Here is a 57,671-nt window from a genome sequence, read left to right as displayed (position 1 = left end):
AGGTGCTCGGGGTACAGCTCCGGGGCGCCCGCGCGATGGTGCTCGGTCCATTCGAGCTCGAAATCGATGGTGATCTGGGGGAAGTCGTTGGTGACCACCGCGCCGCTGTGGGTGTCGACGACCGCGGGCACGGTGATGCCCTTGGGATAACCGGGAAACCTCTTCTCGTAGGCGTCCTTGAGTCGTGGGATGCCGAGCACCGGGTCAACCCCACCGGGATCGAGATCGAAGGTCCACGAGTCGGCGTCGTGAGTGGGACCGCAGAGTCCCAGCGAGATCGCGTCCTCCAGACCGAGGAGGCGTCGGACGATGAGTGTCCGGTTCGCCCAGGGGCACGCGCGGGCCGCCACGAGTCGATAACGCCCGGGCTCGACGGGATAACCGTCCCGGCCGTCCCGGGTGATCCTTGTCTCGATGTACTGGGTGTCGCGGACGAACTCCTGGCCGGTGGTCACGTAGACGCCCTGCTCCTGCTCGCCAACGCTGTCGGTGCTCATGGTGACCACAGTAGTGATCGACACCGACGGTTGGCATGTGATCCTCGAACCGGTATATTCCACGTGGAATATTTGCACCGGATCAATTCGGGAGGTGTCGTGGGAGCCAAGGCATGCGGTCCGCTGCCGCCACTGGCGGTACTGGTACTGGGTCTTGTCGCGGAACGGCCGATGCATCCGTATGAGATGTTCCAGACGACGGTCGAACGACGAGAGGATCGTCTGGCGAAGTTCCGGCCGGGCACGATGTATCACACGGTCGACCGGTTGGTCTCCCAGGAACTCATCGAGGTCCACGACATCCAGCGTGAGGGGAACCGTCCCGAACGCACCGTCTATGCGATCACCGAGCTCGGTCGCCGTACGTTGTTCGAGAGCCTCGAAGAGATCGTCTCCCGCCATCCCGTCGAATACCCCGAGCTCTATCTCGCACTCTCCGAGGCGCACGGGCTGCCCCGGGCGCGGGTGGTCGAACTCCTCACCACGCGGCTCGGGGCGATGCGCGCGGAGCTGACCGAGCTCGACGGCGGTGTCGCCGCCGTCCGGGACCGGGGGACACCCGAGATGTTCTACCTCGACATCGGCTGCCGTATCGCGACCCTGCGCACTCAGATCGACTGGGTCGAGGACCTCGTCGACCGACTCGAGAACTCCACCATCGAATGGCTCGACGACCCGGGTTCCCCCTATCAGGGCAGCTCGGTCATCGCGGGCGCCCTCCATCAGAAAGCGACAGACGAATGACCTCCACCCCGACCCCCGCCGCGCAGGTGACATCGCGACCCTGGGCCGCGATGCTGGCGCTGTGCGTCGGCTTCTTCATGATCCTGGTCGACATGACCATCGTGGCGGTGGCCCAGCCGCAGATCCAGACCGCGCTGGACACCGATGTGAACGGCATCGTCTGGGTGACGAGCGCCTACCTGCTGACCTACGCCGTGCCCCTGCTGATCACCGGACGCCTCGGCGACAAATTCGGCCCCAAGCGCGTCTACCAGCTCGGTCTGCTGGTCTTCACCATCGCGAGCGTGTGGTGCGGACTGTCCGGGTCGATCGGCGAACTGATCGCCGCCCGCGCCCTGCAGGGTGTCGGCGCGGCGCTGATCACGCCGCAGACGATGGCGCTGATCACCCGCATCTTCCCGCCCGAGAAGCGCGGCGCGGCAATGGGTGTCTGGGGCACCGTGGCAGGCGTGGCCACGCTCGTCGGCCCATTGCTGGGCGGAGTCCTCACCGACAGCCTCGGCTGGGAGTGGATCTTCTTCGTCAACATCCCGGTCGGCATCGTCGGCCTGGTGCTGGCGTATGTGCTCGTCCCCGATGTCGAGACCCACGACCACCAGTTCGACTGGATCGGCGTCGCGTTGTCGGCAATCGGTCTGTCGGCGTTGGTGTTCGGCATCCAGGACGGCGAGAAGTACAACTGGAACGGGTGGATCTGGACGCTCATCGTCGGTGGTCTGCTGGTGATGGCGCTCTTCGTCTACTGGCAGTCGCGGATGAAGGGCGAACCGCTGGTGCCGCTCTCGTTGTTCCGGGACCGCAACTTCTCCCTGGCCAACATCGGTATCGCATCGATGGGCTTCGCGATCTCCGGACTGATGATCCCGACGATGTTCTTCCTGCAGCTGGTTGGCGGGATGTCACCGACCCGCTCGGCGGTGATGATGGTCCCGATGGCACTGCTCACCGGCGCCCTGGCGCCGATCGTCGGCCGTGTGCTCGACCGGGTCCATCCCCGCACGATCATCGCGACCTCGTTGCTGCTGAACGCAATTGCCGTCGGTTGGCTCGGCATGATCGCCCGGCCGGCGACCCCGGTGTGGCAGTTGATCATCCCGATGTGCCTGATGGGTATCGCATCGGCGGGCATCTGGGCGCCGTTGGCCGCCACCGCGACCCGCAACCTCCCGTGGCATCAGGCCGGTGCCGGTGCCGGTGTCTACAACACCACGCGGATGATCGGGTCGGTGCTGGGCAGCGCCGCCGTGGGCGCACTGATGCAGACCCGGCTCGCCGCGCAGCTGCCGGGCGTCGACACCGAGCACCACAGTGCGGGCGGACAACTGCCGGAAATGGTGCGCGACGGATTCGCCACCGCGATGGGCCAGTCGCTCTACCTGCCGGCCGTGGTGCTCCTGTTCGGCGTCGTCGCCGCGCTCTTCTTCATGAAGCCGAAGCATCAGACCCCGCCCGGCGTGCCCCCGGTGGCGCCGGAACAGGCGGGCGAGGGTGCGGCGACGGGAGTGCCGACCACCTGACCCCGCGCTTCGGTCACCGTCGGCATCGATCTCGCCCCGAGTGGCGTGGTCGGTGCCGACGGGTGCCGCTTTGCCTCCCACAGTCTGTCGGGAGTGGCTCGTAGGGTGGGCGCATGCGCATCATCCACACCTCCGACTGGCACCTGGGTCGGACCTTCCACGGCGTCGAGCTGCTCGACGACCAGATGGCTGCGCTGTCGCACCTCGCCGCGGTCGTGGCCGAGGAATCGGCCGATGTCGTGGTCGTCGCCGGAGACGTGTACGACCGGTCCGTGCCGTCGGCGGACGCGGTGCGGGTGTACGACCGCGGGCTCGCCGAGATCGCGGCCGCGGGTGCCCAGATCGTCATCACATCGGGTAATCACGACTCGCCGACCCGTCTCGGATCCGGGTCCGGTTTCGCCTCGGCGGGTGGGCTGCACCTGCGGACCTCGATCGAGGAGATCGACGAACCGGTCGTCCTGGGCGACGAGTTCGGTGAGGTGGCGATCTACGGCATCCCATATCTCGAACCGGAAACCGCACGTCGACACCTCGGTGTCGACGACGCCCGCACCCATACCGAGGTGCTCAGGGCGGCGATGGACCGGGTGCGCGCAGATCTGACCACCCGGTCCACACGGTCGGTGGTGGCCGCACACGCCTTCGTGGTCGGCGCCCTGGCCTCCGGATCCGAACGATCCATCAGTGTCGGTGGTGTGGAAACCGTTGGTGCCGAGACCTTCTCCGGGATCGACTATGTGGCCCTCGGGCACCTGCACTCACCGCAGCAACTCGGCGAGGCGGTCCGGTACAGCGGGTCATTGTTGCCGTACTCGTTCGGCGAGCGGTCCGACCACAAGTCGGTGTGGGTCGTCGACCTCGACGCGGATGGAGTCGCCGATGTGCGCGCCCGGGAACTCCCGATGGTCCGCGGGCTGAGTTCCTTGGCGGGCACACTCGACGAGCTCCTCACCGACGAGTCGCTCAGCCAGGTGGAAGACCACTACGTCGAAGCCGTCCTGACCGATCCGGTCCGCCCGGTGGACGCGATGCGCCGACTGCGGGAACGTTTTCCGCATGCCGTGCACGTGCGATGGGATCGGCCTCACCTCGGCGGTGGACTGGACTATCGGGCGCGGGTGCACGGCCGCACCGATGCCGAGATCATCGCCGCCTTCGTCACCGATGTGCGTGACGCCCCCACCGCGCGGGAACGCGCACTCGTCGACAGGGCGGTCCGCGCGGTCGTCGGCGAGCCCGAATCCGATGGCGGATCAGGCGGGGAGCTGACCCTCTTCGAGATCGAGCCGGATGTGGCGGAGTCGGCATGAGGTTGCACCACTTGCGGATGCGGGCGTTCGGGCCGTTCGCCGACGAGGTCGTGGTCGATTTCGAATCACTCGCCGGTGACGGACTGTTCCTGTTGCACGGGCAGACCGGTGCGGGGAAGACCACGGTGCTCGACGGCGTCGCCTTCGCGCTCTTCGGCAGGGTGCCCGGCGCCCGGGACACCAACCGCCGCTTGCACTCCGACCATTCGTCGGCCGATCAGGTACCTGAGGTCGAGCTCGAGGCGACGATCGGTGGACGTCGACTGCGCATCACCCGGTCGCCCGATCACCTCCGGCCCAAGAAGCGCGGTACCGGCACCACCAAGGTCAATGCGCGGGGCACGCTCGTGTGGCTGGACGGTTCGGGTCCGGACCTGACCCGACTGCCGGAGATCGGCGAGGTGGTCAGCCGCCTGCTGGGGATGAGCGCCGACCAGTTCTTTCAGGTGGTGCTGCTGCCGCAGGGCGAATTCGCACGATTTCTGCGAGCGACCTCCGAGGACCGAGAAGGTCTGTTGGAGAGGCTGTTCGACACCGAACGATTCGGCGACCTCGAAGACTGGCTGCGCGAACGGGCGCGGGAGAGTGCGAGTGCGCTGGCGGAGCGGACGTCGGCGGCCGATCGTATCGCCGGGCAGATCGTCGCTCTCGGCGGCACCGAGGTCGCCGATCCCGACATGGAGTGGGCACAGAACTGCCTGGAGGCGGCGCGTACGGATGCGGTCGAGTGCGAAGACGCGCTGACCGGGGCGCAGGCTGCGCTCGATCGTGCGCAGGCCGCTCGCGATCACGGTGCGCGGCTGGCGGATTGTCGACGGCGGGGAGACGAGGCCGCTCAGCGATTGGCACAGCTGGCAGAGGGGGGAGCGGAACTGGCGACGATCACCGCCGCCCTCGAGGCCGGGCGTCGAGCCGCGCCCATCGCGTCGGTGGTCGAGGACCGGGACCGCGCCGCAGCAGCGTTGGCCACCGCCGAATCGGAGTGCGCCCGCCTGGATGCCGAACTGGCCGCGCTCGATGAGGGCGCTCCGCTGTGTCGGACCAGCACCGACGGTGCCCTCGATGCCGCGATCGAGCGCTGGACCGCCGAGTCCGGGCGATGGGAACCGTTGGCCGCCCGCGTCGACCGGCGCCCGGAGCTGGTTGCCGATATCGACCGTATCCGGGACGAGATGGACGCGACCGAGCAGCGACTCGGCGAGATGGGTTCATTTCTCCGCCACGCGCCGCAGCGGCGAGAGAAGGCGGCCGCCGAACTGGCGCATGCGGTCGCGGCACGAGCCCAGTTGCCGCGCCTGCAGGCCGAACGAGACCGATTGGGTGCCATCGCCCGCGCCGTTGCCGATCGCGAGGCGCTCGAGCCCGAGATCGTCCGCGCCGAACAGCAGTTCCTCGATGCGCGTGAACAACACACGAGTGCGCGCGAGAGTCTCCTCGATGTCCGGGAGCGGAGGCTGACCGGGATGGCGGCCGAGCTCGCCGGCCAGCTCACGGACGGATCGCCGTGTGCGGTCTGCGGATCGGTCGAGCATCCGCTGCCCGCCGTGAGCGATTCGGCGACGTCGATCGGCGAAGCGCAGGAAGCCGCAGCCGTCGAGGCCGCGCAACGCGCCGCGGACAGACGATCGGCGGCGGAGTCGGCTCGTGCCGCACTCGTCGAACGGCGAACCCACCTCGACACCACCATCGCCGGGGTCACCCGGGAGCAGATCGACGCCGACCGCGCGCAGAACACCGCCGACCTCGGCGACGCGGAGCGCGCTGCGGAACGCTCCTCCTCGTTGGAGACCGCACTGAAGGCCATCGAGGCCGACATCGAGTCGGTACGTGTCGAACGCGGCGATGCCGACACCGCGCAGGCCGGGCGGCGCGAACGCCTGACCGCGCTGCGCGACACGCTCGAGGCCCTCGACGCCGACGTCGCCGAGGCCACCGGCGGGCGTACCGGTGTGGCCGAGCGACGTGCCGAACTGGCGGAACTGTGTCGTCGTGCGGCGCGCCTGCGCGATGCACGCAACGAACTGGTCGGGGTCCGGCAGCGACGTGCAGATGCGGTCGATCGGCTCGCCGAGAAGTGTGCCGCCGCAGGCTTCGCGGACCCGTCGGAGGCCACCGCGGCGCTGACGTCGGAGGCCCGGCTGTCGGAGTGGGAGACGATGGTGTTGCGGGCGTCTCGTTTGCGGGCGGCAGCCGAATCGACCCTCGCCGACCCTGAGGTGTCTGCTGCGATGGCCGCCGAGCCGGTCGACGCCGATGCCCTCGTCGCGAGCCTGACGTCCGCCCGGCAGATGCGCGACCAGGCCACGAGTCGTCGCGCAGTGGCGGTTCGGCGACTGCGGGATCTGGACGATTACGTCAGCCAGTTCTGGGCAGCTGCCGACGTGCTCGCTCCGATGCGGGCACGCCACGATGAGCTCCAAGGCCTCGCCGAGCTGGTGAGTGGACGCGGACAGAACTCACGACGGATGTCGTTGCGGTCCTACGTCCTGGCCGCGCGGCTGACGGAGGTGCTGGTGGCGGCGTCCGCTCGACTGCACCAGATGTCTTCGGGCCGTTATGAATTCGTGCATACCGATGCTGTCGGGCCGCGCGGACGCCGCGGTGGGCTCGGCATCGAGGTCCGCGACGAGTACACCGGCGCGATCAGGGCGACCACCACCTTGTCCGGCGGCGAGACCTTTTTCGCGTCACTGGCGCTCGCCCTCGGTCTCGCCGACGTGGTGGCCGCAGAATCCGGCGGGCACGTGCTCGACACGATCTTCATCGACGAGGGGTTCGGCGCCCTCGATCCCGAAGCACTCGACCTGGTGATGGGCGTCCTCGACGACCTCCGCTCGGGCGGACGTGTCGTCGGTGTGGTGAGCCACGTCGACGAGTTGCGGGCACGGATTCCGGCCCAACTACACGTCGTGCGTGGGGAGAGTGGTTCGCACATCCGCATGTCGGGAGCGCTCGGTGTGTCGTGACGACCCGATTGGGTTCGGGTGGCGCACGTGCGTTACGCTAGCCATCGCCCGTTGAGCCCCCGTAGCTCAGGGGATAGAGCGTCTGCCTCCGGAGCAGAAGGCCGCAGGTTCGAATCCTGCCGGGGGCACCATGACATCCTTGCCGGCCTCCGGCCGGTGTGCGCCCACTGTGTGGTTTGAAAGAGATTCACGCGAGCGCACCGTGACATCCTTGCCGGCCTCCGGCCGGTGTGCGCCCACTGTGTGGTTTGAAAGAGATTCACGTGAGCGCACCGTGACATCCTTGCCGGCCTCCGGCCGGTGTGCTCCTCCTCTGTGTGAGAGAGATCGATACATCCCGGTGGCCACGACGCACGCGAGCCGCGCCAGACGCCCGGCATCGATCTCGACGGTGTCGTGGCACCGGCTGCGGACATCCGAAAGCGGCTCTATCCACGATCCTGCCGCAACATGCGTCGTCGGCTCTCCGAATCCATCAGAATGCAGGGGTGAACGGTGATGTCGCAGCGGCGAATGGCCCGACCAGGTTCCTGTCGGCGACGGCCGAGAAACAATGTTGGGGATTCATGCTCGGCTCCACGCTCTTCGCGGTGGGGTCCGCGCCCGGATTCATGGCGTGGGCGGGTGCGTCCGCGGCGAATCTGAGTTTCTTCGTCGGTGCGTGGTTCTTCACCGGTGCGGCAGCGATCCAGTATGTGCTCAGCGGTGCGGCGACCACCCCGATCGCCGACGGTGGAAAACAGTTCCGAGGCGAATGGCTTTCGGCCGCAACACAGTTGGCCGGCACGCTGCTGTTCAACGTGAGTACCGCGGCGGCCCTGAACGCCGACACGGTCACCGAGGAGCGTCGTCGCGTGTGGTCGCCGGACGCCGCCGGGTCGGTCGCATTCCTGGTGAGTGGCGTCCTCGCGGTGATCGTGTTCACCAACGCCGTCAGGTTCTGGGCGCCGCGCAGGCGCGACTGGTGGGCGACGCAGATCAATCTGCTGGGCTGCATGGCCTTCGGGGTATCGGCGGTGGGCGCCTACGTGACCTCTGCGGGGCAGACCGTCAGCGACGATCTCGCCGGTGGCGGAACCTTCGTCGGTGCAATCTGCTTTCTGGTGTCCGCAGGGTTGGGCCTGCCCCGGTGGGCCCGCACGTGACGTCGGAGCCCATCAGTTCATCGGTAGCGGCTCGGCGCCCCGTTCGGCGAGCATCTGCTCGATGACGGCGATGTCCTTGTCCTGGGTCTGTTTCATCGTCGTCGCGAGGGTGCGGACATAGTCCTCGGAGACCTCTGCAGGATTTGCCGCGTACTCCATCATGGGTAGGCCGCCCTCGTGATGGCGCAGCATCAGTTGCAGGAAGTACACGTCGGCGGCGGCGGCCCGCAGGCTCCGGAGCCGGTCCATCTCGGCGGTGGTGGCCATACCTGGCATCGGCGGGATGTCGGTGCCGGTCGTCGTCGATCCCGACGGCATGTCGCCGGGGGGCATCGCGGCAGTCGGCATCGTTCCCATGTCGTGTCCGGCGTGATCGCCATGGTTGTGGTCGGTAGGGGTCGAGGGTGCCGGGGTACCGGCAGCCATCTCGTGACCCATCCACGTCATCGGGGGATGGGGGTTGATGAGCGGGTAGCCCCAGCGGGTCAGCCACGACTGCATCTGCCCGATCTCGTTGCTCTGTGCGGTGAGGATGTCGAACGCCATGCTGCGCACTTGCGGATCGGTGCCGTTCTCGAGTTCGGTCGTGGCCATCTCCACGCCCTGCTCGTGATGGCGGATCATGTCCTGCGCGAAGCCGACCGCCGCGGAGTCCGCCGATGGCGTCTCCTCTGCCTGCATATCATCGCTGTGCAGCATTGCGGCGATCAGCAGACCCAGCGCCATTCCGATCAGCAGCGCTGCCACCACCCCGAGGGTGGTGAGCAATGTGCGCCGGGAGCCGGTGGGGCCGGGTGCCGGGTGATCAGTGGCGTCCGCCTCGGCGCGTCGATCGCTCATCGTCTGCTCCTCAGCCGGCCGGCATCGGCGCGCCGGCGCCGGCGTTCTCGTCGGATGCCGGAATGCCGCCCGAGCCGTCCATCTTCACCGCATCCGGTCCGGGTGCACCCTGGTCGGCCGGTGGCGGATCGTTCGGATCGAACGCTCCCGGGATCGCCGCGCACGCGGCCTGGGTCTCTGGATACGCGGCCTCCGACGGATTCTCCCGGTAGACACCGGGTGTGGCGTTCCGGCGCAACGCGGTGATGAACTGATCGACGCGTGGATCGTCTGCCGAATCGAGCTTCAGCTGGTGTCCCCAGCTCTGCAGCGACAACGGATGGTCGAGACCGGGATAGGGCGACACGAACAGGAACTGCTCGCCGGACACCTTCTTCTCGAGCGTGTCGCGATCGGCGGCGCTGATCGTGTCGGGGTTGTAGGTGATCCAGACGGCCCCGTGTTCCAGGGCGTGCACAGCGTTCTCCGATCGGAGCGGGTTCGGGTACACGATCCCCGTACAGGTCGCCCACACCTCGTCGTGGGGCCCGCCGAAGGGCGGCGACTGGTCGTAGGCGACGCGCTGGTCGGCGCGCACGTGCTGGGCGGCGCGGTAGTAGATCTTGGTGACACCGGGGATCCGCGTGGACGGGTCCGGATCCTGTGCGGACGGCACGAACCCCGTGACGGTCTGTGGTCTGAGGCCGTTGGCCTCGCGGTCGTCGAGGAACTTGGGCAGGAGGTACCCGAGAAGTCCCGCGATCAGCGCGATCACCAGCACGATCGCACCGACGACGAACCAGTCGATCTGCCTGCCCGACGCACTGGGCACAGATCCGGGTCGCTTGCCGGACCTGGGGGTGTTGCCGCCGGATCTGCCTGCCATCGCCCTACTCTCTGATGTGGCCACAGCCGGTGTGAGGCGCAGCGACGGACAGTTTACCGGTCGACAACAGGGCTCTGTCGGGCTCGCCCGGCGACGGCGGGCGGAGGCGATTATCCCCTGTTGGGCTCGGGCCAATAGGATGGTGAGCCGTGACTCCTGCAGACCTCGCCGCGCTACTCGCCGCCGCGACGCTGACCGTTGTCCGTGACCGCGGGCTCGACGATTCGATCGTGCCCGACACCGTCGTCGTGGAGCGCCCACGTCACGCCGACCATGGCGACTACGCCACGAACATCGCGCTCCAACTCGGCAAGAAGTTGGGTGTCGCCCCACGTGAGCTGGCCGGCTGGCTGGCCGACGCTTTCACGGCGACCGACGGCATCGCGAAGGCCGAGGTCGCAGGCCCGGGGTTCGTCAACGTCTGGCTGGCGGCCGCCGCGCAGAACTCGGTGGTCGCGACCGTGCTGTCGGCCGGCGCCGATTATGGGCGTGGCGCCGAGCTCGACGACCGCACGATCAACCTCGAGTTCGTCTCGGCGAATCCGACGGGACCGATTCACCTCGGCGGCACCCGCTGGGCAGCGGTCGGTGACGCTCTCGGTCGGGTGCTCGCCGCGCGAGGTGCCGCGGTGACCCGCGAGTACTACTTCAACGACCACGGCACACAGATCGATCGCTTCGCGCAGTCGCTGCAGGCTGCGGCCGCAGGCGAACCGACCCCGGATGACGGTTATGCCGGTGACTACATCGGCGAGATCGCGGCGCAGGTCGTGGCGAAGGTCCCCGACGTGCTCGACCGGCCCGACGGCGAGCGGCTGGAGACCTTCCGGGCGGTCGGGGTGGATCTGATGTTCGATCACATCAAGGAGAGCCTGCACGAGTTCGGCACCGATTTCGACGTCTTCACCCACGAGAACAAGATGTTCACCTCGGGTCTCGTCGACGAATGCATCACCGAGCTCAAGGCCAACGGCAACCTTTACGAGAACGACGGCGCCTGGTGGCTCCGGACCACGAACTTCGGCGATGACAAAGACCGCGTCGTGATCAAGAGCGACGGTAACGCCGCCTACATCGCAGGCGACATCGCCTACTACAAGGACAAGCGCAACCGCGGGTTCAACCTGTGCATCTACATGCTGGGTGCCGACCACCACGGCTACATCACCCGGCTGAAGGCATCGGCCGCCGCGCTCGGTGATGACCCACAGACCGTGGAGGTGCTGATCGGACAGATGGTCAACCTCGTCCGCGACGGTGTGCCGGTCCGGATGAGCAAGCGGGCGGGCACCGTGATCACCCTCGACGACCTCGTCGACGCGGTCGGTGTGGATGCCGCCCGGTACGCCTTGATCAGGTCGTCGGTCGACGTGAACATCGACATCGACCTCGATCTGTTGCGCAAGCAGTCCAACGACAATCCGGTCTACTACGTGCAGTACGCGCACGCACGGCTGTCGGCGCTGTCGCGCAACGCTGCCGAGCTGCGCCTCGAGCCGTCGCAGGATCATCTCGACTTGCTCGACGATCCGGCCGAGGGGGAACTCATCCGTACGATCGGCGATTTCGACGAGGTGGTGGCGACGGCCGCCGAACTCCGTGAGCCGCACCGGATCTGCCGGTATCTGGAGACTCTTGCAGGCTCCTACCACCGCTTCTATGCACGCTGCCGAATCCTCCCGCAAGGGGACGAACCCGCCGGCGACATCCATGCGGCGCGGCTCGCCCTGTGTGGGGCGACGCGGCAGGTCCTGGCGAACGGCCTCGAGTTGGTCGGCGTGAGCGCACCGGAGCGGATGTGAACGCGCACCCGGCCGGACCCCGGCATGCCGAACTGCTCGCCGCGCCGCACCTTGCGGAGCGGCCGAACGATCCGGTCCAGCTGGCTGCGATACCGGCAAACGTATGGCCCCGCAATGCCGTTCGGGACTCCTCGGGTGAGGTCCGCCTCGCCGGCGTCGGTGTCGAGGAGCTCGCCGAGACCTACGGGACCCCGCTGTTCGTGGTGGACGAGTCCGATTTCCGATCGCGGTGTGCCGACATGGTGGCGGCATTCGGACCCTACGGCCGCGTGCACTACGCGTCGAAAGCCTTCCTGAGTTCCGAGATCGCGCGCTGGGTGGACCAGGAAGGTCTGTCCCTCGACGTGTGCTCCGGGGGCGAACTGACCGTCGCTCTGCGGGCGGGTTTCCCGCCGGAGCGGATCGCCCTGCACGGCAACAACAAGAGTGTCGACGAGCTGGCGATGGCGCTCGACGCCGGCGTCGGTCATATCGTGCTCGACTCGATGGTCGAGATCGAGCGTCTCGATCAGCTCGCAGGCGCACGAGGTCTGGTCGCCGATGTCCTCGTGCGCGTCACCGTTGGCGTGGAGGCGCACACCCACGAGTTCATCTCGACCGCCCACGAGGACCAGAAGTTCGGTTTCGCACTCGCCGGTGGCGTCGCCATGGATGCGGTCCGTCGGGTGTTCGCGACCGACAACCTGCGGCTCGTCGGTCTGCACAGCCACATCGGTTCCCAGATCTTCGACATGGACGGGTTCGAACTCGCTGCGCATCGTGTACTCGGCCTGCTCAAGGAGGTGGTGGCCGAGTTCGGCGTGGACAAGACGGCGCAGCTGTCCATCGTGGATCTCGGTGGCGGACTGGGCATCTCGTACTTGCCAGAGGACGACCCGCTGCCCATCGGTGACGTCGCCGAGCGGCTGGCGGAGATCCTCCGCCACGAGTCCGCGGCCGTCGGACTGCCGATGCCGACCCTCGCGGTGGAGCCCGGTCGCGCGATCGCAGGACCCGGCACCGTCACCCTGTATCGGGTGGGCACCGTGAAAGACGTGACGATCGGTAAGAACCTGTCCCGGCGGTATGTGTCCATCGACGGCGGCATGAGCGACAACATCCGGACCGTGCTGTATCAGGCCGAGTACGACATACGGCTGGTCTCACGAGTGTCGGAGGCGCAGGCGGTGGTCAGCCGAGTGGTCGGGAAGCACTGCGAGAGCGGCGACATCGTGATCAAGGACTGTTGGTTGCCCGCGGATCTGGCACCGGGCGACCTGGTCGCCGTCGCGGCCACCGGCGCGTACTGCTACTCGATGTCGAGTCGATACAACATGGCCATGCGGCCGGCCGTGGTGACGGTGCAGGATTCGTCCGCACGACTGATGCTGCGACGCGAGACGATCGAGGACATCTTGAGCCTGGAGGTTTCCGAATGAACCAGACCCCGAGCGACCCGACACCGGCCTCCGGTGCCCGTCCCATCGGCGTGGCTGTGCTCGGCATGGGAAATGTCGGTGCCGAGGTGGTGCGGATCCTCGCGGAGAACGCCGACGACCTGCGGGCGCGTGTCGGCGCGCCCGTCGAATTGCGTGGTGTCGCCGTCCGCGACCTCACCCGCCCGCGCAAGATCAGCCAGGAGTTGCTCACCGACGATGCGGCCGCGCTGGTGGCCCGCGCCGACGTCGACATCGTGGTGGAACTGATGGGCGGCATCGATCCGGCGCGCGAGCTGATCCGCGCGGCGCTCGAGAGCGGAAAGTCGGTGGTCACCGCGAACAAGGCGCTGCTCGCCGAGTACACCGGCGAACTCGCCACCGCAGCCGCCGAGGCCAAGGTCGATCTCTATTTCGAGGCCGCCGTCGCAGGCGCCATCCCGGTGGTCCGGCCGCTGATGCAGTCACTCGCCGGCGACACCGTCGAACGGGTGGCCGGAATCGTCAACGGCACCACCAACTTCATCCTCTCGGCGATGGACGAGACCGGCGCCGCCTACGCCGACACGCTCGCCGAGGCGGGACGGCTGGGCTACGCGGAAGCGGATCCGACGGCCGACGTGGAAGGCTACGACGCCGCTGCCAAGGCGGCCATCCTCGCGTCGATCGCCTTCCACACCCGGGTGACCGCGGCGGACGTGTTCCGGGAGGGGATCTCCACGGTGACCGCCGCCGACCTCGTGGCCGCGAAGAAGTTCGATTGCACGGTCAAGTTGCTGTCCATCTGTGAGCGCGTCCACGATGCCGACGGGCGCCAGCGGGTGTCGGCGCGCGTCTACCCGGCCCTGATCCCGCTGAGCCATCCGCTGGCGACGGTGAACGGCGCCTTCAACGCGGTGGTGGTCGAAGCGGACAACGCCGGGCGACTGATGTTCTACGGGCAGGGTGCCGGTGGATCACCCACGGCGTCGGCGGTGTTGGGGGACATGGTGATGGCGGCACGGAACAAGGTGCACGGTGGGCGCGGCCCGCTCGAATCGACGTATGCGTCGCTGCCGATCGCGCCGATCGACGACGTGCCGACCCGCTACTACATCTCGATGAAGGTCGCCGACCGTCCGGGCGTGCTCGCCCAGGTCGCCGGTGAGTTCACCAAGCGCGCGGTCAGCATCGCCGCGGTGCGCCAGGAGGGCGCGGGCGAGGACGCCCGGCTCATCGTGGTGACCCACCGCGCGCCCGACCGCGCGCAGTCGGAATGCGTTGCGGCACTGGAAGACATGGATGCCGTAATCAAGGTGTCGAGCGTCCTGCGATTGGAAGGAACCGATGACTGACCTGACCCCGGTGCATCAGCGCTGGCCCGGATTGATCGAGGCGTATCGCGATCGCCTGCCGGTCGGTGACGACTGGCAGGTCGTCACCCTCCTCGAGGGTGGTACGCCGCTGATCGCCGCGCCGCACCTGTCGGAGGTCACCGGCTGCGAGGTCTACCTCAAGGTCGAGGGTCTCAACCCGACAGGTTCGTTCAAGGACCGTGGCATGACCATGGCCGTCAGTACGGCCGTCAACAACGGCAAGACCGCGGTGCTGTGCGCGTCGACCGGGAACACGTCGGCATCAGCCGCCGCGTACGCCACCCGCGCCGGGATCACCTGTGCGGTCCTGATCCCCGAAGGGAAGATCGCGATGGGCAAGCTGGCCCAGGCGGTCATGCACGGCGCCAAGATCATCCAGGTCCAGGGCAACTTCGACGACTGCCTGGAACTCGCGCGGAAGGCAACGGCGGAGTTCACCGAGATCGAACTCGTGAACTCGGTGAACCCGTCGCGGATCGAGGGTCAGAAGACCGCCGCGTTCGAGATCGTCGATGTCCTGGGGCGGGCGCCGGATGTACACGCGCTGCCGGTCGGGAACGCCGGGAACATCACCGCGTACTGGAAGGGCTACACCGAGTACCACCGGGACGGGATCAGTTCGTCGGTGCCGCGGATGCTCGGCGTCCAGGCGGCAGGTGCTGCGCCGCTCGTCAACGGAGCTCCGGTGAAGAACCCGGAGACCGTTGCCACGGCGATTCGAATCGGCTCCCCGGCGAGCTGGAATCAGGCGGTCGCGGCCAAGGAGGAGTCCGCTGGCCAGTTCCGGGCAGCAACCGACGAGAAGTTGTTGGAAGCATATCGCCTCGTCGCCGGTCGGGAAGGTGTCTTCGTCGAGCCGGCATCGGCCGCCAGTGTCGCCGGTCTGCTCGCGGCCCGCGCAGACGGGTGGATCGCTGCAGGCTCGACCGTCGTGTGTACGGTGACCGGTAACGGTCTGAAGGATCCGGACACCGCATTGTCCGGAATGCCGGAGGTCGAGGCGATTCCGGTGGATCCGGTCGCGGTGGCGGATGCTCTCGGCGTCCGCTGAATCGACGGGTGCGACCACCGCGATGACCGATGACGCATTGGTGGGAGATGCGAAGGTGATTCTGCCGGAGGGTATTTCGGCTCGAGTCCGGGTTCCGGCGTCCAGCGCGAACCTCGGGCCCGGTTTCGACTGCCTGGGTATCGCCCTCGGGATCTACGACGAATTGATCGTGGAGACCACGTCGGCGGGTGTCGAGGTGGAGGTCAGTGGCGAGGGGACAGACGACGTCCCCCGCGACGGGAGTCACCTGGTGGCCCGTGCCATCGCGCGGGGACTCGCGGTTGCCGGTGTGACCGCCCCAGGCCTGAAGTTGCGATGTGTCAACGCGATACCCCATTCCCGTGGACTCGGCTCGTCCGCCGCGGCGGCCGTGTCCGGCCTGGCTGCGGCATCGGGACTCCTCGTGGAGGCCGGCATCCGTGACGCCTTCGACGATGCCGAGCTCGTCCAGTTGTCCTCGGAGTTCGAGGGCCATCCGGACAATGCGGCCGCGAGCGTGCTCGGGTCGGCAGTGGTGACCTGGATGGAATCGGACGGGGTCGGGGGAGTGGGGGCGACGGACGCGGTCCGCGTCCGTTACCTTGCGCGGCGTCTGGCGGTGCATCCGGATATCACCGCGACGGTCTTCGTTCCGTCCACCGAGTCGTCGACGTCGTACACCCGCGGTCTGCTGCCCGATGCGGTGCCGCGTCGCGATGCGGTCTTCAATGTCAGCCGTGCGGCGCTCGCCGTGGTCGCATTGACCGATGATCCCGCGGCCCTGTGTGCGGCCACCGAGGACCGGCTCCACCAGGACTACCGCGCCGAAGCCATGCCACCGACCGCGGAATTGGTGGCTGCGCTGCGCAAACGCGGTCACGCGGCGACGGTCTCGGGGGCCGGGCCCACTGTCCTCGTGCTCGGCGTCGGGCCGGTACCGGCCGAGGATCGCGACGTCGCGATCGGGTTGGGCTTCGTGCCGTCGAGCGTGGCCATCGCCGGTGGCGTCGAGGTCACCCACGGACGTTCCTGATCTCGTGTGACGGCGGTCGCTCTCATCGATTCGCGATGGAATGGCGCGAGGGGCGTGTTGCCCCTATCATGCGAACGGGATACCATATACTGGTCTAGCCGCGCAGATATGTCTTGCCGTGCTTGTCTCCCGATCTCGATCTTGCCCTCCGGTCGATTCCGGTCGCACGATCTCCTGTCGGGAGTTGCCGAGCAGCACCAGCGGACACACGCAGCGGACCATATTTCTTCTGACCGTCCACGGAGGAGAATCCAGAGCGGACACGCTCCGATGAGGACGAAGTCCCGCCTGAAGTGAGGCGGGGTGGCAATGACCCCTGACGCAGCTTCGGTCTGCGGGGGAACGAAAGGATATCCGTGACGGATACGGACCTGATCACTGAACCGACCCCCACGTCGAGCACGGACGCCCCGGCCTCCGGCGCCCGGACGTCGGCGCGCTCGGCCAGTGGCTCCACGACCCGCGCCCGCACCGGGCTCTCCGCGATGGTGCTGACCGAGCTCCGCGCACTCGCCGGCGAGCTGGGCATCAAGGGGACGTCGGGAATGCGCAAGGGCGACCTGATCGCCGCGATCAAGGAACGCCAGGCGGGCTCGGCTCCGGCCGGCAAGAGTGCCGACGGCCAGATGGCCCTGTCGGACGGCGCCTCCGGTGACGGCGCCTCCACGAACGATGCCCCCAAGAGTGACGCCCCCAAGAACGCGGATCCGCAGGCCCGTACACGGCGGCGGGCACGCGTCGAGTCGTCGGACAACGAGCAGGCAGAGGCCTCCAACGGCGCGGGCCCGGCAGCATCTGAGGCCGGCAGCAACACGAGCTCCGCCGACAGCAACACCAAGTCGGGCGACAGCAACACCAAGACCGCCGACAGCAACACCAAGTCGGCCGACGGCAACACAGCCGACACGAAGTCGGCCGGCAATGACCGACAGGGCGACTCCGCCGGTGGCGGCGACCAGCGTAATCGCAACCAGAACCGCAATCGCAACCAGAATCGCGACGGCGGGCAGGGTCGTGATGGTGGCCAGAACCGCGACAACAATCAGAACCGCGACAACAATCAGAACCGCGATGGTGGCCAGAACCGCGAGAACCAGAACCGCGACAACCAGAATCGCGACGGCGGCCAGGGCAACAACCAGAACCAGGGTGGCGGTCAGAACCGCGACGGCCGTCAGAACAACCGCGACGATGACGACGACGGCACCGGCCGCGGCCGGCGAGGTCGTCGCTTCCGCGAACGTCGCCGTGGGCGCGACCGTGACTCGTCGGGCTCCGGTGAACCCCAGGTCTCCGACGACGATGTGTTGCAGCCCGTGGCCGGCATTCTCGACGTCCTGGACAACTACGCATTCGTCCGGACCTCCGGGTATCTGGCGGGACCGAACGACGTGTACGTGTCGATGAACATGGTGCGCAAGAACGGTTTGCGTCGCGGCGACGCGATCACCGGCGCCGTCAAGGTGCCCCGTGAGGGCGAACAGCCCAACCAGCGCCAGAAGTTCAACCCGTTGGTGCGGCTCGACACGGTCAACGGGACCGATATCGAGACGGCGAAGAAGCGCCCCGAGTTCGGCAAACTGACCCCGCTGTATCCGAATCAGCGCCTCCGCTTGGAGACGACCCCGGACCGACTCGACACCCGCGTGATCGACCTGATCATGCCGATCGGCAAGGGCCAGCGTGCCCTGATCGTGTCGCCGCCCAAGGCCGGTAAGACCACGATCCTGCAGGACATCGCCAACGCGATCACCGTCAACAACCCGGAATGCCACCTGATGGTCGTCCTCGTCGACGAGCGTCCGGAAGAGGTCACCGACATGACGCGTTCGGTGAACGGTGAGGTCATCGCCTCGACGTTCGACCGTCCGCCGTCAGACCACACGTCGGTTGCCGAGTTGGCGATCGAGCGGGCCAAGCGCCTCGTCGAGAACGGCCGCGACGTGATCGTGCTGCTGGACTCGATCACCCGACTCGGTCGCGCGTACAACAACGCGTCGCCTGCATCCGGCCGAATCCTGTCCGGTGGTGTCGATTCCACCGCTCTCTATCCGCCGAAGCGCTTCCTCGGCGCGGCGCGCAACATCGAGAACGGCGGGTCGCTGACCATCATCGCCACGGCGATGGTGGAGACCGGATCGACCGGTGACACCGTCATCTTCGAGGAGTTCAAGGGCACCGGCAACGCCGAGCTCAAGCTCGATCGCAAGATCGCAGAGCGCCGGGTGTTCCCGGCGGTCGACGTGAATCCGTCGGGTACCCGCAAGGACGAATTGCTGTTGTCGCCCGAGGAATTCGCGATCGTGCACAAGCTGCGCCGGGTGCTGTCCGGGCTCGATTCGCAGCAGGCGATCGATCTGCTCATCAGCCAGCTCAAGAAGTCGAAGACCAACATCGAGTTCTTGATGCAGGTGCAGAAGACCGCGCCGGGAGCGATGAACGACGACTGATCCATCGAGCGGGCGCGGTGTCGCGCCGAGCCGTGCGTAGATTTCCATCCAGCGAGCCCATCACCGTCAGGGGATGGGCTCGCTCGGTGTCCACGACCGGTGAGGCGCAGACGTCGTGTCGTTCGATCGGGCGCGTGCCACCAGGTAGACCTCCGGAAATCGGTGGTCGGAGTCGGGCCGTCGGATCATCCGGAAGACCTCCTCGAAGCCGGTGTCGGCGAGTGTGATCGACAGGGCGTCCGGGTGCCACCGCCACGCCCGCGCGACCAGGTGGTCGAACTCGTGGACGCCGGTTTCGTCCGAGCCCTGCATCGCGATCAATACCCAGGTGCCCGGGCCGCCACGTCGATGCCATGACGCCAGGATGCCCGGTACACGCCGGGGCTCGACATGAATGAGACTGAACTGCGCGATCAGGCCTGCGCACTGTTCCACCGGCGCGGACGCGCAGTCGGCGTCGTCGTGGAGAAAGCGGATGCCCGGGTACTCGCGTCGGGCGAACCTCAACATCTCCGCGCTCGGATCGACTCCGAGAACTGACATCCCCCGGGCGTGTAGATGGGCAGCGATGTGACCTTGACCACAACCGATGTCGATCACCACCGGCGTGTCTCCGGTTTCGGACGCCAGCATGTCGGCGAAACAGTCGACGGCGTGGCGCTCCAACTCGGACCGGAACGCCGACGGGAAGGCGGCTGCGTATTCTGCCGCGAGAGCGTCATAGCCTGGCTGCGTCATGAAGCGATGGTGGCCCCGCTCGCCGAGTTCATCAACTCTGACACGGCTTTTCGTGCGGCCCCGAGATCCCGGTCGACGGGTGGTTGTCAGTGGGCGGTGGTCAGCGGGCCACGTCGGCGACGAGTTGATTCCAGCCCTCGAAGGTCTCCGCCGACACCGAACCCGTCTGCGTCGCGATGAAACTGCAACGGGCGTGCCGATCGTAGAGCTCGATGGAACCGGTCCGACCCCAGACGCCGTCGGTCCAGGTCACCCAGCATTCGGTGACGAGGTTGACGTTGATCATCGCACGGCAGGTGCCCGACGCGATCACCATGGATCCGCGATGTTCGCGCGCGCCGTCCAACCGGTCGTGGCGCATCTGGATGCACCCGGGTGCGGTGGTGGCGATGGTCATCGGCATCCCGAGCAGCGCGGCGTGCTCGAAAGCGGCGACGACCCGGCGGGACTCCACGCGGGCGAAACCGTCCTCGCTGCGGCCCGGCATGGACCGGAGTCGCTGTGTGCCACCGTCTTCGAGCACAGCGTCGAACTGGGCGATCTGATCGTCGGCGGATGGCATGTCGCGATCCTCGGCAGTGTCGTCGCGACGAGGCGCGGCGCTGACGACATGATGCGAGGCAGTCGTGCCGTCGAACCCGCCGGTGGCCAGCGACAGCGACTCGAACGCGAGCCGGTCCGAAGTATCCGTGAGATAGCTCGCGTGCGCGGTGTTCCCGGACGCATCGAAAATGCGAAGCGTCGGTGGCACGTGTGCCGCCGGATCGGTGACCAGCGCGGAGCCGAGACGAGCAGGATTGAGGCGCAGCGAGATCCGCGATGGCCGGCACCGGATCGGTCCGCCGATACCCACTGGCAGTTCATGGATCCCGACGTCGTTCATGAGGACTGGGCCTGCCACCGTCACCCCGACCACCTGCTCGAGCGACGGCAACTGCTCGGCAACCGCGGCCACGTCGGAGCCGAGCAGGGAGCCCGAGAACCCGGGTGTGGCCAGCAACGTGTCGAGGTCGTTGGCCGATCCGTTCGCACGCGGACAGGTGCACCGGTCGCGGCATTCCGGACGCGACCCGCGACCGGTGTGCTCGGAGTCGGATGGTCGGGGTGATTCGGGCATCGTTGCCGTTCCTTTCCCGTGTCCTGTGTCAGGATCGGTGTGGGGTCGAGTCGAAATGGTCAGTACACGTCGCGCAGATATCGTTTGGCGCGTTTGAGATCGTCGACGTGATCCTGGGCCGCCTCCGCAGACATCCCGCCGTGCTCGGCGATGATGTCGTGCAACGCGGTGTCGACGTCGTGGGCCATCCTCGTGGCGTCGCCGCATACGTAGAGGTGCGCACCGTCGGACAGCCATGCGAAGAGATCGGCGCCCTGTTCGCGCATGCGGTCCTGGACGTAGATCTTGTGCTCCTGGTCGCGGGAGAACGCGAGGTCGAGGCGATCGAGGAGTCCGTCGGTGACGAATCCGTCGATCTCCTCGGCGTAGATGTGGTCGTGGTCGCGATGCCGGTCGCCGAAGAACAGCCAGTTCCCGCCGCGCGCACCACGTGCGGCGCGCTCGTGCAGGAACGAGCGGAAGGGTGCGATGCCGGTCCCCGGTCCGATCATGATGATCTTGGTGTCGTCGGCGGGCAGCCGGAACGATTTGTTGGCGGAGATGAACACCTCGACCTGGGTGCCCTCGGGGCGTCGGTCGGCGAGGTAGGTCGAGCACACTCCGCCGCGCTGTCGTTCCCCGGACCGATAGCGCACCGTGGCCATGGTGATGTGCACGGTGCCGGCGTGCGCGACGGGGCTCGACGAGATGGAGTACACGCGATGCTGCAGCGGCCGCAGTTCGGCGAGCAACTCCTCCGGGGTGATCGTGAGGGCGGGGTCGACATCGAGCAGATCGAGAACGTCCTTCCCCCAGAGCCATGCATCGAGCGCCTCGCGGTCGCCGGTCGACGTCAGGTGCGTGAGTTCGGCGTCCTGGCTGCGTTGTGCGATGTAGTCGACGAGGTACTTCGACGGGGTGGAGATCTCCACGTGGTGGGTGAGGGTGTCCCGCAAGGTGCGTTCGGTTCTCCGATCGGTGATCATCACGTCCGGCGACACCCCGAGTCGCTCGATGATGCGCTCGACGAGCTGGGCGTCGTTGACCGGCGAGATGCTGATCCCGTCGCCGGGCTGGTACGCGATACCGCTGTCGCCCAGGGAGATCACCAAGTGGCGCACCTCCTTGTCGGACTCGGGGGCCGACAGCAGGGAATTGGCGACGATGGTCGCGGGATACGGGTTCTTCCGCGTCCATTTCGGCTTCGCGCGTCGTGCGCCCGACGCCTGGTCGGGCGACGTCGCCGGCTCCGGCGACGACTCGGGTTTGGGGATCACCGCGGGTTCGGACGCTCCGGGGGTCGCGACCCCGCTCATCGGCGTGTCCGCATCGACAGCCGCCAGTGCCGCAACCGCCTGCCTGATCCAGGCGTCGGCGGGTTCCTCGAAATCGACGTCGCAATCCACTCGATCGACGACGCGGGTGGCGCCGAGCTCGGCCAGGCGGGTGTCGATGTTCTTGCCGGCCTGGCAGAACCCGTCGTAGATCGAATCACCGAGCCCGAGGACGCCGTAGAAGAGTCCGTCCAGCCGCGGGGCGTCCGGGGCGGCGAGAGCCCGCCAGAACAGCTCGGCGTTGTCGGGCATGTCGCCCTCGCCGTACGTGGATGTGATCACCAGTAGTCGGCGTGCCGCCGACAGCGCGGTGATGTCGAGTGAGTCCAGATCACACCGCACGGGATCGAATCCATGTGTGCGGGCCAGGGTCTCGGTCTGCTCGGAGAGCCATTCGGCGGTGCCGGTCTGGCTGCCGAAGACGATCTGCAGAGGGATTCCGCGCTCGTCGGCCGACGCGACAGCAGCGGCGGCAGGTACTCCGGACTGTGTCGGCATGGCGATGCGGGTGTTCAGACCTGCGAGGAATCCGGCCAGCCAGGCCTTCTGATCACCCGTGAACGGGACATCGGCGGGGATGTAAGGGAGCTGCATGTCATCCGACCTTTGCTGTGTCGATGCTTGCTGGTGATCGCAGGCCGTTCGCGACCTCGGGGACGGCCTGCACCGCGAAGAGTTCGTCGAAGCCGGGCAGGCTGCCGAGCGTCTCGCGATTCTTACGGTCCTGCAAGAGAATCCAGCCGTAACTGCCAAGGGCGTCCATCGACCAGACGTTGCGCAGCGCGAGGGCCCGCTTGTAGTCGTCGATCCGCTTGGCCGCGATGAGCGCTGCGAGGTGCGCGCTGTCATAGTGCGCCAGGATGTCTCGCGCATGGCGGGCCACCCGCGAGACCAGTTCGAAGTCCTCGGTCAGGACCAGGTTCCGTGCGCCGCTCGCGACAGCCTGATCGGTCCAGGCCGCTACCGGCCCACCGCTCCGGGCGCCCCCGGCGCGCGAGAGACGGATGGTGGCGACCTGCCGGGCGATCTCGAACACGGTGAAGGCGTTGAGCAGCCGGTACATCTCGGCGTTGTCGGTCTGCCCGTACTCGGGAACTGCGCCGCCGGCCACCGGCTCGCCACTGCGGATGCTGGCCTTGAGAGCGTGCACCTGGTGACCGGCCAGCGCGGTGGAGAGCTCGGCGAGCAGATCGCGATGAGACATCGACGCCATCAGGGCGTCGCTGTCCTGGTAGGCCACCAATGCCCGGGGCATTGCGTAGGCGATGTGGTGACGTTCGGTCTCCCAGTTCTCCAGCAGTCGCATTCCCAACGCCGAACCGGTTGCCGCGACGTGCATCTCGAGCATCTGCTTGACGGCGAGATGGTGGATCGGGGCCAGCGGGTCGTCGCCCCCGGTGATCGTGCCCACCAGCACCGAATCGGAACTGATGCGCGTCGCGAGTTCGCCTGCCGGATCGTACTGGTAGAGAAAGCCTCCGCTCATCCCGTTGCCGAGCCCCTTGCCGTATCCGCCGAGGTTGAGGACCGCGCCGTTCGTCATGTACTCACAGCCGAATTCACCGACGCCTTCCACCACCGCGGAAGCACCGGAGTTGCGCACCGCGAAGCGATCGCCTGCCTCGCCTTCGACGAACAGCCGGCCGCCGGTGGCGCCGAACAGCGCGAAATTGCCGATCAGAACGTTGCCGCCGATCGACGAGGATCCACCACCGGGGGAGCGGACGATCACCGTGCCGCCCGACATGGACTTGCCAACACCGTCATTGCAGGTGCCGGTGTGTTCGAGACGGATTCCGTCGTTGCAGAACGCGGCGTACGACAGACCGGCGGATCCGGCCGTCCCGACACGAACCGAGTCCGGTGCCAGGAAGCGGCGTCCACGGTCATCGGTGTAGACGCTCGGCATGCCGCCGACCTCAGCGTCGGTGAACTGGTGATTGAGGGTCCGCTCGATGTCGATCGCGAGTTGCGCGCCGACGCTCTTGTTGCGGTTGCCCAGCGTCGGGGTGTCGATCGTGACGTGGGCGGCACCACGGTCGAACAGGGCGCTCCGCACGTCGTCGAACATGGAGTCGTCGATCGCGAAATCGCGCTCCAGATAGACCGGGTCGGTGATCTGGACCGGATCGATCCGGGCCAATAGTGCCTCGGGTCGCAGTGTGGTCACCACGCCCGGGTGGTTCACCATCGTGAGCAGATCGGTCCGGCCGCGGGCGGCGGCGAGGCTCGGCAGTCCGAGTGCGGCGAGGATCTCGCGCACCTCGTGGGCGATGTTGAGCAGGTACTGCGCCATCGAACGTGGGTCTCCGTCGAAGACCTCCGGGTTGGTGGTCAGGCCCGCAGGACACTTGATGTTGCAGTTCTTGGCCATCACGCAGCCGATCATCATCAACGCCGATGTGCCGAACTCGAAACTGTCGGCGCCCAGCAGCGCCGACGTCACGACATCCTGGCCGGTCTGGTGCGCACCCGAGGTCCGCAACACGATCTTCTGACGGAGTCCGTTGGCGCACAACGCCTGATGAACCTCGGCGAGACCGATCTCGGCGGCCCGGCCGGCGTATCGCAGGCTCGTGACGGACGCGGCGCCGGTGCCACCGGTGTTGCCCGCGACGTTGATGACATCGGCGCCCGCCTTGGCGACGCCGACCGCGATCGTCCCGATGCCCTCGGAGGAGACCAGCTTGACGATCACCCGCACGCGTGCGGCCTTGCAGTCGTGGATGAGTTGGGCGAGGTCCTCGATCGAGTACGTGTCGTGGTGCGGCGGTGGTGACACCAGCTCGACGCCCGGCGTGCCGCCACGCGCGGCGGCGATTTCGACGGTCACCTTGGGGGCCGGGAGTTGGCCGCCCTCACCGGGTTTCGCCCCTTGACCGATCTTGATCTCCAATTCGCGCACCATCGGATCGGCAAGGTATCCGGCCCAGATGCCGAAGCGCCCGGAGGCGAACTGCTTGATCGCCGAGGCCCGGATGGTGCCGTACCGCGACATGTGCTCGCCACCCTCGCCGCTGTTGGAGAGACCACCGACCATGTTGGTGCCATGAGCCACCGCCTCGTGGGCCGGGGCCACGAGGGCGCCGTGGCTCATCGCACCGGAGGCGAAGGTCGAGGTGATCTCGTGCGCAGGTTGCACATCACTGAGCGCGATGGCCGCAGGCGCCGGGCGAAGGCCCGCCAGGTACTCGGCGGCCGCTCCGGTCGTGACGACGATGAGGCCGCCCTCGCCGCAGTCGAGGATCTCGACGGCGTCGCCGAGGTGGTGGGCGATCGCCTGGGCGAACGTCTGGACCCGGTCCTCTCCATCGGCGCCGACGCCATCTCCCTCGAGGGAGATGTGGAATCCGTCCGGGACCCCGGCGTCGTCGAGCGGGGTCACCGACAGGCCGCGGACCGCGGCGCCCGAGGTCGAGCGCGTGAACATCCGATCGAGCGCGGCGGCGAGATCGGCACCCGTGGAGGCGGCGAGATCGATGGGCAGAGAGAGGATGTCGCGCAGCGCGCTCGGTCGGGACGCGCGCTGCCCGCGTAGGTCGTCGGTGAACGACCGGTAGGCGTCGGTGATCGTGAAGGTGTCGATGTCGTTGTCCGACAGCCGGTCGTAGCTGCTGCCGGAGTAGGCGCGGGCGTCGAGCCCGAAGGCGTCGTCGAGCTTTCCGAGGGTGAGAAGTCGTAGCCCCCCGGAACGGTCGGTCTCGGTGGCGTCGGGTGATTCGCGGTCGGCGGTGGCAAACGCGATCTTCTCCGCGGTCAGGTCCGCGTACTTGCGAACCGCGGTCGCGCCGAAGGAGTGCCCGGCGCCGTCGGAACGTTCCTTGAACAGGCCGAGCAGCGGCAGATCCTGGTCGGTCGCGGGGATGTCCGAGATCGCCGCGCGATGGGCGCGGGCGATGGTCGCCACGATGGTGTGCAGACCCACGCCGCCCGCGGGCGCACGTTGATCGGGAAACCACCGTCGGAGATCGCTGTCGTCGGTGTCGAGGAAGTTGGGCTCGAAGAACTCGCCGCCGATATAGCTCTCGACGGTGCAGAGTCCCACCCGGCCCATGGTCTTCATCAGAGATTTCTCGGCGGCCCTGACCCATCGGCCGAACGCCTGGTCGCGCTCCTGCAGATCGTCGGCGACAGTGGCGGCACGACGTGCGACCGAATGCGGGTGGACGGCGGCCGCGCCGAAGCCGAGCGTCGCCGCGAGATGGTGGGAGGATTCGACCTGTCCGGTGTCGGCAACCAGGGACACCCGCAGACGCAAGCCGGCCGCGATGAGTCGCTGATTGACCGACGAGACGGCGAAGATGATGGGCACCGCGGCACGATCGGCCGCGATCGCCCGATCGCTGAGCACTGCGATCCCACCCAGGCGGCCCGCGAAGTCGACGATCTCGTCACCGAGTCGGTCGATCGCGGAGACCATCGCCGCATGGTCGGCGACGACGTCGCCACCGTCCGGATCGATCGGGTAGCAGGCGTCGAAGCTGTGGATCGGGCTCTCGGTCTGGCGGTGCAGGAGTTCGAGCTCATCGGCCGAGAGGATCGGTGTGCGTAACACGATCTGGCGCGACCGGGATCCCGAAGGCGTGTCGTCGGTGGTGATGGTGGCGTCCGGCCGCGTCCCGAGGGCGACCCGGAGGGTCATGCCGTCGGCCTCACGGATGCTGTCCAGGGGCGGATTGGTGACCTGGGCGAAGCGCTGGGAGAAGAAGCGAGCGACGTTGGGCTCGATATCGGTCAACGCGTTGATGGCGTTGCCGAAGCCCATCGCCGAGACACGTTCTGCGCCATCGGCGATCATCGGGTCGATGAAGTAGCGGAAGCTCTCCTGGTCGAGAAAGTACGCCCGGTAGCGCTGGTGGTCGGTCAGCGACGCGTCGTCGGTCGTCGGGGCGGTGTCCGTGGTCCACGGGCCCTCGAGCGCCGCCAGGTCGACCTTGGCGGCCCGGAGCAGCGCGGGGTAGTCGCGCGCCGCGGCGAGCTTCTCGTACGCCTCGTGCGTCGTATAGGTGCGATGCTCCCGATGGTCGTAGTAGATCATCCCGCCTGCCGATACCCGACCACGGGCGATGACCGACTCGGGCGGTACCGCGATCTGCCCGGCCTCGGAGAAGGCACAGAGGTAGTCGGTGGTCTCGAGGGTGCGCAGCGGGCGCAGGCCGAGACGGTCGAGTCGGGCCCCGATCACGGTCCCGTCGCCGAACACCACGGCTGCCGGGCCGTCGTTCTTCTCCTCGTAGAGCGAGAAGTACTCGAACATCGCCCGGACCGGGGCGGAGAGCGAGGTGTCGTGCTCCCATGCCGGCGGCATCATCGAGACGATTGCGGTGATCAGATCGACGCGATCCTCGATGACCCGGGCAGCGACGGTCTGATCCAGGCGGCTGCTGTCGGATTGCCCGGGTGGGCGGACGATGCTCCGGTGCTGTGCGGTGGCGGAGGTCACCTGGGCGATCCGGTTCTTCTTGTCGGTGTTCAGTTCACCGTTGTGCGCGAGGAACCGGAACGGCTGGGCCATCGTCGGATGCGGATCGGTGTTCGTGGAGAACCGCGTGTGGAAGTACAGCGTGTGGACGGCGTGATCCTCGTCGAGCAGATCTGTGAAGTAGTCGATCACCTCGGGCGAGGACAGGCGGCCCTTGAGCACCTGAGTTCTGGCCGACAGTGACAGCGGGTAGAAACCCGACAGTTCGGGCTCGGTGAAGGCGATCGCCTCGATGTGCAGCAGGGCCTGTTGCACCGTGTGGTCGAGTTCAGCGGGTTCGGGGCAGGGCTCGGGTGCCGCGAACACCCACTGACGGATGGGCAACTGGAATCCGACGGCCGATTGCCGCAGCACCGAGACATCGACGGGGACATCTCGGACCGTCAGGATCGAGAAGCCTTGCTCGGCCATGGTCCGCTCGATCAGCCTGCCGGCACGAGCCGCCGCGGCCGCGTCGGTGGGGAGGAAGAAGTTGCCGACGCAGAAACGGCCGAGCCGCAGGTCGGGTCGCCCGGTGATCTTGCGGAAGAAGCGGAGTGAGAGATCCATCGAGACCCCGCCACCGTCGCCGACACCGAGGGCCGAGATGCCGCCTCGATGGGGGACCGCGCACAGCGCCTCACGGGCCTTGTCGATCACGGAGTGTTGCTGCACACCGTCCTTGCGTGTGATGAACCCCACGCCACAACTGCTGTACTCGTCGCTCGGGTCCCACAGGAGTGGCCGCGGGTGGTGATCAGGCCGCATTCGGTCCTCAGGTCTCGGGCCGTCCGCTCATGGACGGCGCTGGCGGATGGGTCGGGGATCGCTGCGACGATGAAGCGATGCCGACGACAACGTCACGCTCTAACTTAGCTAAGCCTTACTATCCTAAGGTATGCCTAAGTCGGGAATGAAATCCCACAGGAGGCCGTTCAGTCGAGTGGATCGTCGGTAAGCGGGTGGTTCGAGATCGGGATTGCACGGATTTCCAGGTCGAACACCACGCGTGGCATACTGATCGGTCGAGTCCGGTTCCGGTTCACACCGTCGATCCCCGACGGTGACCCGGCGACCACAGAAAGGGACAACCAGATGAAGCAGGGCATTCACCCCGAGTACGCGACGACCACGGTCGTCTGCGGCTGCGGCAACACCTTCGAGACCCGCAGCACCGCGGACAACGGACGTATCAACGTCGAGGTCTGCTCGCAGTGCCACCCGTTCTACACAGGCAAGCAGAAGATTCTCGACACCGGCGGCCGCGTGGCCCGGTTCGAGAAGCGCTACGGCAAGCGCGCCAAGAAGACCGACGCGCAGTAGCTCGACCGACGACGCCCTGCCGGCGCGCTCTGCGCGTCCGGTGGGGCGTCGTTTTTCGTTCTCCGAATCCCTGTCGGCCGTTCGCGATGCCGGACACGAGAGATGTCCTGAGAGGTGCGCACCAGGTGACCACGCAGAGCCCGTCGGCGATCGACGACATCCTCGCCGAACATGCCGGCCTCGAGGCACAGCTGGCGGATCCGTCGTTGCACGACGATCCGGGTGCCGCCCGCCGGGTCGGCAAGCGGTTCGCCGAACTCGCTCCCATCATGGCAACCCACCGTCGTCTGGAGGCCGCGCGCGATGATCTCGCCGCCGCACGCGAACTGGCCGCCGACGACCCGGCGTTCGCCGACGAGATCCCGGCGCTGGAGACCACAGTCGCCGAACTCGATGCGACACTGACCGATCTGCTGGCGCCCCGCGACGCGCACGACGGCGACGACGTCGTCCTCGAGATCAAATCGGGGGCCGGTGGCGAGGAATCGGCATTGTTCGCCGCCGACCTGGCCCGGATGTACCTCAAGTACTGCGAGCGAAGTGGTTTCAAGGCGCAGATCCTCGGCGTCACCGAATCCGACCTCGGCGGGTACAAAGAGGCCACCCTCTCGATCAAGTCGAGAGAACAACTGCGCGACGGTGTCTGGGCTCGCCTGAAGTTCGAGGGTGGCGTCCATCGGGTGCAGCGGGTGCCGGTCACCGAATCGCAGGGACGAATCCACACCTCGGCCGCCGGAGTACTGATCTATCCGGAACCCGAGGAGGTCGCCCAGGTCGAGATCGACGAGTCTGATCTGCGTGTCGACGTCTATCGATCGTCCGGAAAGGGTGGTCAGGGCGTCAATACGACGGACTCGGCGGTCCGGCTGACCCACCTGCCCACCGGCATCGTCGTGACCTGTCAGAACGAACGTTCGCAGCTGCAGAACAAGGCCAGGGCCATGCAGGTGCTCGCGGCCCGGCTGCAGTCGGCTGCCGAAGAGGAAGCCGACGCCGCGGCCGCCGAAGGGCGGGCCGCGCAGATCCGCACCGTCGACCGCTCCGAGCGGATCCGGACCTACAACTTTCCGGAGAACCGGATCACCGATCACCGGATCGGCTACAAGTCGAACAATCTCGACGCGGTGCTCGACGGTGACATGGATGCGCTGCTCGATGCACTGGTGGCCGCCGATCGGCAGGCCCGCCTCGAAGCGCAATGACGCGATGACCGAGGAGCCGTCGGACACTGCGCACCGCGAGGTGCCTGCTCGCGTGGACTCGGAGTTGTCGCGAGCGGAACGGACCCTGCGCGACGCCGGGATCGACAGCGCGCGTGGTGATGCCGAGTGGTTGCTCGCCGCAGTCCTGGAGATCGATCGCGGTCGGCTGCTGATCGTCGACGGACTCGATCAGGAAACCCGCGATCGGTTTCGTGGTCTGGTGGACCGTCGCGCGAGGCGAATCCCCTTGCAGCACATCGTCGGGACCACCTCGTTCGGACCGGCCGAGCTCGCCGTCGGACCTGGCGTCTTCGTTCCCCGTCCGGAGACCGAGTTCCTCGCGGAATGGGCGGTCGGGATCGCCGACGGAGCCGGCATCGTCACGGTTGTCGATCTGTGCAGCGGCAGTGGTGCCCTGGCGATCGCGGTCGCGACGATGCTGCCGAACGCGCGGGTCTGGGCGGTCGAGCGGTCGCCGGAGGCGCTGGAGTGGTTGCGGCGCAACGTCGCGAGCGCACCTCCTCAGGTGCGTGACCGGATCGCCGTGGTGGCGGCCGACGTGACCGACGCCGCGCAGATGCACGCCATGTTGCCGGCCGGTTCGGTGGACGTGGTGGTGGCCAACCCGCCTTATGTCCCACAGGCGGCCCGGGTCGCCCCGGAGGTGGCCCACGATCCCGCCGACGCGGTGTTCGGTGGGGCCGACGGGATGTCGGTGATCACACCGATGATGCCGATCGTCGCCGAACTGTTGCGGCCCGGTGGCGTGGTGGGTGTCGAGCACGATGACACGACGTCGGCCGCGGTTCTGGACGTGGTCGGTGCGGTGGGTGCCTTCGACGATGTCCGTGCTCGCGACGACCTGGCGGGACGTCCCAGATTCGTCACAGCACGCCGGGTCTGAGCGGACCGCAGCGACCGTCCGGCGGCGGGCGTGGGAGGATGGCCGGGTGAGCACGGTATTCGACTGCAATGATCCGGAAGGCCGGGCGGCGGGTATCCGCGCAGCCGTCGGAGCGGCGAAGGCGGGCAGGCTCGTGGTGCTGCCGACCGACACTCTCTACGGCATCGGCTGCGAGGCGTTCGACAGCGAGGCGGTCGCCGCGTTGCTGGCCGCAAAGGGGCGAGGGCGCGACATGCCGGTCCCGGTGCTGGTCGGTTCGTGGCACACGATCGACGGCCTGGTGTTGTCGGTGTCGACCGCCGCCCGTGACCTGGTCGAGGCGTTCTGGCCCGGCGGGCTGAGTCTCGTGGTGGAGCAGGCGCCGTCGCTGGCCTGGGATCTGGGAGACACCAACGGCTCGGTGATGCTGCGCATGCCGCTGCATCCGGTGGCGATCGAACTCCTGCGCGAGGTGGGGCCGATGGCGGTCTCGAGTGCCAATGTGTCGGGACAGCAGCCCTCCACCACCGTCGACGAGGCCCGCGACCAACTCGGCGAGTCGGTGTCGGTCTACCTTGACGGAGGTACTGCCGCGGAGGCCCAGCCGTCGACGATCGTCGATCTGACGGGACCGACGCCACGAATCCTGCGTGAAGGGGCGGTGTCGATCGACGCCATCGCCGAGGTCCTCGATCTCGACGTCGACGTGCTGGCCGCGCGCTGACGATGTCGTTCGCCCACTCCGACCCCCAGGTCGCCGACCTCGTCGAGCGTGAGAGCCGTCGCCGCGCAACCACTGTGCAGTTGATCGCGTCGGAGACGCCCGCCAGCCCAGCGGTTCGTGAGGCACAGGCGTCGGATTTCGGCGCGAAATATGCCGAGGGCTATCCGGGGGCGCGCTTCCACGGCGGATGCGAGGTCGCCGACCAGCTCGAGCAACTCGCCATCGACCGCGCCGCCGAACTGTTCGGCGCCGAGTACGTCAACGTCCAGCCGCTCTCGGGCAGTGCCGCGAATCTCGCCGTCTACGCCGCATTCGCGCAGCCGGGCGACCCGATCCTGGCGTTGCGCCTCGACCAGGGCGGGCACCAGAGCCATGGGTCCCGGGCGAACTTCTCCGGCCGCTGGTTCTCGCCGATCCACTACGGCGTACGTCCATCCGACGAACGCATCGATTACGACGAGCTCCGCGATCTCGCGTTGCTTCACCGGCCGCGGATCATCGTCGCGGGCGGTGCCGCCTACTCACGCTCGATCGATTTCGCGGCCCTGCGGACCATCGCAGACGAGGCCGAGTCGATCCTCTGGATCGACGCGGCGCATCTCGCGGGGCTGGTCGCCGGGGGAGTGCTGGCCTCGCCGGTGCCTCATGCCGACGTCGTCACCTTGTCCACGCACAAGGTGCTGCAGGGGCCGCGCGGCGGGATGATCCTGGCCCGCGGCGCCCATGCCGCGGTGCTGCAGAAGGCGGTTCACCCGTTCATACAGGGCGGACCGTCGATGGGATCGATCGCAGGCAAGGCGGTCTGCATGCGGGAGTCGGCGACCGACGAGTTCGCCTCGTATGCGGCGGAGACCGTCGTGGCGGCGCAGCGCCTCGGTGACGAGCTCTCCGGGCACGGCCTCCGGATCGTGAGTGGCGGCACCGACATCCATCTCGCGGTGGCCGATGTCTCCGCGATCGGGCTCACCGGGGCCGAGGCGCAGCGACGTCTGGCCTCGGCCGGGATCGTGGTGGACCGGGCCGTGTTGCCGTTCGATCGAGAACCGGTCACAACCGGCTCGGCGATCCGTGTCGGCACCCCGACGGCCGTGCTCGACGGTCTCGGTGTCGAGGCGATGCCGACGATCGCCGGCTGGATCATCCGCGGGTTGCGGGATCCGGTGGGCAGCGACCAACACGCCGGGATCCGCGCGGAAATCGAACGAGAGCTCGGCGGGTAGCGTTGTGCGGGTGTTCGATCCCCAGGCCGGCAAGGACCTCGCTGACGGGGTCACCGGCCTGGCCTTCGGTGCCGGTGATCCCGGTGTCCACCTGACCGCGTTGTCGGTGGTCGGCAACGGCGGCGCGGGCGTCCCGCTGCGGGAGTTGGCGCTGGTGGGTCTGACCGCGGCGGCCGTCACGTATCTGCTGACCTCGCTCGTCCGGGTCTTCGCCATCCGGATCGGGGCCGTCGCGGTGCCGCGGGTGCGCGATGTCCACGTGATCCCGACGCCGCGTCTGGGCGGTCTCGGCATGTTCGCCGGCATGGTGGCGGCGATCGCGCTGGCCGCCAACCTGCCTGCGCTCACCCGAGGATTCGCCTACACCAGCGACATGAGTGCGGTGATCGTCGCGGGACTCGTGATCGTGCTGGTCGGCGTCATCGACGACCGGTGGGGGCTCGATGCACTGACGAAATTCGTCGGACAGCTGACCGCGGCCGGGGTCCTGGTGATCATGGGGGTGAGCTGGTACCTGCTCTACGTCCCGTTTGCCGACATCGGCACCGTGGTCCTCGACCCGTTGCAGGCCGGCCTCCTGACGGTGGCGATCACGGTCGCGACGATCAACGCGATCAACTTCGTCGACGGACTGGACGGCCTCGCCGCAGGCCTCGGTCTGATCGCGGCGTCGGCGATCTGCATGTTCTCGCTCGGTCTGCTCCACGACCAGGGCGGCGATGTCAGCTACTACCCGCCTGCGCTCATCTCCACCGCCCTCGCGGGCGCCTGCCTCGGATTCCTGCCCCACAACTTCTCGCCTGCGCGGATCTTCATGGGCGACTCGGGTGCCATGCTCATCGGGCTCATGTTGTCCGCGGCGTCGACGAGCGCGTCCGGACGTATCGCGATCAACGCCTATGGGCCCGCAGACGTGTTCACCCTGTTGTCGCCCCTGATCCTCGTGGCGGCGGTTGTCTTCGTGCCGATGCTGGACATGCTGATGGCCGTGGTGCGACGGACGCGCGCCGGAGTGGGCTTCTACACCCCCGACAAGATGCACCTGCACCACCGTTTGCTGGAACTCGGACATTCGCAGCGACGGGTCGCGCTGATCATCTACCTGTGGGTGGGTGTCCTCGCATTCTCCGCGGCGGCCAGTACCCTCTTCCCGATGTCGGTGGTGGCACCGATGTTCGGTGCAGGCCTGATCGTCGCCCTGCTGGTCACGATGGCGCCCCGCCTGCAGCGGCGCTATGCCCAGATCCGGACGCGTGGTCACGCCGACCACTCCGATCGACGCGATTCCGTACCGGGCGGGACCTGATCGGGGACGCCCACGCGCCAGGGGAGCGTCCTGACCCCTTGGTAAGGCAATGGTAAAACGCCGTGTACTATCCTCTGTAGTAGCACGACCTCGGCGCGAGCGCGTCGCCTCCGGGAGCCGGAGGCCGCCATCCGCACCGCATCGACGGCCGCTGGACTCCCCAAAGGGTGCATACCCCCCGGTGGGTGCAGGAACGGGTGTTGGTAGGGTCACAGAAAACCGCGAGCTTACGCCCGGTGACACGAGTCGCCGATCGCACGCTCGATGCTTCGTGTCAACGCACGGGACTGAGCAGAGGAGAGGCACATGACAACGTCTGCCCCGGACTCCGCTTCCGTCTATCCGGTGGCGCCCACCGGCATCCGCCGTCCGGCGATCATCGCGGGGGTGGTCACCGTCGTCGTCGCGGCGCTGGCGATCGTCCTCGGGCATGCGTGGTTCGCCGCCTTCTTCCTCGCCGGTGTGGTGCTGGTCTTCATCAACACGAAACTGGTCATCCGGGCGGTCGAGAACGTCGCCGCTGCGGAGGATCCCCGGAAGAAACTGCTCGCCCTCAATTCCGCATTCCGCCTCGGGGTCATCACAGTCCTCGCATTGGTGGCGGCCATTCTGGTCCGGCCCGACGGGCTGGGCGCGATGTTCGGACTCGCCGTCGGCCAGGTGATCCTGGTGCTCAACACGGTGATTCCGGTGATGAAAGGACTTCGTAAGCAGATATGACCGCAATGACTTACCTGGCCGAGTCAGAGTCGGCGATCGAGGTCGGCCACCACACCGAGGTGGATCTGCTCGGTATGACCGTCAATCTCGACACGGTCATCGGCAGTGCGGTGGCCGCGGTCATCGTGATCGCGCTTGCGTTCTTCGTCCGGTTCAAGATGACGTCGAACAAGCCGAACAACGTTCAGCTGTACTTCGAGACGATCACCGTCCAGATGCGCGGCCAGATCGAGGGCGCGATCGGCATGAAGATCGCCGGCTTCGTGCTGCCGCTGGCGGTGACCCTGTTCACCTACATCCTGATCGCCAACTGGCTGTCGATCATCCCGGCGCAGTACGGAACGTCCGAGGGTTCCACGAGTGAGTGGCTCAAGCCGCCTGCCAGCGACGTCAACTTCGTGTACGCCTTGGCGCTGTTCGTGTTCGTCTGGTACCACGCCGCGGGCGTCAAGCGTCGCGGCATCATCGGCCACCCGGTCCGGCTCGTGAAGGGCCACTCGGTCGCCATCGCGCCGGTCAACATCATCGAGGAGATCGCCAAGCCGGTCTCGCTCTCTCTCCGTCTTTTCGGCAACATGTTCGCGGGCGGCATCATGGTCGCGCTCATCGCGCTGATGCCGATCTACGTGATGTGGGCGCCGAACGCCCTCTGGAAATCCTTCGACCTGTTCGTCGGACTCATCCAGGCATTCATCTTCGCCCTGCTGACGATTCTGTACTTCAGCCAGGCGATGGAGATGGACGAAGACCACCACTAGCCAGTACGACCCTGGCCGGCACCGCTGGCCGGGCCCAAAGACCTGGCAACCCGATTGCCAGTTTCACCCGAAAGGAAAGTTCTAAATGGATCCCAATCTGATTGGTCTGGGTGCGTTGATCGGTGGCGGCCTCATCATGGGCGGCGGCGCGATCGGTGCCGGTATCGGCGACGGTCTGGCAGGTGCCCAGTTGATCGCGGGTATCGCGCGTCAGCCGGAGGCCCAGGGTCGACTCTTCACCCCGTTCTTCATCACCGTGGGTCTGGTCGAGGCTGCGTACTTCATCAACCTGGCGTTCATGGCGCTCTTCGTCTTCGCCACCCCGATCTCCGGCCAGTCCTGATCTCGGTCATCGACCGGGTCGCCCTAGGATTTAAGGGAACAACCCAACCATGAATCTCGCCGCAGAGAACTTCCTGCTCCCCAACGGCACGTTCTTCGTGTGCCTGCTGATCTTCGTGATCGTGTTCCTGGTCATCAGGACGATGGTCGTGCCACCGATCCTCAAGGTGCTCGACGATCGCGACGCCATGATCGCCAAGACTGCGGAGGACAACCGGGCCGCCGCGGCGAGCTACGAGGATGCGGACACCGAGTACCGGGCAGCGCTCAAGGACGCCCGGGGGGACGCCACCGGTATTCGGGACGAGGCTCGTGCCAAGGGCAACGAGCAGTTGGCAGAGGCGAAGCGGCGGGCCACCGAGGAAGCGGACGCCGTTCTCGCCGACACCACGAGACAACTGAAGGCCGAGGGGGATCAGGCGGCTTCGACCGCCCGTGACGATGTCGATGCACTGTCGTCGACGTTGGCGAGTCGTGTACTCGGCGTCGACGTGTCGGCCAAGTCGACGGAGAAGGTGAACTAAGTGGATATCGTCATCGGTAACCTCATCGGTTTCGCGATCATCATCTTCCTGTTCTGGAAGTACCTGCGGCCGGTGCTGTCCAAGGCGGTCAACGCCCAGAAGGACACGATCGCGCAACACGTGTCCGAGAGTGAGGCCGCTAAGGCTCGCGTCGCCGACGCTAAGGCTGCGCACGACCGCGCCGTCGCGGAGGCGAAGGCCGAGGCCGAGGAACTGCACAAGGGCGCAGTCCGGGATGCCGAGGCGATCTCGGGCGACCTCAAGGCGCAAGCCGATTCCGAGGTCAAGCGGATCACCGAGCACGGCAAGTCCCAGGTGGCTCTGAACCGTGCAAGCCTCGTCCGTGACCTGCGCACCGACCTCGGGCTCACCGCGGTTGACGGCGCCGGACAGCTCGTGCGTTCGCACCTGTCAGATCCGAACGCGCAGTCCGAGAGCGTTGATCGGGTCATCGACGAACTCGAATCGATGTCGGCGGGTGGACCCGGGGATCTCGTCGCACACAGCTCGGAACTGATCGGACTCCACTCCATGCGGGCGAGCAGTCGCGAGGCGGCGCGTTCGGTGGCCAAGGAGTTCGATTCCGCATCCGAGTCCCTCGACAGCGAGACCTTGGTCAAGGCGTCGGTGGAACTGACCGACGTGATCGGCCTGATCGACGGTAATCCGGTGCTGCGCAAGCGGTTGACCGAAGACGAGGACAACACCGACGGACAGGTGCAGCTGGCACAGGCACTGTTCGGTGGCAAGGTCTCACCGATCGTCGTCGAGATCGTGTCGGCCGCGGTCCGGCAGCGCTGGTCGTCGACGTCGGACTTCACCGCGGCGCTGCGGCGCCAGAACGCGCTGGTGGTACTCACCGCCGCCGAGCGTGACGGGTCGATCGAGCAGGTCGAGAACGAACTCTTCGGCGTGGCCCGGCTGCTGGAGCAGAACCCGCGGCTGGCATCGCTGCTGTCCGATCACACGCACGCCGCCGACAAGCGCGTGGATCTGCTGCGATCGTTGGTGGGCGAGAAGGTCGGGTCGCACACCTGGTATCTGCTGTCCCACACCATCGCGTTGCTGCACGGGCAGCCGGCCGACGTCGCCGTCGACCATCTCGCCGAGCTCGCGGCCGCACGCCGGGGCGAGTCGGTGGCGCATGTGGTGTCGGCAGCCGAACTCTCCGACGCACAGAAGTCGAGACTCTCGTCGGTGCTCGGCAGCATCTACGGCCGGACGATCTCGGTTCAGACCGAGATCGACGCCGAGTTGCTCGGAGGCCTGCGCATCGGTGTGGGCGACGAGGTGATCGAGGCCGATGTCGCCACCCGTTTGGCGAAGGCGGCCGAGAGTCTGCCGCGCTGATCTGACCAGACCAACACATCCAGCGAACAACCCAAACCACCAGCCGGACTGAGTAAGAAAGACGAGTACCCATGGCGGAGTTGACGATCTCACCAGACGAGATTAAGGGAGCGATCGAGCAGTATGTCTCGTCGTTCGAAGCCGATGCCTCCCGTGACGAGGTGGGCATCGTCACCGACACATCGGACGGTATCGCGCACGTCAGCGGTCTGCCCGGCGCGATGGCCAACGAACTGCTGCAGTTCGATGGCGGCGTGCTCGGCGTGGCCCTGAACCTCGACGAGGACGAGATCGGTTGCGTCATCCTCGGTGACTACGAGTCACTCGAAGAGGGCCAGCAGGTCAGCCGCACCGGTGAGGTGCTCTCGGTTCCGGTCGGTGACAAGTTCCTCGGTCGCGTCGTCGACCCGCTGGGCAAGCCGATCGACGGCCTGGGCGACATCGAGTCCGAGGCCGAGCGCGTGCTCGAGCTGCAGGCGGCCTCGGTGCTCGAGCGTCAGCCCGTCGAGGAGTCGCTCGCGACCGGTATCAAGGCCATCGACGCCATGACAGCCATCGGCCGCGGCCAGCGTCAGCTGGTCATCGGTGACCGCAAGACCGGCAAGACCGCGGTATGCATCGACGCCATCCTGAACCAGAAGGCCAACTGGGAATCGGGCGACGAGAACAAGCAGGTCCGCTGCATCTACGTCGCGATCGGGCAGAAGGGCTCGACCATCGCCGGTGTCAAGACCGCTCTCGAAGAGGCCGGCGCGATGGAGTACACCACCATCGTCGCGGCACCCGCGTCCGACTCGGCCGGCTTCAAGTGGCTGGCGCCGTACACCGGCTCGGCCATCGGTCAGCACTGGATGTACGAGGGCAAGCACGTGCTCATCGTCTTCGACGACCTGACCAAGCAGGCCGAGGCCTACCGCGCGATCTCGCTGCTGCTGCGCCGCCCGCCGGGCCGCGAGGCCTACCCCGGTGACGTCTTCTACTTGCACTCCCGTCTGCTGGAGCGTTGTGCCAAGCTGTCCGACGAACTGGGCGGCGGCTCGATGACCGGCCTGCCGATCATCGAGACCAAGGCCAACGACGTCTCGGCGTTCATCCCGACCAACGTCATCTCGATCACCGACGGCCAGGTCTTCCTGGAATCGGACCTCTTCAACAAGGGCGTCCGGCCGGCGATCAACGTCGGTACCTCGGTGTCGCGTGTCGGTGGTGCCGCACAGACCAAGGGCCTGAAGAAGGTTTCCGGTTCGCTGCGTCTGGAACTCGCCCAGTTCCGTGAGCTCGAGGCGTTCTCCGCCTTCGCCTCCGATCTCGACGAGGCGTCCAAGGCGCAGCTCGAGCGGGGTGCGCGCTGGGTGGAGATGCTCAAGCAGGGTCAGTACAGCCCGTTCTCCGTGGAGGACGAGATCGTCTCGATCTACCTGTGCGGTGAGGGCCACTACGACTCCGTGCCGGTCGACGACGTCCGTAACTTCGAGACCCAGCTGCTGAGCCATCTGCACCACGAGGCGAAGGGCGTCTACGACTCGATCGCCGGTGGCAAGGTGCTGTCCGACGACCAGGCCGAGGCTCTGGTGGACGAGACCAACAAGTTCAAGAACAGCTACCTGACGCACGACGGCAAGCGCGTCGTGAACGAGGCCGAGGCCAAGGCCATGGACTCCGAGGACGTCGAGCACGAGCAGATCACGGTTCGCAAGTCGTGATCGGGTCGTCCGACAGTCGTGCCAAGGAAGGGGTGAGGGCTCGTGGCCAGCATTCGTGAGCTGCGCTCACGCATCCGGTCGGTCAACTCGACCAGGAAGATCACGAAGGCGCAGGAGCTGATCGCGACCTCGCGCATCACCAAGGCGCAGGCTCGTGTCGCGGCGGCCAAGCCGTACGCGCATGAGATGACCGAGGTGTTGTCGGAGCTGGCGAGCAATGCCGGCTCGCTGGATCACCCCCTGCTGGTCGAGCGTGAGAACCCCCGGCGCGCCGGGATTCTGGTGGTCACGAGTGACCGCGGAATGTGCGGCGGCTACAACTCCAACGTCCTGCGGGCGACCCGCGAGCTCATCGCACTGGTGCGTGACGAGGGCAAGGAGCCCGTGCTGTTCGTCATGGGGCAGAAGGGGGTCGGCTACTTCACCTTCCGTGGTACCGAGGTGACCGATTCGTGGACAGGGTTCTCGCAGGCCCCGGACTACAGCGATGCGAGCACCGCGACCAACTTCTTGGTCCAATTGTTCGAGGCCGGTTCCGGAGAACAGGTCGAGCGTCCCGACGGTGAGGGGACGCTGGAGGGCATCGATGAGCTGCATCTCGTGTACACGAGGTTCGTCTCCATGCTGACCCAGACGCCCGAGGTGCGCCGTGTGGCACCGCTCGTCGTGTCCGAAGAGGATGACGAGATGGAAGCCGAGATCCACAAGTCGTCGCGCAATTACTCGTTCGAACCGGCGCCCGAGGCGTTGCTCGAGGCCTTGCTGCCAAAGTATGTCGCCACCCGCGTGTACGCGGCGCTGCTGGATTCCGCCGCATCGGAGTCGGCAGCACGCCGGACCGCGATGAAGGCGGCCACCGACAACGCCGACGAACTGGCGACCTCGCTCTCCCGCGAGGCCAACCAGCTCCGGCAGGCGCAGATCACGCAGGAGATCAGCGAGATCGTCGGCGGCTCCAGCGCCCTGGCCACCTGATCGAACCCTGGCGACCCATAGACCCAAAGAGGAAGTGACCCAACAACAATGACTGCAGCAGTATCCACACCCTCGGATGCCTCGACGGGTTCGGCCGAAGGCCGGGTCGTCCGCATCATCGGCCCCGTCGTCGACGTCGAGTTCCCCCGGGGCTCGATCCCAGAATTGTTCAACGCGCTGCACGCCGAGATTTCCCTCGAAGCTGTGGCCAAGACCCTGACCCTCGAGGTCGCGCAGCATCTCGGCGACAACCTGGTGCGCACGATCTCCATGCAGCCGACAGACGGCCTGGTGCGTGGTGCAACGGTGTCGGACACCGGCAAGTCCATCGTGGTGCCGGTCGGCGACGACGTGAAGGGTCACGTCTTCAATGCCCTCGGTGACTGCCTCGACACGCCGGGACTCGGCCGTGACGGCGAGCAGTGGAGCATCCACCGCAAGCCGCCTGCCTTCGACGAGCTCGAGGGCAAGACCGAGATCCTCGAGACCGGCATCAAGGTCATCGACCTGCTGACCCCGTATGTCAAGGGCGGCAAGATCGGTCTGTTCGGTGGCGCCGGCGTCGGCAAGACCGTTCTGATCCAGGAGATGATCACCCGTATCGCTCGCGAGTTCTCCGGCACGTCGGTGTTCGCCGGCGTCGGCGAGCGCACTCGTGAGGGCACCGACCTCCACCTCGAGATGGAGGAGATGGGTGTTCTCCAGGACACCGCCTTGGTGTTCGGTCAGATGGATGAGCCGCCGGGCACGCGTATGCGCGTGGCGCTGTCGGCGCTGACCATGGCGGAGTACTTCCGCGATGTGAAGCACCAGGACGTGCTGCTGTTCATCGACAACATCTTCCGGTTCACCCAGGCAGGCTCGGAGGTCTCGACGCTGCTCGGCCGTATGCCGTCGGCGGTGGGTTACCAGCCGACCCTGGCCGATGAGATGGGCGAGCTCCAGGAGCGCATCACCTCGACCAAGGGGCGCTCGATCACCTCGCTGCAGGCGATCTACGTGCCTGCCGACGACTACACCGACCCGGCGCCTGCGACCACGTTCGCTCACCTCGATGCGACCACCGAGCTCTCTCGTCCGATCTCGCAGCTGGGCATCTACCCGGCTGTGGACCCGCTGACGTCGACCTCGCGCATCCTGGAGGCCTCGATCGTCGGTGACGAGCACTTCCGTGTCGCCAACGAGGTCAAGCGAATCCTGCAGAAGTACAAGGAACTCCAGGACATCATCGCCATCCTCGGTATGGACGAGCTGTCCGAAGAGGACAAGGTGACCGTCCAGCGCGCGCGTCGTATCCAGAAGTTCCTCGGTCAGAACTTCCTCGTCGCCGAGAAGTTCACCGGTCAGAAGGGTTCGGTCGTCCCGCTCGCCGACACCATCGAGGCGTTCGACCGTGTCGCGAAGGGTGAGTTCGATCACCTGCCCGAGCAGGCGTTCAACAGTTGCGGTGGACTCGACGACGTGGAGGCCGCCGCCGCCAAGATCGCCGGAAAGTAGCGGGTCGCCATGGCTGACAAGTCCTTCCACGTCGAGGTCGTCGCGGCCGACGAGAAGCTGTACTCGGGCGAGGCCACCTTCGTCATCGCCCAGACGACCTCCGGCGAGCTCGGTGTGCTGGCGAATCACGAACCCCTGCTGGGGCAGCTCGTCCCGGGTGGTTTCGTGGTGATCGCCGAGGAGAGTGGCAAGCGTCTGTCGGCGGCCGTGCAGGGCGGGTTTCTCTCGGTGACCGGTGAATCGGTGACCGTACTCGCCGAGTCGGCTCAGTGGGCCGACGACATCGACGCGGCAGCCGAACGCTCGGCACTCGAGTCCGCCGAGCCGGGTACCGACGAGTACAACCGCGCGCACTCCCGCCTCGCGGCGGCGGAGCAGGCGGCCAAGTAAGTTCGCAGATCGACGGCCGGTCATCGCGTTGTGCGCGATGGCCGGCCGTCGTCGTGTCCGAGCCCGTCCGGGCGGGTCACCGGTCGCGGCCGGCGTTGCCGACCCAGGGGAACTGCCGTGACGAGGCATCGAACCCGGTCTGGCATGCTGGACGCAGAACGGTCGTGCACCGGAGTCTCTCGACTCATCTCGGTGCGTGAATCCGGCGCACCGTGATCAGCCCCCGCGCGACCGTTGGCGGGAGGTGTGCGCCTGGTGTCGTGGATCGCGTTGGTACTGGGCGTCCTGTTGGCGGTCGCCGTGGTGGTGTGCGGCCTCCTCGCGTATCGGCTGGGGCAGTTGCGCAGGACCGGAACCCCGGTGCTGCTCAGAGAGCTGCCCGCAGACGTCGATGAGGGCTGGCGCCATGGCACCGTCCATTACAGCGACGAGAATCTCCGCTATTTCCGACTCAGTTCGTTGCGCCCGGGACCGACCCGCACGCTGGGCCGACAGTCGATTGAGATCACCCGCAGACGGCGACCCGAGGGCACCGAGTCCGAGATCCTGCACGGCATGGTGATCCTGGAACTCGAACCCGGGGCCGACGATGCAGGCCGAGCCTACGAACTCGCCATGGCGCCCGGTGCCGACACCGCGTTCCAGTCGTGGCTGGAGTCACGACAGTCGAATCGCTCGCAACGTCGCCGTAGTGCCTGATCGGGATCAGGCCGACGACCGCAGGCCCGGTACCGGGCAGTAGATTCAGGTCATGGCGGTACATCTCACGCGGATCTACACACGCACCGGCGACGACGGCACCACCGGACTCAGCGACTTCTCCCGGGTGTCCAAGAACGATGTCCGGGTGGCGGCCTACGCCGACTGTGACGAGGCCAACGCGGTCATCGGGATGGCGTTGGCCCTCGGTGATGACGTGCCGGCCGACATCGTCGAGGTGCTGCGCACCGTCCAGAACGATCTCTTCGACGCCGGTGCGGATCTGTCCACCCCGGTGGTGGCGGAACCCGACTATCCACCACTGCGCATCGAGCAGGACTACATCGACGCGCTGGAGTCGTGGTGTGACCAGTACGCCGACGGACTGCCGACACTCGATTCGTTCATCCTGCCGGGAGGCACCCGACTGAGTGCGCTGCTCCATCACGCACGCACGGTGACCAGGCGTGCCGAACGGTCGGCCTGGGCAGCTGTGGAGGCGGACCCGGACACCACCAGTGTGCTGCCGGCGAAGTATCTGAACCGGCTGTCGGACCTGTTGTTCATCCTCTCGCGCGTCGCCAATCGCGCACCGCACGGCGAGGGGGACGTGAAATGGTCGCCCGGTGGCGAGCGGAGGCGGCCGCCCGCGCGTGGCGGCGCTCCCCGGTCGGACGGAGACGCCGCGCGTGACAGCTAAGGTGGCAGCGTGAGTGATCGTTTTCTGGTCTCCGGGGGAGGCCGACTGTCCGGCGAGGTCTGGGTGGGCGGTGCCAAGAACAGTGTGCTGAAGTTGATGGCGGCAGCCCTGCTCGCAGAGGGCACCACGACGTTGACGAACTCACCTGAGATCGCCGACGTCCCTTTGATGGCCGATGTCCTGCGGGGCCTCGGCGCCGTGGTGACCATCGACGGCGACACGGTGCGGATCGACGCACCCGCCGAACCCAAATATCACGCGGACTTCGATGCGGTGAAACAGTTCCGTGCATCGGTGTGTGTGCTCGGCCCCCTGATGGCCCGCTGCCGTCGTGCCGTCGTGGCCCTTCCGGGCGGTGACGCCATCGGGTCTCGCCCGCTCGACATGCATCAGGCCGGTCTGCGCGCACTGGGTGCGCACAGTTCGATCGAGCACGGATGTGTCGTGGCCGAGGCCGACGCTCTCGTCGGTGCGCCGGTGGCTCTCGAGTTCCCGTCGGTCGGTGCGACCGAGAACATCCTGATGGCCGCGGTTCTCGCCGACGGCGTGACCACCATCGACAACGCCGCCCGGGAACCCGAGATAGTCGACCTCTGCGTGATGCTCCAGCAGATGGGCGCGCTCATCGAGGGTGCGGGAACCTCGACCTTGACGGTGACCGGCGTCGACCGGATGCATCCGACCACTCACCGCGTGGTCGGGGATCGGATCGTCGGCGCGACGTGGGGGATCGCGGCCGCGATGACCCGCGGTGACGTGACCGTGCGTGGCGTCTCGCCCGAGCACCTGCAGCTTGTCCTGAACAAGCTGGGGGACACCGGCGCGCACGTCGACCGGTTTGCCGACGGCTTCCGGGTTCGCCAGGACCGTCGTCCGATCGCCGTCAACGTGTCCACCTTGCCGTTTCCCGGCTTTCCCACCGACCTGCAACCGATGGCGATCGGCATGGCCGCGATAGCCGAGGGAATGTCGGTGATCACCGAGAACGTCTTCGAGGCGCGATTCCGTTTCGTGGAGGAGATGGTACGGCTGGGCGCCGACGCACGGACCGATGGTCATCACGCGGTACTGCGTGGAATCGAACGACTGTCGAGTGCGCCGGTCTGGTGTTCGGACATCCGCGCGGGCGCAGGCCTCGTGCTGGCCGGGCTGGTCGCCGACGGGGTGACCGAGGTTCACGACGTCGAGCACATCGATCGCGGTTACCCCCGGTTCGTCGAGAATCTTCGCAGTCTCGGCGGCAAGATCGAGCGGGTCGGTGAGTGAGACGTGGTGGCCGAGGGCGCGGAGAGCCCGGTGACCGGCGGTGGGCACGGTGAACGTGGCGATGTCGACATCGCGGAGTGGTCCACGCGCTTCGATCTGCTCTCCGATCCGCACCGCCTCGAGATCCTGATCGTTCTGCACCGCCGTCCGGGGATCATCGTCGGCGATCTCGCGACTGCCGTGGGCCGCACCGAAACCGCGGTCTCCCAGGCGCTTCGGGTACTGCGCCACCAGGGCTGGGTGAGTTCGACCCGCGTCGGCCGGTCGGTCAGTTACCGACTCGACGACGACACCGTCCACGAACTGCTTCATTGGATGGGTGCAGGGCACGGCCACACGTGAAGGTGTGGTCGACACCTGACCCAACGGACAGTCTGTTCACTTAAACATCTGAATGAGTGGACAGATGACCGTGGCGGTTCTACGGTTCGTGCATGTCCACGCTGACGCCTACGCCGGTCACGTCGACCGTCGCCATGCACATGAGTGACGGCATCATCGACGCGCCGGTCTCGGCCCTCTTCGGAATCATCGCCTTCGCAGGCCTCGCGTTCTGCGTGTGGCGCGCCCGGACCGATCTCGACGAGAAGACCGTCCCGATGGCCGGACTCGTCGCGGCATTCATCTTCGCGGTGCAGATGATCAACTTCCCGATACTGCCCGGAGTCAGCGGGCACCTCCTCGGCGGAGCCCTCGCCGCGATCCTGGTCGGCCCCTTCACCGGCGCATTGTGTATCGCGATCGTCCTGGTGGTGCAGGCGTTGCTCTTCGCCGATGGCGGGGTCACCGCGCTGGGTGCCAACATCACGAACATGGCGTTGATCTCGACCTTCGTGGGCTATCTGGTCGCGGTGGCAGGTCATCGCCTGATCGGACGGCGCGTACCGTCACCAGGCCGACTCGGCATGGTCGCATTCGTGGCGGCGTTCTGTGGGACTGTTGCCGCCGCAACGGGTTTCGTCGTCGAGTACGCACTGGGCGGTGCCGCGACAGAGTCGCTGGGCACTGTTGCGGTGTACATGTGGGGCACCCACGCCCTCATCGGTGTCGGCGAGGGCATCATCACCGCCGTCACGGTGATGGCGGTGGTCCGCGCGCGGCCCGATCTCGTCTATCTGCTCCGAACGCGCACCCCCAGCAGGTCCGAGCCGGTCGGAGCGGCGGTATGAGCGCCACCGACGACAATCGACGGCGCGTGAGCCGACGGACCTTCCTCTCGGTGTTCGCCTGTGCGGCACTGATCATCGCCGGAGTCGTGTCGTATGCGGCGAGTTCATCACCCGACGGACTGGATTCGGCGACCCTGCGCGGCTGCGAGACGGTGATGGTCGGCGGCAGCGAGCAACTCACCGGCGACTGCATGGCGCAGCACGCGACAGATCATGCGATGGCCTCGTCGCCGCTGGCCGACTACTCGCTGCACGGGATCGGTGGCACCAATGGCGTCGCCGGTGTCATCGGTGTGGCGGTCACGCTCGCGGTCGCGACGGGGCTGTTCTGGCTGCTCGCCGTCCGGCGACGGGTTCGCGCCGACCACGTGGGCGCCGACGGCGCCGGGCGCTGATCGCGATGGGCGCCGGTCATGCCCATCCGCTCTATCGAGAGGGCGACTCGCCGGTCCATCGGGCACCCACCGAGGTCAAACTGGTCTGTCTGATCGCCTTTGTCTTCGCCGTCGTGGCCACTCCCCGTGAGATGTTCTGGCCGTACCTGGCGTTCACCGCGGTCCTGGTCCTCGTCTGGCGGGTTGCGCGCGTGCCGCTCGGATGGATCGTGCCGCGCATGGTGATCGAGGCGCCGTTCGTCATCCTGGCGGTACTGTTGCCGTTCGCCGAAGGAGGTGAACGGGTCGACGTGGCCGGGCTGTCGCTATCGGTCTCGGGCCTGTTCGCGGCGTGGGGGATCGTCGTCAAGGGGTCGCTCGGAGTCGCCGCATCGCTGACCTTCGCCGCGACCACGCAGGCGAGAGAGCTGCCGTTGGCGCTGACGCGGCTGGGTATGCCGGCCACGCTGACGCCGGTGATCGTGATGATGCTGCGCTACACCGATCTGCTCTCGGCCGAGATCCGTCGTATGCACATCGCCCGGCTCGCCAGGGGCGATTCACCGCGGATGTTGCACCAGGCAGGGGCGATCGCCAAGGGCGTCGGATCCCTGTTCCTGAGGTCATACGAACGCGGGGAGCGAGTCCATCTCGCGATGATGTCGCGGGGGTTCACCGGTTCGGTACCGGAGACGCCGGGAGTCGCGACGGCGCCGCGGGCGAGCCGCGTTCAGTGGGTGGTCGTGGTGTTGCCGGCGATCGCGGCGATCCTGATCTCCGTGATCGCTTGGGTGACAAGGTGATCGATGATCACGACAGCGAGGCCGGAGCGCCGGAGAAGGACGAGGTGGCGAACGCGATGACAGGCCAGAGCCGATCAGACGAGTGCCTCGCGATCGAGGCCCGCGGCGTCCGGTACACATATCCGGACGGACATCCAGCCCTCGGGGGAGTGGATCTGATCGTCCGTCGCGGCGAGCGGGTGGCGCTGCTCGGACCCAACGGCGCCGGCAAGACAACTCTGATGTTGCATCTGAACGGCGTGCTGCTGCCGACCGGGGGAGAGGTCCGGATCAACGGCGTCCCGGTCCTCAAGAAGACGATGCGTGAGGTCAGACGACAGGTGGGACTGGTCTTCCAGGACCCCGACGATCAACTGTTCATGCCGACACTGGCCGAAGACGTGGCGTTCGGGCCCGCGAACTTCGGCGTCACAGCCCCCGATCTCGGCGTACGCGTGACGGAGGCGCTCGCCGCGGTCGGGATGACCGAGCACGCCGGTCGCAGTCCGCACCGACTGTCCGGCGGACAGCGGCGGCGTGGAGCGCTGGCCACCGTACTCGCTTGCCGCCCAGACATTCTGGTGCTCGACGAGCCATCGGCGAATCTCGATCCCGTCGCCCGCCGCGAGCTCGCCGACACCCTGCTCGGGCTCGACACCACGATGCTGGTGGTCACCCACGACCTGCCTTATGCGGCGCAACTGTGCGATCGGGCGGTGATCATCGACGACGGGCTGGTGGTCGCCGACGGCCCGACCCGTGACATCCTCGCCGATGCCGACACCCTGGCGCGGCATCGACTCGAATTGCCGTGGGGTTTCGACGTCGGCCTGATGGATCACCTGTCCGATCGGACAGGCCCCGCCCTGCCAACCGGGTGACGGTGCGGTCGTAACGGACGGTTCGGCCGTCGAGACCTGTCCACCCGCATTGTGACCTGCGTAACGTCGCCGTTGCTCCACTACCGACGTTGAGGATGCGCATCGTGCGCAGGAGGTCAGGTCATCATGCAGGTCGACGAACTACTGAAACCGTTTCCCATCAAGGAATTCCATCCATTCCCACGCGCCATGATGGGGCCCGGTGCGCACGAGATGATCGGTCCGGAGGCGCTCAAGCTCGGCTTCAAGCGCACGCTGGTGATGACCACCGGTCTGCGGGGCAGCGACACGGTCCACAAGATCGTCGAATCCTGCAAGTACCACGGCCTCGAGGTGGTCCTCTTCGATCAGGTCGAGTCGAATCCCAAGGACTACAACGTGATGGATGCGGTGTCGTTGTACAACACCGAGCAATGCGACTCGTTCATCTCCATCGGTGGCGGATCCGCCCACGATGCCTGCAAGGGGGCACGCATCTCGGTTGCCCACGACGGTCGCAGCATCAACGAGTTCGAGGGATTCAACAAGAGTGAGAATCCGAAGAATCCGCCGCATATCGCAGTGTCGACCACCGCGGGTACCGGCTCGGAGACGTCATGGGCATACGTCATCACCGACACCACAACGGATCCCGACAAGCCACATAAGTACGTCGCTTTCGACGATGCGTCCGTCACCACGCTCGCGATCGACGACCCGGTGCTCTACTACGACTGCCCGGTCGCCTTCACCGCGCAGTGCGGGTTCGATGTGCTGGCCCACGCGTCCGAGCCGTACGTGTCGCGGCTGAACTTCCCGCCGTCGATGGGCAACGCCCTGCACGCCGTTCGTCTCACCGCGCGACACCTGCGCGAGGCGACGTGGAACCCAACGGAACTGGCCGGTCGCGAAGGGATGATGTACGCGCAATACATTGCGGCGCAGGCATTCAACTCAGGCGGACTGGGCATCATCCACTCGATCAGCCACGCGGTGTCGGCGTTCTACGACACCCACCACGGCCTCAACAACGCGGTCGCACTTCCACGCGTCTGGGCGTTCAACATGCCGGTCCTCTACGACCGATTCGCCGATCTCGCCGAGGCGATGGGCGTGGACACTCATGGGATGACGAAAGTGCAGGCCGCCGACCAGGCGTTGAACGCCGCGATACGCCTGCTGCGTGATGTGGGTATCCCGGAGAAGTTCACCGACGTCACCCAGGATTCGCACATCAAGAACCGCCTCGGCACCGGCCCGACCACGTTCTACGAGAATCGCAAGGAGATCTCCGGAGCTCCGGAATCGATCGATGCGATCACCAATCACGTCCTCGGTGACGCCTGCACGCCGGGCAACCCCAAGGAATGCACCTTCGAGACCGTTCGTCCTGTCGTCGATCACTGCTTCAACGGCGATCTCGACGACCTGATCTCGTAGAGGTTCGCCTCTACGAGAGTGACGGATGGCGGGCCCATCGCCCCCGACCCGGCCCGCCATCCGTCCTCCACCCCAAAGGATTACGCGACCACCGATGAACTCGACCCGCTGATGGATGAGCAACGCAGAGAACCGGAGACACCGATGTCCGTGCACCTCGCCCCCGAACCCGCCGAGGATCCGACCGGGTCCGGCGGCGACCCCCGTTCGCTGAGGAGTGAGCCCAGCGGCGGCAATGAGCCCGCCGACGAGTTCATCGACGTGTCCGACGTGATCGAGCGATTCGCGGCCGCCGGATATCTTGCCGATCAGCGATTGGCCACCACCGTCTTCCTGCAGAGCCGGCTGGGCAAACCGATCCTCCTCGAAGGCCCCGCAGGCGTGGGCAAGACCCAACTGGCCAAGACCCTCGCCGAGGTCACCGGTCGTGAACTGCTACGTCTGCAGTGCTACGAGGGACAGGACGAGACCACCGCCCTCTACGAGTGGGACTATGGCAAGCAACTGCTCTACACCCAGGTGTTGCGCGAGAAGATCGGTCAGGTCGTCGCCGACACGTCGACCATTGCCGAGGCAGTGGAGCGGATCGGGGCCGAGGAGAGCGTGTTCTTCTCCGAACGGTTCCTCGCGCCGAGGCCCCTTCTCGAGGCCGTCCGTTCGGAACAGCCCGTGGTGCTGCTCGTCGATGAGGTCGATCGTGCCGACGAGGCGTTGGAAGCGGTGCTGCTCGAACTGCTCGCCGAGTATCAGGTCTCGGTGCCCGAGATCGGCACCTTCGTGGCGACCCACCAGCCGATGATCGTGTTGACCTCGAACAACACCCGAGATCTCTCGGCAGCTCTCAAACGGCGGTGTCTGCATCTCTCGCTGGACTACCCGGAGTCCGCCCGCGAACTCGCGATCATCAAGTCGAAGAACACCGGGCTGTCCGAGACCCTCGCGGCCAAGCTGGTCGAGATCGTCCGTGGTCTGCGAGAGCTCGACCTGCGGAAGGCACCCAGCATTTCGGAGGCCATCGACTGGGCGCGGACACTCGCGGTATTGGGTGCCGACGAACTGAGCTCCGAGATCCTCGCCGACACCGCGAATGTCGTGGTCAAATACGACCGAGATCTCACCCGCGCCATCGAGGCGTTGCCGCGTCTCGTGGATCCGAATGCCGAGGTCCCCGATCATCTTCACTCCCATGGACATTCGCACGGGCACGGGCATGGACCACACGACCACGATCACGGCGACAGCGGTCTCTCTGGCCAGGCCACACGGGCGGCGAAGGATCAACCGGGCAGACACGCGAGTGACTATTACGGAGCGCCGGGCAGTCACAACGATGCCGGCACCCGGGGCGGGGTGAGCCCGGGGCAGGGCAACCGGTCGTTCAAGCCGCGTGGCGGCTCCGGCAAGCGTCCCTTCTAGGTCGCGCCATGGAAGGGGCTGTGCACCGGTTCGTCCGGCTGCTGCGACTGCACGGAATCCGCATCGGGGTCTCTGAAGCGATGGATGCGATGCGTGCCGTCGGCACCGCGGAGATCCTCGGCGATCGAGAGCTGCTCCGCGCGGCGCTCGCCGTGTGCCTGATCAAGGACCGCCGCGACGAGGCGACGTTCCACGAGGTGTTCGATCGGTTCTTCGGACTCCGTGCGGTGGTGGACGGAGATGACGGACAAGGGCATTCACACAGCCACGACGACCTGAGCGACTCGGGCGAGCTCGAGGAGTACACGCTCTCCGACGAGGTGGGTCAGACGCCCCGGCAAGGACATAGTCACGGACCGCCGTCGAACATCAGACAGTACTTCGATCCGGAAGACCTGGCCGAGCAGTACAACCTCCATCAGGAGGCCAACAAGCTCGACATGGCGTCGTTGACCGACGAGATCGTGCTTTCCGCCGACGAGGTCCCGAACTCCGAGGCGGCGGCACGGGTGCAGCTCACTGTCTCGCGGTTGCACAACCCCGGCAGACCGGGTGAGCTGGTGACCGGAACATCGACGCGGCTCGACGCCGAACTGTCCGTGGCGCAGGAGATGGCGCTGCTCGACTGGCTCGACACCGACGGAGAGGGGACCGGACCCCAGCCCGATGCAGAGGCTCTTGCCGCGCTGCGCAGTGTCTTGGCCGGCCTCCTCGACGGTCTGCCCGAGAAGTTGCGTGATCACCTCGAGCAACTGATGGCGACCGACCACGAACTCGAGAGTCGCGAGATCAAGGCCTCGGTCCGTGACGCCATCGGCGAGAACGAGCGGGCGAGCCTGGAGGATTCCATCCGGCGGCTCATCCGAAGCCTGCACGGCGCACCGCGTGCCCGCCGGAAGACTGCTGCGCGCGGCACGGTCGATGCGGCCTGCACGATGCGGGCCAACCTCCGCTACGACGGTGTCCCGTTTCGTCCGGTCACCGTTGCGAAGGTGACCGATCGTCCCAGTCTCCTTCTCCTCACCGATGTTTCGCTGTCGGTGCGTTCGGCGGCCCGGTTCACGTTGCAACTGGTGCACGGGTTGCAGAGCATGCTCGCCCATGTCCGGTCCTTCGCATTCGTCTCGGATCTCGTCGAGATCACCGACCTGTTCGCCGAGCATCCGCCCGAGGAGGCGCTTTCGCTGGTCGTCTCAGGGTTACCTGCGGGCGGCGTTCTCGACACCGCCGCCGATTCGGACTATGGCTCTGCTCTGGGCGCGTTCCTGGAGGAGTTCGGCGGCGCCGTCAACCGTCGCACGACGGTGATCGTGCTCGGCGACGGTCGCAGCAACGGGCGGGATCCGAACGTGGCCGCGTTCGAGGAGATCACCCGGCGCGCGCGAGAGACCATCTGGATCACGCCGGAGCCGAGCTACTCATGGGGTCTGGGATCGTGCGACCTGCCTGCCTACGCGGCCTTGTGCGATCGACTGCACGTGGTCCACGACCTGTCCGCATTGGAGCAGGTCTCCGTCGACACACACGGCGCGTGAGGAACCCGCATCCGCGTAGGATCGCGGGAAGAACGGGTCGTGGGGCAGGTGAGGTGACGTGCGAACCGAGGCGAGCGAGACGATGACCCGCGCAGCGGTGCGTATCGCGAAGTTCCACACCCCGGAGATCATCATCGGCCACGAGTCGTTGGCCGAGGTGCCGCGGGCGGCGGTAGGTCTCGGGATCCGGAGACTGATGATCGTCTCCGACCTGCACGTCATGGGTACGCCCTGGTATCCGGAGGTCGCTGATCGGCTGAGATCGTCTGGCTTGCAAGTGTATTCATTTACCAGTGTGTCGCCGAACCCGCGCGCCCCGGAGATCTCCGCTGCACTTGAGCACTACGAGTCCGCGGGCTGCGAGGGACTCGTCGCTCTCGGGGGCGGATCGGTGATCGACGCGGCGAAGGGGGTTGCGATCCTCGCGGCCAACGGCGGTCACATCCTGGAATACGAGGGCATCGATCGCGCGCGGCGTCCGCTTCCGCCGCTGATCGCGGCACCGACGACGGCCGGCAGCGGATCCGACGTCTCCCAGTTCTGCATCATCAACGACGTCGATCGTCGGACCAAGGTCACCATCATCGGTCGCGGATTGGTCCCCGATGTGTCGGTGATCGACCCTCGCGTGTTGGCGACGATGCCGCCCGCTGTGGTCGCCCAGTCCGGAATGGACGCGATCACCCATTGCATCGAGGCCTTCGCGTCGCTTGCACACAGTCGGCTGACCGATACGGCCGCGCTGTCGGCCATCGCCACCGCGTGGCACAGCATCGAACGCCTGGTGGATGATCCGGCCGACAGTGCGGCGGGACTGGACATGGCGTATGCGGCACTCGAGGCCGGGATGGCGTTCACCAACGCGATTCTCGGTGCGACGCATGCCATGAGCCATCCGGTCGGTGGACTCTGCGACGCACCCCATGGCGCGATCAACGCGGTGCTCCTCCCGCACGTGATCCGGTTCAACGCCGATCGCGATCCGCGACCGTATGTCGATCTCGCGCGCGCGGTGGGGATCGGAGAGTCAGGTTCGGACCGCGGCACGGCCGACCGACTCGCGGAGCGGGTCACGGGGCTGGCCCTGCGGGTGGGGCTGCCAGGCTCGCTCGGGTCACTCGGTGTGCGGCGAGAGCATCTCGAGATCCTGACGTCGAACGCGATGGCCGACGCGTGTATGACCACCAATCCCCGCCGACCGACCGCCGAGGATGTGGCGCGGATCTACCTCGAGGCGCTGTGACGATGGGCCGCACGACGGGCACGGGAACGGGCACCGACCGGACGGACAAGGGCGGCGAGCGGTCGGTGACAGGCGCGGCGAGGCCCGTCGATGACGAGGTGCCCGGCCTCGATCGGTTGGACTCTCTGGTCGGCCTGCATTCGGTCAAGGGATCGCACTACGCGCAGTTCCGGGGCGTCGAGCAACGCCTGACCAGGGTGGTCGGTGCGCTGGACCGGATTTCGCGGGCGCTGGTTCAGACCGCGGAGGGACCCGAGACGCTCGTGCTCTCGGTGGTGCGGGCGGTACAGGAGCACCTCGACGCGCAATGGGTGGTGTTCGCGCTCTGCGACGGGGAACTCGAACGAACAGGACCCCGCCACCTGATGCTGAGCCGCGACGGCACGATCTACGCCTTCGAGGGCGTGCAGATGGCCCGTGCGCCCAGCCATCTGCCCGACGTCGTGCTCAACAGACTCAACGACATCCTTCGTAATCAGATGGCCCAACTGATGCGCCCGGTCGTCGACGACCATCACCTGTATGTCCCGCTCCACCTCGACGGGCGGGTCGTCGGCGGATTGTCGGCGTGGACTCCCGACCATCAGGTCGTCGATTCCGCGGATCTGGTGGTCATGCGGATTCTGGCGCGTCAGGCCGCCGTCGCCCTGTTGAACGCGGCCTTGCTGGAGGAGAGCCGTCATCAGCTCGCCCGGGCCGAGGAGGCGTTCGCGCGTGCCACCGGACAGGCCTACGATCTCGCTGCTCGGAACGTGGAACTCGAACGTACGCAACGTGAGTTGTCTGCGGTGATGCGCCAGCGCCTCGTCTCCGAGGAGCGCGAACGCATTGCCCGGGAATTGCACGACTCGGTGACCCAGTCGGTGCTCTCGGCAGGGATGCAGATCGAGGTGTGCCGGATGGAGTCCGATGCGGCGAGTGCGGATCGACTCGAGGTCGCGGGGCGTCTGACGCGCGCCGCCGTCGAACAGTTGCGTTCGGTGATCTACGCGCTCAACCAGTCGCCGTCGGTGAGCGAGCTGAGCCTGGTCGAAGTACTCGACGGTCTGTGCTCGATGCACATGCCCGCCGACCTCGAGACCGAGGTCCGCGTGGTCGGGCGCGCCCGTGACCTGCCGGACGACATCCAGCACGCCGTCCTCCGGATCGCGGGCGAAGCGCTGTTCAACACCGCGGTGCACGCCGAGGCGGCACAAGCGCGGCTGACGCTCACCTATGGGGAGGCCACGGTGCATCTCAGTGTCGACGACGATGGACTCGGCGATCCCGGGCACCTGCGCAAGGTGTTGCGGGCGGCGACGCTCGGGGACCTCGCCGGTCGTCATCGGGGGCTGGCCAACATGTCGGCACGCGCCGCCGAGCTCGGCGGGACGTTGCGTATCCGCCGGTCGCGCCTCGGTGGCGTCCGGATAGGTGTCGAGATCCCGGTCGACGGCGACGACCGAGGGCCGGGCGACCGGAGACAGGAGAACTGGCGATGACCTCTGCAGAGGTGACCGGTGTCCGGACCATGCTGGTCGACGACCACGCGTTGCTTCGAGAGGGGATTCGCTCGCTCCTGGCCCGCGAGGCATCGATCTCCGTCGTCGGTGAGGCGGACTCCTACGACGCGGCTCTGGCGGAGGTCATCCGATGCCGGCCCGACGTCGTGGTGGTCGATCTCAAGCTCACGGCGGGTACCGAGTACGAGGGACTGCGCCTGATCAAGGAGATCGCCGATCGTCACCCGGGGGTGTCATCCCTGGTGCTGACCACGTTTCTCGACGACGACCTGGTCGTCCGGGCGGTGAAGGCGGGCGCCCGCGGGTACGTCGTGAAGGACGTCGACACCACCGAGCTGGTCCGTGCGATCCAGGCCGTCTCCGGTGGCGGCAGTGCGTTTGACCCACGGAGTGCGGCCATCGTGCTGCGGACCGTGTCGGGCGACGGCGGGGTACCCGAGGCTCTCACCGAAAGGGAACGTGAGGTGCTGCGGCTGCTGGCCGACGGCCTGGCGAACAAGCGCATCGGGCAGACGCTCTACATCTCCGAATCGACGGTGAAGTTCCACATCCGCAACATCATCCGCAAACTCGGTGTCTCCAAGCGCACCGATGCGGTGTACATCGCCAGCAAGCGCGGGTTGATCTGACGGCTGCGCACTGGTCGTCGGTTGGAGCGGAAAGCGCTTGTCCACAGTATCTTTCGTGATTGTCGGGCAGGAAGTCACCGTGGCGTGAGGATCAACCAGCCGCCGTGATCCTCGAAGTACCGTGCGCCGGCATGGTCCAGCCGGGCGGTCCAGCGCCGCAGGTCGACCTCGGTGAGCCGAACGAGATGTCCGAAGTGTTCGCTCGGCCTGTCCTCGTAGGGGACGGCGGCCACCACCCGACGCCGGGCGACCCGCAATGCCTCGGACAGGGCAACCTCTGCGGCGGATTCGTCGAGGTGTTCGAGCAGGTGGACGAGGGTGACCGTGTCGACACACGACTCGTCGTAGGGCAAGGCGGTGGCATCGCCCACGGTGGCGACGAGCTCGGTGTGACGGCGCCGGGCAGCCACCGTGAGCAGTTCCACGGCACCGGCGGATATGTCGCAGGCCTGCACCAGGTACCCGTCTTCCGCGCACTGCAGGGCAAGAAACCCGAAACAGGAGCCGACCTCGAGAAGGCTGTCGCCGGCGACGAGTGAACGCGCCCGGCGATGCACCGGACCGAAGGGGGAGGTGCCTGCCCGCAGTTCGCGTAGGGAGTTGTCGTAGAACGAGGCCCACGCCCGCGCCTCGGTGGCAGCGCAGGTGCGGATGATTCCCTTCGCGGCTTCCTCGAAAGCGCTCTGACCTGCGATGATTCCGTCGTCGACGAGCCGAATGAGACCGCTGAGCAGTGCGGAGTCGCAGATGGTCGCCGCATCGAGACGATGCACGATCTCGACGACCTCCCCGCGTTCGCGCCAGGCGAGGTCCCCACATTCCCGGAATCCCGCAGGTACGCAGGTGGTGCGGCGAACGACCGGGCGTCGGAGGATCGGTGCGCTGATGTCACAGATGGTCACACCTCACGACGCTACGAACCCCTTGCCCCAGCGGGAACTGGCCAACAGGGCTCATCCACTGTCCGAAAGGACGGGCGGAATGGCGCAGATCACAGTTGGGTACGAACGTCCCAAACCGGCGATTGCAGCGGACTGGGCATGGTCGAAAGCGCCGTTACCAGCGGATATTCCGGAAACCGGATCGGCTGAGCAGGCGATTTGACCCTGGCCGCGCAGTTGCGTAACTTTCTTCGAGTCAGAGCGACACGGCGCCGCCCCGGACAGCCCCGAGAGGGGAAACCGGGGAAGGAAAACCGGTTTCTGCTCTGACCGCCCCGAGAAATCGAACAGGGTAGCTTCGTGCGCCCCGGACGAAATATCGGACTGCCAGACACTCCTGATCGAACTTCGACCAAGAGTTGCGGGACGCCGAGAGGGTCTGGTAGGCTGGAAGAGTTGCGCCGGAGACGGACAACAATTCCAAACAGAACGTCAAGCTCGCAGGTGAGCGCCTTGCAAGAGGTAGTGCCGGTGGGTGTGTGTTCTTTGAGAACTCGATAGTGTGTTGATGAATTGTCTGATGCCATTTGTTTGGCATCGTGTGTCCATGTTTTGTGGATATGAGATGGATTGTTTTTGTGGCACCTGCTTTTTGGG

48 protein-coding genes and 1 tRNA gene (1 of these 49 running past the window's edge) are annotated in these 57,671 nt (G+C 66.8%); 41 read left to right on the top strand and 8 right to left on the bottom strand.

What is annotated here, in order from left to right; genetic code table 11:
- Window positions 1-497, bottom strand: partial view of a glutathione S-transferase family protein gene (locus tag IDF66_RS14755; protein WP_190267540.1) — the beginning only. 550 nt of this gene lie to the left of the window's left edge; the window shows 497 of its 1,047 coding nt (coding positions 1-497); it begins with the start codon at window positions 495-497; its stop codon lies off the left edge, out of view.
- 99 nt (window positions 498-596) lie between these two features.
- Here IDF66_RS14755 and IDF66_RS14750 point away from each other — a divergent pair, with 99 nt between their 5' ends.
- The 6 genes from IDF66_RS14750 to IDF66_RS14725 all read left to right on the top strand — a co-directional run bounded on the left by IDF66_RS14750 (window position 597) and on the right by IDF66_RS14725 (window position 8,182).
- Window positions 597-1,241, top strand: a complete 645-nt coding sequence (locus IDF66_RS14750) for a PadR family transcriptional regulator (RefSeq protein ID WP_190267539.1) — start codon at window positions 597-599, stop codon at window positions 1,239-1,241.
- On the top strand, window positions 1,238-2,758 hold the full coding sequence (locus IDF66_RS14745) for an MFS transporter (RefSeq protein WP_190267538.1): 1,521 nt from the start codon (window positions 1,238-1,240) through the stop codon (window positions 2,756-2,758). The genes IDF66_RS14750 and IDF66_RS14745 overlap by 4 nt, the downstream gene beginning before the upstream one ends.
- A 113-nt stretch (window positions 2,759-2,871) precedes the next feature.
- Window positions 2,872-4,071 (top strand): exonuclease SbcCD subunit D, encoded by a 1,200-nt coding sequence (locus tag IDF66_RS14740; RefSeq protein ID WP_190267537.1) that lies wholly within the window; start codon window positions 2,872-2,874, stop codon window positions 4,069-4,071.
- Window positions 4,068-7,037 (top strand): AAA family ATPase, encoded by a 2,970-nt coding sequence (locus IDF66_RS14735; protein WP_190267536.1) that lies wholly within the window; start codon window positions 4,068-4,070, stop codon window positions 7,035-7,037. The genes IDF66_RS14740 and IDF66_RS14735 overlap by 4 nt, the downstream gene beginning before the upstream one ends.
- Before the next feature lie 55 nt (window positions 7,038-7,092).
- Window positions 7,093-7,168 (top strand) — tRNA-Arg (locus IDF66_RS14730).
- Window positions 7,169-7,525: 357 nt separating this feature from the next.
- On the top strand, window positions 7,526-8,182 hold the full coding sequence (locus IDF66_RS14725; RefSeq protein WP_190267535.1) for a hypothetical protein: 657 nt from the start codon (window positions 7,526-7,528) through the stop codon (window positions 8,180-8,182).
- A gap of 12 nt (window positions 8,183-8,194) precedes the next feature.
- Here IDF66_RS14725 and IDF66_RS14720 read toward each other — a convergent pair whose 3' ends face one another.
- Both IDF66_RS14720 and IDF66_RS14715 read right to left on the bottom strand, forming a co-directional pair.
- Complete coding sequence (locus IDF66_RS14720; RefSeq protein ID WP_190267534.1) at window positions 8,195-9,022, bottom strand: DUF305 domain-containing protein; 828 nt, start codon at window positions 9,020-9,022, stop codon at window positions 8,195-8,197.
- Window positions 9,023-9,032: 10 nt separating this feature from the next.
- A complete protein-coding gene (locus tag IDF66_RS14715) occupies window positions 9,033-9,887 on the bottom strand; it encodes a DUF3105 domain-containing protein (protein WP_190267533.1) in 855 nt (284 codons plus the stop codon).
- 149 nt (window positions 9,888-10,036) lie between these two features.
- On the opposite strand from IDF66_RS14715, the gene argS reads away from it, so the two are divergent.
- The 6 genes from argS to rho all read left to right on the top strand — a co-directional run bounded on the left by argS (window position 10,037) and on the right by rho (window position 18,972).
- A complete protein-coding gene (gene argS / locus IDF66_RS14710; RefSeq protein ID WP_190267532.1) occupies window positions 10,037-11,689 on the top strand; it encodes an arginine--tRNA ligase in 1,653 nt (550 codons plus the stop codon).
- Window positions 11,686-13,107, top strand: coding sequence for a diaminopimelate decarboxylase (gene lysA / locus IDF66_RS14705; RefSeq protein ID WP_190267531.1), 1,422 nt, complete (start codon window positions 11,686-11,688; stop codon window positions 13,105-13,107). The genes argS and lysA overlap by 4 nt, the downstream gene beginning before the upstream one ends.
- A complete protein-coding gene (locus tag IDF66_RS14700) occupies window positions 13,104-14,438 on the top strand; it encodes a homoserine dehydrogenase (protein ID WP_190267530.1) in 1,335 nt (444 codons plus the stop codon). Before lysA ends, IDF66_RS14700 begins: the two co-directional genes overlap by 4 nt.
- Window positions 14,431-15,510, top strand: coding sequence for a threonine synthase (gene thrC / locus IDF66_RS14695; protein ID WP_190267529.1), 1,080 nt, complete (start codon window positions 14,431-14,433; stop codon window positions 15,508-15,510). Before IDF66_RS14700 ends, thrC begins: the two co-directional genes overlap by 8 nt.
- 22 nt (window positions 15,511-15,532) lie before the next feature.
- Window positions 15,533-16,522: a homoserine kinase gene (gene thrB, locus IDF66_RS14690; protein ID WP_223309697.1), complete on the top strand. Its 990-nt coding sequence runs from the start codon at window positions 15,533-15,535 to the stop codon at window positions 16,520-16,522.
- A 356-nt stretch (window positions 16,523-16,878) separates the two neighbouring features.
- Window positions 16,879-18,972, top strand: coding sequence for a transcription termination factor Rho (gene rho / locus IDF66_RS14685; protein ID WP_190267528.1), 2,094 nt, complete (start codon window positions 16,879-16,881; stop codon window positions 18,970-18,972).
- A 66-nt stretch (window positions 18,973-19,038) separates the two neighbouring features.
- Here the strand turns inward: rho and IDF66_RS14680 are convergent, their stop codons facing one another.
- The 4 genes from IDF66_RS14680 to IDF66_RS14665 all read right to left on the bottom strand — a co-directional run bounded on the left by IDF66_RS14680 (window position 19,039) and on the right by IDF66_RS14665 (window position 28,369).
- Window positions 19,039-19,710: a class I SAM-dependent methyltransferase gene (locus IDF66_RS14680; RefSeq protein WP_190267527.1), complete on the bottom strand. Its 672-nt coding sequence runs from the start codon at window positions 19,708-19,710 to the stop codon at window positions 19,039-19,041.
- Between the two features lie 100 nt (window positions 19,711-19,810).
- Entirely contained in the window at window positions 19,811-20,827 is a 1,017-nt protein-coding gene (locus tag IDF66_RS14675; RefSeq protein ID WP_190267526.1) for a ChuX/HutX family heme-like substrate-binding protein, read from the bottom strand.
- Window positions 20,828-20,886: 59 nt separating this feature from the next.
- Window positions 20,887-22,734 carry a sulfite reductase subunit alpha gene (locus IDF66_RS14670; protein WP_190267525.1) on the bottom strand — a complete coding sequence of 616 codons (1,848 nt, stop codon included), beginning with the start codon at window positions 22,732-22,734 and terminating at the stop codon, window positions 20,887-20,889.
- A 1-nt stretch (window position 22,735) separates the two neighbouring features.
- Window positions 22,736-28,369, bottom strand: coding sequence for a glutamate synthase-related protein (locus IDF66_RS14665; protein WP_190267524.1), 5,634 nt, complete (start codon window positions 28,367-28,369; stop codon window positions 22,736-22,738).
- Between the two features lie 327 nt (window positions 28,370-28,696).
- On the opposite strand from IDF66_RS14665, the gene rpmE reads away from it, so the two are divergent.
- From rpmE to IDF66_RS14520, 29 genes are all read left to right on the top strand, one after another.
- Entirely contained in the window at window positions 28,697-28,924 is a 228-nt protein-coding gene (rpmE, locus tag IDF66_RS14660; RefSeq protein WP_164308540.1) for a 50S ribosomal protein L31, read from the top strand.
- Window positions 28,925-29,049: 125 nt separating this feature from the next.
- Window positions 29,050-30,126 (top strand): peptide chain release factor 1, encoded by a 1,077-nt coding sequence (gene prfA, locus IDF66_RS14655; RefSeq protein WP_164308541.1) that lies wholly within the window; start codon window positions 29,050-29,052, stop codon window positions 30,124-30,126.
- Between the two features lie 4 nt (window positions 30,127-30,130).
- On the top strand, window positions 30,131-31,030 hold the full coding sequence (gene prmC, locus IDF66_RS14650) for a peptide chain release factor N(5)-glutamine methyltransferase (protein WP_190267523.1): 900 nt from the start codon (window positions 30,131-30,133) through the stop codon (window positions 31,028-31,030).
- A gap of 46 nt (window positions 31,031-31,076) precedes the next feature.
- Window positions 31,077-31,733 carry an L-threonylcarbamoyladenylate synthase gene (locus IDF66_RS14645; RefSeq protein WP_164308543.1) on the top strand — a complete coding sequence of 219 codons (657 nt, stop codon included), beginning with the start codon at window positions 31,077-31,079 and terminating at the stop codon, window positions 31,731-31,733.
- 2 nt (window positions 31,734-31,735) lie between these two features.
- Window positions 31,736-32,953, top strand: coding sequence for a serine hydroxymethyltransferase (locus tag IDF66_RS14640; protein ID WP_190267522.1), 1,218 nt, complete (start codon window positions 31,736-31,738; stop codon window positions 32,951-32,953).
- A 58-nt stretch (window positions 32,954-33,011) separates the two neighbouring features.
- Window positions 33,012-34,259: a glycosyltransferase family 4 protein gene (locus IDF66_RS14635; protein WP_164308573.1), complete on the top strand. Its 1,248-nt coding sequence runs from the start codon at window positions 33,012-33,014 to the stop codon at window positions 34,257-34,259.
- A 306-nt stretch (window positions 34,260-34,565) separates the two neighbouring features.
- Entirely contained in the window at window positions 34,566-34,979 is a 414-nt protein-coding gene (locus IDF66_RS14630) for a hypothetical protein (protein ID WP_164308545.1), read from the top strand.
- Entirely contained in the window at window positions 34,976-35,737 is a 762-nt protein-coding gene (atpB, locus tag IDF66_RS14625) for a F0F1 ATP synthase subunit A (protein WP_164308546.1), read from the top strand. Before IDF66_RS14630 ends, atpB begins: the two co-directional genes overlap by 4 nt.
- Before the next feature lie 85 nt (window positions 35,738-35,822).
- The gene (locus IDF66_RS14620; protein ID WP_161059527.1) at window positions 35,823-36,080 is read left to right on the top strand and encodes a F0F1 ATP synthase subunit C; all 258 of its coding nucleotides are present in this window, start codon (window positions 35,823-35,825) and stop codon (window positions 36,078-36,080) included.
- Window positions 36,081-36,129: 49 nt separating this feature from the next.
- Window positions 36,130-36,603 carry a F0F1 ATP synthase subunit B gene (locus IDF66_RS14615; RefSeq protein WP_164308547.1) on the top strand — a complete coding sequence of 158 codons (474 nt, stop codon included), beginning with the start codon at window positions 36,130-36,132 and terminating at the stop codon, window positions 36,601-36,603.
- Complete coding sequence (locus IDF66_RS14610; protein WP_190267521.1) at window positions 36,604-37,953, top strand: F0F1 ATP synthase subunit B/delta; 1,350 nt, start codon at window positions 36,604-36,606, stop codon at window positions 37,951-37,953.
- Between the two features lie 71 nt (window positions 37,954-38,024).
- Window positions 38,025-39,656 (top strand): F0F1 ATP synthase subunit alpha, encoded by a 1,632-nt coding sequence (atpA, locus tag IDF66_RS14605; protein ID WP_164308549.1) that lies wholly within the window; start codon window positions 38,025-38,027, stop codon window positions 39,654-39,656.
- Between the two features lie 42 nt (window positions 39,657-39,698).
- Complete coding sequence (locus IDF66_RS14600; protein ID WP_164308550.1) at window positions 39,699-40,631, top strand: F0F1 ATP synthase subunit gamma; 933 nt, start codon at window positions 39,699-39,701, stop codon at window positions 40,629-40,631.
- A gap of 48 nt (window positions 40,632-40,679) precedes the next feature.
- Window positions 40,680-42,128 carry a F0F1 ATP synthase subunit beta gene (gene atpD / locus IDF66_RS14595; RefSeq protein ID WP_161059522.1) on the top strand — a complete coding sequence of 483 codons (1,449 nt, stop codon included), beginning with the start codon at window positions 40,680-40,682 and terminating at the stop codon, window positions 42,126-42,128.
- A gap of 9 nt (window positions 42,129-42,137) precedes the next feature.
- The gene (locus IDF66_RS14590; protein ID WP_190267520.1) at window positions 42,138-42,518 is read left to right on the top strand and encodes a F0F1 ATP synthase subunit epsilon; all 381 of its coding nucleotides are present in this window, start codon (window positions 42,138-42,140) and stop codon (window positions 42,516-42,518) included.
- 255 nt (window positions 42,519-42,773) lie between these two features.
- On the top strand, window positions 42,774-43,217 hold the full coding sequence (locus IDF66_RS14585) for a DUF2550 domain-containing protein (protein ID WP_161059520.1): 444 nt from the start codon (window positions 42,774-42,776) through the stop codon (window positions 43,215-43,217).
- Between the two features lie 52 nt (window positions 43,218-43,269).
- A complete protein-coding gene (locus IDF66_RS14580) occupies window positions 43,270-43,917 on the top strand; it encodes a cob(I)yrinic acid a,c-diamide adenosyltransferase (protein WP_190267519.1) in 648 nt (215 codons plus the stop codon).
- A gap of 9 nt (window positions 43,918-43,926) precedes the next feature.
- Complete coding sequence (gene murA, locus IDF66_RS14575) at window positions 43,927-45,183, top strand: UDP-N-acetylglucosamine 1-carboxyvinyltransferase (RefSeq protein ID WP_164308553.1); 1,257 nt, start codon at window positions 43,927-43,929, stop codon at window positions 45,181-45,183.
- Window positions 45,184-45,189: 6 nt separating this feature from the next.
- Window positions 45,190-45,525 carry an ArsR/SmtB family transcription factor gene (locus IDF66_RS14570; protein WP_317628752.1) on the top strand — a complete coding sequence of 112 codons (336 nt, stop codon included), beginning with the start codon at window positions 45,190-45,192 and terminating at the stop codon, window positions 45,523-45,525.
- A 92-nt stretch (window positions 45,526-45,617) separates the two neighbouring features.
- Window positions 45,618-46,352, top strand: a complete 735-nt coding sequence (locus IDF66_RS14565; RefSeq protein WP_190267518.1) for an energy-coupling factor ABC transporter permease — start codon at window positions 45,618-45,620, stop codon at window positions 46,350-46,352.
- Entirely contained in the window at window positions 46,349-46,747 is a 399-nt protein-coding gene (locus IDF66_RS14560) for a PDGLE domain-containing protein (protein ID WP_190267517.1), read from the top strand. The genes IDF66_RS14565 and IDF66_RS14560 overlap by 4 nt, the downstream gene beginning before the upstream one ends.
- Window positions 46,748-46,752: 5 nt before the next feature.
- Complete coding sequence (cbiQ, locus tag IDF66_RS14555; RefSeq protein WP_190267516.1) at window positions 46,753-47,529, top strand: cobalt ECF transporter T component CbiQ; 777 nt, start codon at window positions 46,753-46,755, stop codon at window positions 47,527-47,529.
- A 56-nt stretch (window positions 47,530-47,585) separates the two neighbouring features.
- Window positions 47,586-48,389 carry an energy-coupling factor ABC transporter ATP-binding protein gene (locus IDF66_RS14550; protein WP_190268017.1) on the top strand — a complete coding sequence of 268 codons (804 nt, stop codon included), beginning with the start codon at window positions 47,586-47,588 and terminating at the stop codon, window positions 48,387-48,389.
- A 126-nt stretch (window positions 48,390-48,515) separates the two neighbouring features.
- Window positions 48,516-49,808, top strand: a complete 1,293-nt coding sequence (gene mdo, locus IDF66_RS14545) for an NDMA-dependent methanol dehydrogenase (protein WP_190267515.1) — start codon at window positions 48,516-48,518, stop codon at window positions 49,806-49,808.
- A 144-nt stretch (window positions 49,809-49,952) separates the two neighbouring features.
- On the top strand, window positions 49,953-51,224 hold the full coding sequence (locus tag IDF66_RS14540; protein WP_190268016.1) for an AAA family ATPase: 1,272 nt from the start codon (window positions 49,953-49,955) through the stop codon (window positions 51,222-51,224).
- Window positions 51,225-51,232: 8 nt separating this feature from the next.
- Window positions 51,233-52,759: a VWA domain-containing protein gene (locus tag IDF66_RS14535; protein ID WP_190267514.1), complete on the top strand. Its 1,527-nt coding sequence runs from the start codon at window positions 51,233-51,235 to the stop codon at window positions 52,757-52,759.
- A gap of 82 nt (window positions 52,760-52,841) precedes the next feature.
- Window positions 52,842-54,002, top strand: a complete 1,161-nt coding sequence (locus IDF66_RS14530) for an iron-containing alcohol dehydrogenase (protein ID WP_190268015.1) — start codon at window positions 52,842-52,844, stop codon at window positions 54,000-54,002.
- Window positions 54,003-54,004: 2 nt separating this feature from the next.
- Window positions 54,005-55,483 (top strand): MadS family sensor histidine kinase, encoded by a 1,479-nt coding sequence (locus tag IDF66_RS14525; RefSeq protein ID WP_223309695.1) that lies wholly within the window; start codon window positions 54,005-54,007, stop codon window positions 55,481-55,483.
- Window positions 55,480-56,133: a MadR family response regulator transcription factor gene (locus IDF66_RS14520; protein WP_164308559.1), complete on the top strand. Its 654-nt coding sequence runs from the start codon at window positions 55,480-55,482 to the stop codon at window positions 56,131-56,133. Before IDF66_RS14525 ends, IDF66_RS14520 begins: the two co-directional genes overlap by 4 nt.
- 74 nt (window positions 56,134-56,207) lie before the next feature.
- Here IDF66_RS14520 and mftM read toward each other — a convergent pair whose 3' ends face one another.
- On the bottom strand, window positions 56,208-57,035 hold the full coding sequence (gene mftM, locus IDF66_RS14515; protein ID WP_317628713.1) for a mycofactocin oligosaccharide methyltransferase MftM: 828 nt from the start codon (window positions 57,033-57,035) through the stop codon (window positions 56,208-56,210).
- Between the last annotated feature and the right edge of the window lie 636 nt (window positions 57,036-57,671).

Source organism: Gordonia hankookensis (genome assembly GCF_014673215.1).
Taxonomy (GTDB): Bacteria; Actinomycetota; Actinomycetes; order Mycobacteriales; family Mycobacteriaceae; genus Gordonia; species Gordonia hankookensis.
Note: the sequence above shows the minus strand (reverse complement) of the source record. Positions and strands in the feature narration are given on the sequence as shown.

Excerpts from the sequence above, each read along its gene's own strand:
- IDF66_RS14720 (WP_190267534.1), bottom strand. The coding sequence starts at position 9,022 with ATGAGCGATCGACGCGCCGAGGCGGACGCCACTGATCACCCGGCACCC.
- IDF66_RS14560 (WP_190267517.1), top strand. The coding sequence starts at position 46,349 with ATGAGCGCCACCGACGACAATCGACGGCGCGTGAGCCGACGGACCTTC.
- IDF66_RS14715 (WP_190267533.1), bottom strand. The coding sequence starts at position 9,887 with ATGGCAGGCAGATCCGGCGGCAACACCCCCAGGTCCGGCAAGCGACCC.
- IDF66_RS14540 (WP_190268016.1), top strand. The coding sequence starts at position 49,953 with ATGTCCGTGCACCTCGCCCCCGAACCCGCCGAGGATCCGACCGGGTCC.
- IDF66_RS14700 (WP_190267530.1), top strand. The coding sequence starts at position 13,104 with ATGAACCAGACCCCGAGCGACCCGACACCGGCCTCCGGTGCCCGTCCC.
- IDF66_RS14550 (WP_190268017.1), top strand. The coding sequence starts at position 47,586 with ATGACAGGCCAGAGCCGATCAGACGAGTGCCTCGCGATCGAGGCCCGC.
- IDF66_RS14630 (WP_164308545.1), top strand. The coding sequence starts at position 34,566 with ATGACAACGTCTGCCCCGGACTCCGCTTCCGTCTATCCGGTGGCGCCC.
- cbiQ (WP_190267516.1), top strand. The coding sequence starts at position 46,753 with ATGGGCGCCGGTCATGCCCATCCGCTCTATCGAGAGGGCGACTCGCCG.
- IDF66_RS14565 (WP_190267518.1), top strand. The coding sequence starts at position 45,618 with ATGTCCACGCTGACGCCTACGCCGGTCACGTCGACCGTCGCCATGCAC.
- atpA (WP_164308549.1), top strand. The coding sequence starts at position 38,025 with ATGGCGGAGTTGACGATCTCACCAGACGAGATTAAGGGAGCGATCGAG.
- IDF66_RS14535 (WP_190267514.1), top strand. The coding sequence starts at position 51,233 with ATGGAAGGGGCTGTGCACCGGTTCGTCCGGCTGCTGCGACTGCACGGA.
- IDF66_RS14665 (WP_190267524.1), bottom strand. The coding sequence starts at position 28,369 with ATGCGGCCTGATCACCACCCGCGGCCACTCCTGTGGGACCCGAGCGAC.
- prmC (WP_190267523.1), top strand. The coding sequence starts at position 30,131 with ATGACCGAGGAGCCGTCGGACACTGCGCACCGCGAGGTGCCTGCTCGC.
- IDF66_RS14735 (WP_190267536.1), top strand. The coding sequence starts at position 4,068 with ATGAGGTTGCACCACTTGCGGATGCGGGCGTTCGGGCCGTTCGCCGAC.
- IDF66_RS14530 (WP_190268015.1), top strand. The coding sequence starts at position 52,842 with ATGACCCGCGCAGCGGTGCGTATCGCGAAGTTCCACACCCCGGAGATC.
- mdo (WP_190267515.1), top strand. The coding sequence starts at position 48,516 with ATGCAGGTCGACGAACTACTGAAACCGTTTCCCATCAAGGAATTCCAT.
- IDF66_RS14525 (WP_223309695.1), top strand. The coding sequence starts at position 54,005 with ATGGGCCGCACGACGGGCACGGGAACGGGCACCGACCGGACGGACAAG.
- IDF66_RS14640 (WP_190267522.1), top strand. The coding sequence starts at position 31,736 with ATGTCGTTCGCCCACTCCGACCCCCAGGTCGCCGACCTCGTCGAGCGT.
- IDF66_RS14745 (WP_190267538.1), top strand. The coding sequence starts at position 1,238 with ATGACCTCCACCCCGACCCCCGCCGCGCAGGTGACATCGCGACCCTGG.
- IDF66_RS14670 (WP_190267525.1), bottom strand. The coding sequence starts at position 22,734 with ATGCAGCTCCCTTACATCCCCGCCGATGTCCCGTTCACGGGTGATCAG.
- IDF66_RS14675 (WP_190267526.1), bottom strand. The coding sequence starts at position 20,827 with ATGCCCGAATCACCCCGACCATCCGACTCCGAGCACACCGGTCGCGGG.
- IDF66_RS14680 (WP_190267527.1), bottom strand. The coding sequence starts at position 19,710 with ATGACGCAGCCAGGCTATGACGCTCTCGCGGCAGAATACGCAGCCGCC.
- IDF66_RS14620 (WP_161059527.1), top strand. The coding sequence starts at position 35,823 with ATGGATCCCAATCTGATTGGTCTGGGTGCGTTGATCGGTGGCGGCCTC.
- atpD (WP_161059522.1), top strand. The coding sequence starts at position 40,680 with ATGACTGCAGCAGTATCCACACCCTCGGATGCCTCGACGGGTTCGGCC.
- thrB (WP_223309697.1), top strand. The coding sequence starts at position 15,533 with ATGACCGATGACGCATTGGTGGGAGATGCGAAGGTGATTCTGCCGGAG.
- IDF66_RS14580 (WP_190267519.1), top strand. The coding sequence starts at position 43,270 with ATGGCGGTACATCTCACGCGGATCTACACACGCACCGGCGACGACGGC.
- IDF66_RS14615 (WP_164308547.1), top strand. The coding sequence starts at position 36,130 with ATGAATCTCGCCGCAGAGAACTTCCTGCTCCCCAACGGCACGTTCTTC.
- IDF66_RS14520 (WP_164308559.1), top strand. The coding sequence starts at position 55,480 with ATGACCTCTGCAGAGGTGACCGGTGTCCGGACCATGCTGGTCGACGAC.
- atpB (WP_164308546.1), top strand. The coding sequence starts at position 34,976 with ATGACCGCAATGACTTACCTGGCCGAGTCAGAGTCGGCGATCGAGGTC.
- IDF66_RS14590 (WP_190267520.1), top strand. The coding sequence starts at position 42,138 with ATGGCTGACAAGTCCTTCCACGTCGAGGTCGTCGCGGCCGACGAGAAG.
- IDF66_RS14740 (WP_190267537.1), top strand. The coding sequence starts at position 2,872 with ATGCGCATCATCCACACCTCCGACTGGCACCTGGGTCGGACCTTCCAC.
- thrC (WP_190267529.1), top strand. The coding sequence starts at position 14,431 with ATGACTGACCTGACCCCGGTGCATCAGCGCTGGCCCGGATTGATCGAG.
- rpmE (WP_164308540.1), top strand. The coding sequence starts at position 28,697 with ATGAAGCAGGGCATTCACCCCGAGTACGCGACGACCACGGTCGTCTGC.